Raw genomic sequence first — 57,671 nt, 5'->3', positions numbered from 1 at the left:
ACCATGTTCCCCAACACCATCAAAGAAAGATCTGTAGGAGTATGATGTTTTTCAAGAACGCTGACAAGTTCTGCAAGTAATTGCTCAACTTGTTCATCACTATAACGGGATTTTTGTGGCATAAAATCTGAATTCCTACTAAATGGATAAAACGCTATATGTTACCGCAAGGCGTGTTATTTTTCTGCTATTAAATTAATTATTTTGCGGTTATACCCCTTGATAGTAAAAGTAGGGGATGTTTGAATACGCGCACAAAAAGAATCGGGATAAAGGAGGGCGCCCATGAGTCTAGATATTAACCAGTTAGTCTTGCACCAACTTATTAAGCGTGATGAGCAGACATTAGAAGTGGTACTTCGTGATTCACTCTTAGACATTGAGCCGGTTGTTCAAGAGATGGTCGAAGAGTTACATCGTGTTTATAGTGCAAAAAGTAAAGCCTATGGTTTATTTAATGAAGAGAGCGAATTAGCTCAAGCATTACGTTTACAACGTCAAGGTGAAGAAGAATTTTTAGGTTTTTCTCGTGCAGCGACGGTTAGACTTAAAGATGAGTTAGCGAAATACCCTTTTGCTGAAGGGGGAACGGTTCTTTTTTGTCATTATCGTTATCTCGCGGTGGAATATTTATTAATCGCTGTATTGAATAGCTGTAATAGCATGTGGGTCAATGACAGTCTTGATGTATCTTCAACACGCTATTTAGATATTCCTCATGCAGATATTATCGCTCGTATTGATTTAACTGAATGGGAAACTTCACCCGATTCTTTACGTTATTTAACCTTCTTAAAAGGGCGTGTAGGACGTAAAGTTTCAGATTTCTTTATGGACTTTTTAGGGGCGCAAGAAGGTTTAAATACTAAAGTACAAAATAAAGGCTTATTACAAGCGGTTGATGACTTTTGTGAAGCATCAGACATGAATAAACAAGAGCGCCAAACTTGTCGTGAACAAGTCTACAGCTATTGTAATGAGCAATTGCAATCGGGTGAAGAGATTGCATTAACTGAACTTGCACAAGAGTTACCGCCATTAGGTGATCAAAACTTTGCACAGTTTACAGAAGAAAAAGGGTATGAATTAGCGGAAACTTTTCCCGCAGATCGCAGTACATTACGCCAATTAATGAAGTATTCAGGAAGTGGTGGGGGGTTAACGGTTAATTTTGATGCGAAACTGTTGGGAGAAAGAATTTTTTGGGATCCTGCTACCGATACACTGACGATAAAAGGAACTCCACCTAATTTACGCGACCAGTTACAGCGTAGAGTCTCAGAAAAATAGGCAATAGATAGAAACAAATAACGCCACATTAAGTGGCGTTACATGCTCGGCGTCCCGAAAAATAAAGCTCGAAGGTTGGCTTATTAAGCGCGCAGGAAGTCAATATGAGTAATTTTTGGCTTATACTCGTGACGTTGCACTGCTTTAACTTTAACTTTAGTTGCTTTACCATCGATAACGAGGTTAACGAAATCAGCGTAGAACTCAGATTTGTGTTCTTGGTTGATAACTTCGTTGTGATCTAAATCGATAGCGATTGGCTCTTCATTTCCGCCATAAACGATAGCTGGAAAACGGTTAGCCACACGCAGGCGGCGGCTCGCACCCTTACCCTGCTCTTTACGTACTGTTGCATTAATAGTTAACATCTTTTTTCTCTTATGAAAAAGAAAATACATACTTGTTACAGGCGACCCAGCAACAAGCTCGAGATTTGGTTTATCTAAAAACAGATAAAGCGGGGCGCATTTTAACGAAAAAGCACTCTAACAGCAAATATAAATCGACTTTAATATAAGGTATCTGCTTTACGAAAGCGTCCATGATAGTCAAATAACTTATTACGAATTTGCCAAAAGCCATCTTTTTTATTTTTTTGTGCCACAATAAAGTCAGGATAACGTAATAAATCAAACTGATTAATAATATCTTGAGCGTTATGCCATACAAAAGGAACGCCAGGGGCGCGCTGGTGTTCGCGTAAAAACTTGAGTTCAAATACTTTACGTTGGGCAGGCGTTTTTAAACGAAATCGTTCTGAAACAGAAGTACCTTCTTCATCATAATAGTTGATTTTAAGCCACTCACCTTTTTCATCTTGACCACTGAGTAATTGCATTCCTCCACAGCGAAGGATAAGGGCGCCTTTTAGCTTTAAAGCAGCTTTGAGCATATCATCAGGATCAACTAGGATTTCATTACAGTGCACACAACGCCGTGCGGCGATATCATTTTCTTCATTACAGTGTGGGCATAATTTAAAACGAAAGCGATAATCACACTGTTTTTTTTGTCCTTGCTCATCAAGCTCCCAACCTTGGCAACGTCGCCCATAGTGCTCAATAATATCGCCATCTGCATCAACTATGCCCCAGAAAGTGTTAGCGAATTGACAGAGAGGACAAAACACTTGTACCGGTTTGCTATTTGGATTGGGCTTTTTACTACCCACTTCAGGAAGATAAAGGTCGTGAGGGTTACCTGCATAATCTAAGATTAAACATTCTGTTTTTCCTGCAAATAACCTTAATCCTCGTCCTACTATCTGTTGATATAAACTGACGGACTCCGTTGGACGTAAAATAGCAATTAAATCAACATGGGGCGCATCAAAGCCTGTGGTTAATACAGCAACATTAACCATATAACGTAGCTGTTGCTGTTTAAACTGTGAAATTAATGCGTCACGCTCAGAAGAGGGGGTCTCAGCACTGACTAACGCGGCTTGTCCTTGGGGTAATAATGTGAAGATTTCTGTCGCATGTTCGACTGTTGCCGCAAATATCATCACACCACGGCGTTGTTCACCGTATTCAATTATCTGTGACACAATATGGGGTGTAATACGCTGTTGTTTTTTTACTTCGCGATTGAGATCTTCTTGATTAAAAATACCATTTTGGCTAGTTCTAACTTGGCTAAAGTCATATTGCAAAATAGGCATATCTAAACGTGTTGGTGGGACTAAGAAATGGTGACTTATCATGTAGCGTAAAGGCAATTCATAAATACAGTCACGAAAAAAACAATTGTCATCCCCTTTTACCATACCGTGATAGTGATATTGGTAAATCCAACCAGTCGGTAAACGATAAGGAGTAGCAGTTAATCCTAAGATGCGTAATTGGGGGTTAATGGTTTGAAGTTGTTTGATCACTTGTTGGTATTGGCTATCTTCAGACAGACTAATACGGTGACATTCATCAATAATTAATAGAGAAAAAGCATGCTCAAACTGCGATAAGTTACGTGCTACCGATTGCACACTGCCGAAAACAACTTTGCCTCGACTCTTTTTTTGCTGTAATCCGGCGGCATAAATATCCGCAGATAGACCATAGGCTTCATATTTGCTATGGTTCTGCTCTACTAATTCCTTTACATGTGCTAGAACTAATACCCGCCCACGTGCTCTTTTAGCAAGTTCGGCAATGACTAAGCTTTTTCCAGCACCGGTAGGTAATACAATAAGTGCTGGTGTTTTATGTTGGCGAAAATAAGTGATTGTCGCGTTAACCGCGTCAAGCTGATAAGGTCTGAGTGTAAAAGCCATAACCATACATCAAAAGCAAAAACAGAGCACCAGCGTAGCACTTTTTAGCGGTGAGTGCGAACAGAAAGACTGTAATTAAATACAGTGAAAGGCTAAATGATTTAAGGGTAAATTAATTAGTTGTTTTATTGTTAATATTCATTTTTAATAGATGCCTCATATCAGATGGTACTCTTCCATTTTTCAGAGAAATTCATGCGATTAGATAAATTTTTATCCCAGCAATTGGGGATTAGCCGTAATTTAGTAGCTCGTGAACTTAGAGCGGGGCTTGTGACTATAGATGGTGAAATGGTAAAAACAGGTGCGACTAAAATCACACCTGAACAAGAAGTTGCTTATGATGGCAATGTGTTGACACAAATTTTAGGCCCGCGTTATTTTATGTTGAACAAACCTATTGGTTATGTGTGTTCAACGGATGATCCTGTTAACCCCACCATTCTTTATTTTATTGATGAGCCACTAGCACATAAATTACATGCTGCGGGGCGTTTAGATATAGATACTACAGGGTTAGTGTTATTAACCGATAATGGTCAATGGTCTCATCGTATAACGGCACCTAAACATCACTGTGAAAAAACGTATGTCGTAACGTTGGAACAGCCTATTGCTATGGATGTCGCTGAGAAATTTAAAACAGGTGTCCAGTTAAATGGCGAAAAAGAATTGACTAAGCCTGCGACATTGGAAGTAATAACACCGACTGAGGTAAAACTGACCATCAGTGAAGGGAAGTACCATCAAGTTAAACGTATGTTTGCTGCGGTGGGTAATCATGTTGTCGCGTTACATCGAGAGCGTATCGGTGATATCACATTAGATGATGCTTTAGCGCCAGGAGAATACCGACCGCTAACAGAAGAAGAAATCAATAGCATTCATCTACCTAAATAATAATTATATTTTGTCGTTTTTTGGAGTTTAACTGCGTGCAAGAGCAACGTCCGTCGTACTTTAGCCTCATTTTAATATTGGGGCTTATTTCCATGCTTATGCCACTGGCTATCGATATGTATCTGCCAAGTTTACCTACTATAGCACGAGATTTTGGCGTGCCTGGTGGCCAAGTTCAGATGACATTAAGTAGCTATATCTTTGGTTTTGCTATTGGACAAATGGTCTATGGGCCGATGGCAGATAGTCTAGGGCGTAAACCGGTTATTCTAGGTGGTGTGATTGTTTTTGCATTAGCATCGAGCGCTTGTGCACTATCTGACTCGATCGATATGCTAATTGGTATGCGTTTTCTACATGGATTTGCTGCCGCCGCTGCAAGTGTTGTCATTAATGCTTTAATGCGGGATATGTTTTCAAGAGATGAGTTCTCAAGAAGCATGTCATTTGTTGCATTAGTCATGACGATTGCTCCATTATTAGCGCCATTATTTGGTGCTTGGGTGATGAACTGGTTCTCATGGCATGCTATTTTTTGGAGTATTGCTATTGCGGCGATCATTGCTGCTGCATTAATTGCGCTCTATATACCGGAAACTTTGCCCAAACAGCACCGCCAACGCTTTAGCCTACGAGTGACATTTAGTCAATTTATTAGCTTATTTAGAGCACGTCGAGTACTTTGCTATATTCTGGCATCGGGATTTTCTTTTGCAGGGATGTTTTCATTTTTAAGTGCAGGGCCTTTTGTTTATATCGAACTACATGGTATTCCATTCGACCAATTTGGCTTGTACTTTGGTTTTAATATTATTTTCTTGATTGTCATGACCAGTATCAATGGGCGCTATGTGCGCCGATTTGGTGCACTGAATATGTTACGTTTTGGGTTAACTGTGCAGTTTTTAATGGGCATATTCTTAATATTGGTGGTTGCCCTTAATTTACATTTTTACTTCCTTGTTGTGGGAGTGGCTATGTATGTTGGTGGGATAGCCATGATAACCTCAAATGCGATGGCCGTTATTCTTGAAGACTATCCACATATGGCGGGTACGGTATCTTCTTTAGCCGGTACTATCCGTTTTGGTGTGGGGGCTTTAGTTGGAACCGCTATTGCAATGTTACCCGCTAAAACTGAGTGGCCGATGGTGAGTTCGATGGCATTTTGTGTTATCTGTGCCATGAGTTTCTTGTTACTTGCTCGTCGTTATAAATAAGAATATCACGCTATAAATACACTATATTTATAGCGTTTTCCTTTCTATTTATCTTTAAAATGTCATTATCACCATGTTTTTCACTAAACATTTCTCTAAATTCTCTCCCTTCAATGTAACTTATTTGATTTGCATCAACACTTAATGTTGTGTTTTTGTTAAATTAACTAGGGTTTATTTTAATAATCATCTATTATTGTTTTAGTAATATGAAATATCATGATAAAAATTGATAGATTGTTTTACTTAAATGCGTAAAATTTTATGCAATTATTTTATATAGTTGATAAAATGTTAAATAAATGAAAGAATAATTGAAAAGGGTAATCAGGGCTGATAGGAAGGTTGATAAAGGTTAAGCGAAATAAACAGCTTAAAATACCTCTCTTTTTGTAAGATTATTGTAACGTTCATGCTTTATTTTTAACAATATTTTAATATGTGTGTGAGCAAGTCAGTTCAAACTCGTATTGATGATGTATTAAATTAACGTGTTGATGAAACAGGATTGATTTGTGGAAAATGTACAACTTTCGGTGGTTCATAAGCTGCCGCTGAGTTATCGGTGGCTAGCAGGCTTTACAGGAACAAGGGTAGAAATTCTACCTGAGAATGATGCTAGTAGACAAAATACCTTGATTGGCTTAAAACTGCTAAGTCATGATGGTATGACTTTAGATGAGGCAATACAGAACTTACAAAAGTATCTGAATAATCTCAATATTGAAAATGTGATTATTGAGTGGGATGGCGTACCTTGTTTATTTTTACATAGTGATGATGAGTGCGCAGCACTTTGTTGCTTAAAAAATGCTGGGGTTGCAATTGCTGAGCCATTTCCAACAGACTACTCTTATCTGTAGTTCTTTTTTGTTCTTAATGGGTATTTCTCTACGACATATGCACAATCTATTGCTATGTACTTAGATAAAAATACTCACTAACGATGGCTATATGGCTCTGTTATGCAAGAAAAAACAACATAAAAAAGCCCCATACTCAATAAGTATTGGGGCTTTTTTATTGCGATAAGATATAAGGGAAAATTTTATCTTAATGACGCTTGAGAATAGTTATCAGCAAGACTTGTTGTTGTATTATTATCAATGATCCGACGTGCTGTATAGAAACGGTTTTTCCAATAGACATTGGACATTTCAGAAACGATAACACCACTACTGGTTGACGCGTGAACAAACTTATCATTACCGATATAAATACCAATATGACGCATAGTGCGACCAGTCTTAAACAGTACTAAGTCACCCGCTTTTAAGGTTGAACGATTAACTTTGGTACCAGCAAATTGCTGATCGGAGGTTGAACGAGGTAATTCGACACCAAATTGATCACGAAAAGTTCTTTGGACAAAAGCGGAACAATCAATACCACTTTTTGTATTGCCACCTAAGCGGTATGCAACACCTTTCCAGTCTGCATATTGGTCAAGTATCTTAGATTTTATATCGAGATTCTTCACCAATGATTCAAATTCATCTTGAGATGCTTGGGAAATAGATGTGCTTGAAGATTTATTAAGTGGGGCAGTTGTTGAATTAGCTAAGCGTGAAGACGCGTTTTGTGAACTACAGGCTGATAACGTAGCTACGACAATAAACGCCGGTATGAGCTTAAGCATTCTCATAAACGGTTTATTTCTCATTGTGACAGATTTCCCTTACATCCTTATGTGCGAGATGAGCACATGAATATTCACCAAATAACCAGAGAATATAGTGTAATTTAACTCTGGCAACCCTATTTCGCGAAAAACGTGCTCTAAAGCACGTAAATATCCACATTAAACAATAAATAATGTGGAAACGGTAAAAAGTTTACATAAAGAAAAGTCAAATGGCGAGAGGAAAGAGGCTTAATTTACAAAACATTAGATAATAAAGAACACATACTAAAAATGATTATCTTTTTGTTATAAAACTATCCTTTTACAGATAAAAAATAAGCGCTCAGTAGGGCGCTTATTTTTACTTTTACTTATTTTTTATACTTAATTAGCTAAATACTTTTTTGCCTTTAAAAGGGAGATGCTCATCTAGCCAATGAATGATGATATCGGATGCAGGGGTTATTAATAACCAGCTTGTTGTGACTAAAGTGAGCGAGATAGAGCCAACTAAGATATCAGAAGCCCAATGTGCGCCAGCCATAACACGAGGTAATGAAAAAATTACCGTAATCAAAAGGGCACATAAAAAAGAGCGAAATGAAAGATAACGTAATATAAAGCTACAAAAGATCAGTAGCATCAAACCATGATCGCCAGGAAAGCTATCACCTGATGCATCTTTAGTCGGTATTCCTGTCACTACACCTACGCGGTGCACATCGTGAAAATGAAGTGTTGGGCTAGGTCTTTCGATAGGAATATTTTGTCCAATCTGATTAATTACGATTGCACTTAGCACCATAACTATTCCCACAATAATGAGATGGCGTTTGCCCTGATAATCTTTCTGACGAAAGGTATGGTAATACAACCCTCCCATCGCCAGCAGAATAATCACATCGAATGCTCGATTATTGACATAAGCCACAAACATAGCAAAAGAAGAGTCTGGCAATAGTTGCCGATTAAAAAAATAAAAGATATGTGTATCTATTGAAAGCCAAAAGCCATGTTGTGCGGGAAGATACCAAGATAAAAAAAGAGTCAATCCAACCAAATTTAACAGCAAGATAAGAGACAATTTTTGTTTAGCAGTAGAAAGTTTCATAAGGATAATTAAAAAATTCGTTGATTAATTGTGATCTAAATCACAAATACTCTAAGTTTATGGCAGGGACTATAGCCAAAATAAAAAAAAATATCTTTGCAATTAATTGCTAAGGTAAATGTTATCTTTTTGTTTCAGGCTTGTTAGCTTCTCTTATCTTGATATAAGTCAAATATAGAATATTTTTTATTGATAGTCTTAATTTGAGTATTTTATAATTTCTTTCTAAACTTTAATCAAAGATAAAAGTTAAATAAATAAAGTTACTAGCCGATATTAGTTATTAGTTTAATAGCATATTGGCTCGTGGACATTCTGTACTTAAATAAATGAGAGGAGGTTTATTTTGAAAAAGATACCGATAGTTTTAGCATGTCTAGGTCTATTATTAACGGCACCTAGTTTAGCACGTGAAAGTAAAGTGTTAGGCTCAACAACAATTACTTTTGTTGGTGCTATTGTCGAAGGCGGATGTTATGCATCATCAGAAGAAAATACTGTTAAAACAAGTTGTTGGAATGGTAAGGAGATGAAAGACTTCCAATATAAACTAGATGCTAATCAGCAATTTAACTCGCAATTAATTAATAATAAAGGTTTTATGGATATCGAATGGGTTAACGATCATCTAGCAGTAATGAATATTGTTTATAATTAGTTAATTAATACTAATAATAAAATAAATTGTGTTAATTAAATAGAAAGTTGATGTTTAAATAATTAGGTTATTAAAGTTATGAATATTTGACTTAAGCTTAAATCAACGTTGATTTTTTATTTATAAATAAAAACCACTCATATTTGATAGACATCAAACATTCTTATTGTGTCTATATGAATGTCATATTTTATTGCTATGATAAAAGTATGTCGAGTAGGCGTGATCCTCATACCTACTGCGCAAACAAGAAGTGAGGTCGTTATGAAAAAATATCTGACCATTTTATGCAGTCTTCTCGTTTCCAGTTCGATATCATTTGCTTGGGCGTCAACAGCACAGCAAACCACAGGACAGATTTATGTACGAGGAGCGATTGTTGATCCAGCTTGTGAAATTAATTTCACACTCGATCAAGCTGAGTACCAATGTTACAAAAATAACAAAGTCTTTACATCAACCCAGTCTATTTTCCCTACCTCTTTTGAACAATCATCATCAATTATACTGCCTCAAAATATGGGGAAAGCTGAAATCCGTTGGATGGATGGCGCTGAAAAAAATGGATTGATTAATGTGCAATATTTTTAATTGTGTATTGACAGGGAATGATTAGGTAAACAAGTCAAATAATCGTTGTCACAGTGGGTTTCTTACGATTATCTGACCTATTTAGCATCACATCAGTAAAATGTTACTTTGTGAGGGAGGTTTTTGGCGGTTAATTAATCAGCACGCCCCATATAGCGACGTTCAGCAATATGAATACGGATTTTATCCCCTGTAGAAAGATATTCAGGGACTTGAATGACTAATCCAGTAGGTAAAGTCGCAGGCTTAGTACGAGCACTCGCTGATGCGCCTTTAATGCCCGGTACTGTTTCGATAATTTCCATATCAACAGTTTGCGGTAACTCTAAAGCTAAAACTTGTCCATCCATAGTTAAGACCTGCATTCCAGCTAAGCCTTCTTCTGGAATAAACAGCAGCTCTTCTTCAATCTGATCTTTTTTGAAGGTGTAAGGTGTATAATCTTCATTGTCCATAAAGACATATTCATCACCATCGATATACGAGAAACTGACTGCACGGCGTGTTAAGTTGATAGTATCGAGGATATCATCCCCTTTAAAACGTTCTTCTACTTTTTGGCCTGTACGAATATCAGTAAAGCGCATTTTATACAAAGTACTTGCACCGCGAGCACTTGGCGCTTGGATGTCGATATCTTTTACCAATAATAATTTATTGTTATAACTGATAGCCATACCGCGCTTAATTTCATTAGCTTTTGCCATAGGTAACCTTCTATAAATAGCATTGACGATAATGGCGACAAAATTACTCGTAGTACTGAAACTTGGCAAGTATTTCGCAATATTTTTTTGGCAGAAGAAGGTTCAAGCCAGCATATTGCTGGCTTGACGGAAGATCAGCGGTAAATAGGTAGGAGATTAAAGTTTGCTAATATGTGTGCAATCGCATTAATTGCACCAAATAAGATCACAAAGATAATCATAAAGGTGCCACCAGGTGCTTTAAAGCTTTGTTGCTGATGACGTTGACGACTGGCTTTTGCCATTAATGCTGGAATTATCGCCGCCCAAATTGTGGCTGCAAGTCCTGCAAAGCCAATAGCATACAAGAAGCCATCAGGAAAAATAATCGCTAAAATAGTAGGTGGTACAAAAGTTACGATGGCCGATTTTAAACGTCCTGTCCCTGTATTTGAGAATTTAAAGAAATCAGCTAAATAATCAAATAACCCTAAAGACACGCCTAAAAATGAACTCGCTAATGCCATATATGAGAACAAGTCTAATAAGAATGAAACGGAAGTATTTGCTGTATTGATACGCATTTGTGCCAGTAAGTTACCAATATTTCCGCCTTCAGCAATGACTTGTTTAAAGCCTTCACGAGGAATATTACCTTGTACAACAAACTGCCATAAAATGTAGATAGCCAGCGAAATCAAGGTACCAATTAATAGACTTTTCATCACGGCTTTACCGTCTTTACGGTAGTAGGTGACTAATCCAGGAATATTGCCGTGATAACCAAAGGAGGTTAATAAATAAGGTAATGCGGCTAGTGCATAAGGTAAATAACTGGCATGGCTTTCTGTTGTATTAAATAATACTGGCATTTTCACTTCGGTAAATAATCCACCGATAGCAAATACAAAAGCCACAATCATACCGCCAATTAATATGGTACTTAAGCGATCAACGGCTCGGGTTGATAACCAAACGAAGAAAGCAACAACAAGGGCAAATACTAAGCCTGCAACGGCTTGTGGCAAGCTAACCACATTAGCAAAATTTTGCACAATGATGGAGCTACCTGCAGAAATATAGGCATAAGTTAAAATATAGAGAACAAAAGCAATAGAAAGACCATTAATGGTACTCCATCCCTTACCTAATAAATCTTTGGTAATAGTATGAAAGCTTGATCCTAGGGGGTAGTGAAGATTAACTTCTAAGATCATTAAGCCAGACATAAATAGGCAAAACCAAGTATAAATGAGTAAAAAGATAGAGCCGGTAAACCACACACCGGAAGTCACAATAGGGATGGAGAACATACCGGCGCCTACCGCCGTACCGGCAATAATCATCGCACCACCGAGTATAGATGGGCGTTTAGCAATGGATGTGACTTCTGGCATAACATGTCCTTATAAAAAATGACTCAATGTACTAGCTTGATAGTGTAGAGAATACACGCTTGATCTGAGGGTGTAAATAGAGCACTTCCTTGTTTATTAAATAAAAAAATGAATAAAAATAGTACAATAAGTTTTTATCTTTATATAAATCAATGGGTTAAATCATTTGTACTCAAAAATAAGCCAAATATAATAAAGGACATTAAACAGAAAAAAGATCACGTTGAATAATAACTAAGTAGGGGAAAAACATTATTCTGAATAAAGAATATTCAGAATAATGATGAAGAGTGTTAATTAAGGTTGATAGAAACGTTTACTTTTCCATAAAGCAATAGAATTACGGCTCGCTTCAAAATGGGGTTCAGGTAAATCATCAGGTGAGCACCAGCGTAGTTCAGAACATTTATCTGGCTCCATTAACTTAGGCTCGCCACCTTGATATTGCGCTAGCATACAGATAGATACGGTATGTTTACCTTCTAATTGATAAGTTTGTAGATTGTTGCTGATCCCAATCACTTCAGGAGTAGGGATGGTAATGCCAATCTCTTCTTCAATTTCACGAATAGCACATTGCTCAAAGGTTTCCCCCGGATCAACATGGCCACCAAAAATTGACCAATAAGGAGCGTGTTTACCACAGCGTTTACCTAATAATACTTCACCTTTTTCATTGACGATGATCACTCCAACACCAACGACTACAGACATGAGAGACTCCAAAATAGCATACGGATAAAAAAATAGAGGCTTGCGATTTTAGTACATCAAATCGCAAGTAAAAAAGAAATAAGGTTATTGAGTTTGTTGTGATTTTAACCAAGCTATTTCTTCTGGCCAAATATCAGGATTAATTGTTTCTAAGATAAGTGGGATCCCATCAAAACGGATATCTTGCATAATATAAGTAAAGGGTACTTTGCCAATATTGCCTTGCCCTAAACTATGATGGCGATCGACACGACTAGCCAATTCGCTTTTAGCATCATTTAAGTGCATGGCTTTTAAATATTGAAAGCCGACAATATTATCAAATTCAGCAAAGGTCTTTTCGCAGTCTTCAACGGTACGTAGATCATAACCTGCAGCAAAAGTGTGACAAGTATCAATACAAACGCCCACTCGAGATTTATCTTCTACACCATCGATAATAGCGGCGAGATGTTCAAAACGATAGCCTAAGTTAGTGCCTTGTCCAGCGGTATTTTCAATCACTGCGGTCACATTTTGAGTTTTATCTAAGGTGATATTAATTGATTCAGCGATGCGTTGCAGACATTTATCAACATCGATTTTTTTTAAATGGCTACCTGGGTGAAAATTAAGTAATTCAATGCCTAATTGCTCACAGCGTTGCATCTCATCGAGAAAAGCGGCTCTTGATTTTTCAAGGGCTTCCTCTTCTGGATGCCCTAAATTAATCAGATAGCTGTCGTGTGGTAAAATTTGTGCAGGACCATAGCCATAGATTTCACAATTTTTTTTAAATTTATCAATCGATTCAGTTGATAAAGGGGCTGCTTTCCATTGGCGCTGATTTTTAGTAAAAAGAGCAAATGCCGTTGCTTTGATCTCATGAGCTCGTAATACAGCCTGATCAACACCACCTGCAGCACTGACATGTGCGCCAACAAATTTCATCATAGTTCTCCTCTAATCACATTTCACACTACGATAACAAATCGTGGGCTTATTGACATCTGAATATGAGGAAAATAAAAAGGCGCAACTTAAACTAGAATAAGTTGCGCAATACGGAGGTACATACTCAAGGATAGATTAAACAATCACATCAACACAGATTGGATAAAAATATTAATAGCAGCACCACCTAACGTTAGCCAGAAAAAGAGAAATAAAGCTAGCAGTAGTGGTTTTACACCCGCTTGACGTATCGCACTAATATGCGTTGTTAAACCTAGTGCTACCATCGCCATTGCCAATAAAATAGTATCAATAGTAACGATATAGCTCACAATAGCGGCAGGAATTAAATTAAATGAATTAAAACCAGCCATTAAGATAAAGAACACAGCAAACCAAGGAATAGTTATCGGACTTTTTTCTGTTGTCGCACCTACTGTTTTACGGCCCTTTTTACTAATATAAGTAGAAAGGATAATTAAGAAAGGTGCCAGCATCATCACGCGGATCATTTTACTAATTACGGCTGCATTTTCTGCATCTGGACTAATTGAATGACCCACCGCAACAACTTGAGCGACTTCATGTATGGTTGAACCAGCGAAGATACCAAAAGTTTCTTCACTAAAAGGTAACCAACCCGCAAAAGCGTTAAGATGGAAAAACCATGGGTAGAGGAAAATACCGATAGTTCCAAAAATTACGACAGTGGATACAGCCACCGCAACTTGGCTCGCCTGAGCTTTGACAACAGGCTCTGTTGCCATGACCGCAGCCGCACCACAAATACTACTACCCGCACCAATTAACATGACGGTTTGATCATCAAGACCAAAATATTTTTTCCCCACCCACATTGCAATGAGAAACGTTGAGGTCAACATAATAGCGTCAATAATTAATCCTGTTGCACCTACATCTGCAATTTGCTGAAAAGTGAGTCTAAATCCGTATAGGATGATCCCCGCACGTAGTAAATAGTGTTTAGCAAACTTAACGCCTTCATCACTATAAGGTTTAGCGATGGGATAAACCGTATTACCCGCAATAATGCCAAATAAGATAGCCAGTGTAAGAGCACCTAACCCCATACTGGAAAACCATGGAATATCACCTACGTAAATAGCGAGGGCGGTTAATATACCTGTTAGCAGCAAGCCGGGGAGCCAGCGATAAACAGGAATAAAACATTTTTTAGCCAATGTGGTTGTTTGACTTTGCTCTGACATAGAAAAACCTTGCTTATGTAAATTTTGCATAAGCATATAACAGATACTATTATTTATTAAATTCATTATTTTTATAATAATAACCACTAAAACTAATATAGGTATATTTTCACAATTGTTCTTGGTATGTTATTGGTTTGTGGATAGTATGTTATTACTATGACAGCTAAAAGGTGGGATGGACATGCGTATTACATTGCGACAACTGGAAGTATTTACTGAAGTACTTAAAAGTGGTTCTACAACACAGGCTTCACAACAGTTGGCATTATCTCAATCCGCTGTGAGTGCTTCTTTAACTGATCTAGAAAATCAGTTAGGAGTACAACTTTTCGATAGAGTGGGGAAGCGCTTAGTGACTAATGAACACGGGCGATTATTATATCCAAGGGCACTCTCTTTACTTGAGCGTGCTACTGAAGTAGAGCAGTTATTTCAAGCCGGAAATGGTGCTTTACGTATTGCTGCAAGCACCACTATTGGTAATTATATTTTGCCACAAATGTTGGGTAATTTTCATCGTAACTACCCCGATATTCCACTTGAAATGAGTATTGGCAATACGGAAGAAGTCGTTAAATCAGTCAGTGAATTCCGTGTTGATTTAGGCCTTATTGAAGGGGCTTGCCAAAGCTCTGAATTGATCAGCCAAAAATGGCTACTGGATGAAATGGTCATATTTTGTTCCCCTGAACATCCTTTAGCTAAGGCGAAAACAGTGACATTAGCCGATCTTCAATCCGCGCCGTGGATCCTACGTGAAAACGGTTCTGGGACGCGAGATGTACTCAATCATCTGCTGTTTGCTTCATTACCCGGATATCGAATCGAAATGGAATTAGGTAATTCAGAAGCGATAAAACATGCTGTAATGTATGAAATGGGGATTAGTTGTTTATCTCGCCGAGTGATCCAAGATCAAATAGAGAGTGGCTCTTTAAAAGAGATAAAGGTCGAAGGTCTAAAATTACAACGTACTTTATATTTGGTCTATCATCGCCAAAAACATGTCTCTGATGCCCTCAAAAAATTACTTTCATATTGTAATGCTGAACATTTAATCGACAACGCTTGATAAGTTACTAATAATTGAAGCCCGATTATGAAGGTATCTTATAATCCTAGATCCTTGCTATTCACCACAGCCAGATTTGTTACAATTGATGCTAGGAATATGAATATAACCGTGGAATGATAATGTCAGAACAACAAACAGATACCGCAAAATCGGGTGCGGTACGCACTTTGCGTCGAGAATTAAAGGCGCGACATTTAGCGATGATCGCTATTGGTGGTTCAATTGGTACAGGGCTTTTTGTCGCATCAGGTGCAACTGTTGCTCAAGCAGGGCCAGGGGGCGCATTGCTCTCTTACGCATTAATAGGACTTATGGTCTATTTCCTTATGACCAGCCTTGGAGAGTTAGCGGCATTTATGCCTGTTTCCGGATCTTTTTCAACCTATGGCTCTAAATATGTTGATGAAGGATTTGGTTTCGCACTAGGCTGGAACTACTGGTACAACTGGGCTGTGACGATTGCAGTTGACTTAGTCGCCGCGCAGCTCGTGATGCTGTATTGGTTCCCTGATGTGGATGGTTGGATTTGGAGTGCGTTATTTTTAGCCGTTATTTTCTTGCTTAACTATATTTCTGTAAAGGGATTTGGTGAAGCTGAATATTGGTTTTCATTAATAAAAGTATCGACCGTGATTATTTTTATTGCGGTGGGTATTGCGATGATCACCGGTATTATGAAAGGCGCTGAAAATGCAGGTTGGCACAACTGGGAAATCGGCGATGCGCCTTTTGCTGGTGGTTTTGCCGCCATGATAGGGGTAGCGATGATTGTTGGGTTCTCTTTCCAAGGAACTGAACTTATCGGTATCGCAGCGGGGGAGTCGAAAGATCCTGCGAAAAATATTCCTAAAGCAGTACGTAAAGTTTTTTGGCGTATTTTACTGTTTTATATCCTAGCTATCTTAATTATCAGTTTAATCATTCCTTATACCGATCCTAACTTGCTACGTAATGATGTGGGTGACATCAGTGTGAGTCCGTTTACACTGGTATTTAAAAATGCAGGGTTACTTTCAGCTGCCGCTATCATGAACGCAGTTATTTTAACGGCGGTGCTTTCGGCAGGGAACTCCGGTATGTATGCATCTACGCGTATGTTATTTACCTTAGCAAGAGAAGGTAAAGCGCCGAAATTTTTTGGTAAATTATCCAAAAACGGTGTTCCACGTAATGCACTTTATGCAACAACAGTGGTTGCGGGTTTATGCTTTTTAAGCTCAATGTATGGTAACCAAACGGTTTATTTATGGTTATTAAATACATCAGGTATGACAGGATTTATTGCTTGGTTAGGTATTGCAATCAGTCATTACCGTTTTCGTCGGGGTTATGTAGCACAAGGTCGTGATCTGAATGAATTGCCATATCGTTCAGGCTTCTTCCCTGTAGGACCTATTTTTGCCTTTATTCTCTGTTTAATTATTACATTAGGTCAAAACTATCAGGCATTTTTAGAAGATACTATTGACTGGTATGGTGTTGTGGCAACCTATATTGGGATCCCATTATTCCTGCTGATTTGGTTTACCTATAAAATAGTGAAGAAAACACGTTTTATTCGCTACAGTGAAATGCAGTTTCCTGAGCATATTGAAAACAAAAAATAGTTAGTTTTATCACTAAATAGAGAGCCGGCTAATTTGTGAACTTTATCACAATTTAGCCGGCTCTTTTTCTATTCTATGACTAATAATTACACAAATAAGAGAAAATTCTAATTTATATTCGCAATCGCATTGATAAGTATTCTTATTTGCTTTATTGTTAGCAAACAATTTATTGCATAATAATGTGACGACAGTGTTATTGGTTATAGAAAATAGATCTGATGTATGTAAAGCGTCATCATCCACTCTCTAGAGCGATTTTTAGCTCATCTAATAACGCATCGTTGTATAAGAAGTCATATATTGAATATCGCGTATTATATCAATTAAGCGAATTTTCCTCTTATTTGTCACATTATTCTCAATTAATCAATTTTAATGCAAAAAAGTGATGAATAAATTATCAGGTTAAACTTTGGCATATTTATCTGTTAATGAAACAGCTGGATAGAAAATCAATAGCAATATGCAAATAGATGTAGGTATATATTTGTTTGATTAATCTACAGACAAGCCTGATAAATATATTGTCACTATTAATAGGATTTTATTAACACATTGTTTTAAAAGAAAATTTATATGTCAAATTACTTGAATGATAAAAATCTTATAGAAGCATAAAACAATAACTGCAGAAGTATAGGAATTTAGTCAATAGGGATATAAAAATAATATCAAAATAACTAAGGGTAATTAAATTAATTACCTTCATTGTTGAGCAACTGTCGATCTGTCCATCTATATAAAACTTAAAGAATATATATTCTTGGAGAATCGGGAATGGTAGTGTTAAAGAAAAATAAAATTGCGCTTGGCGTTGTTGCTGCTCTTGCATCAAGTTTTGTGATGACAGCTTCCGCAGAAGATCCTGAAAGGTTACTGGTGACAACCGCTTCGGGATTTAAACAGACTGTTGAAGATGCTCCAGCTTCTGTTTCAGTTGTAACTCGTGAACAATTAGAAACAAAATCATATCGTGATGTGACTGATGCGCTAAAAGATGTTCCGGGGGTGCTAGTGACAGGGGGCGGTAGTAGCTCTGATATTAGTATTCGTGGTATGGATCCTAAGTATACCATGATCTTAGTCGATGGTAAGCGTGTTGCATCTCGTGAAACGCGTCCTAATAGTGATAACTCAGGTATTGAACAAGGTTGGTTACCTCCTTTACCCGCGATTGAGCGTATTGAGGTAGTAAGAGGCCCAATGTCTTCTTTATATGGCTCTGATGCCATGGGAGGCGTTATCAATATTATTACGCGTAAAGCGCAAAAAGAATGGAACTTTAGTTTACGTGGTGACACAACGTTGACTGAGCGTAAAAATGAAGGAAATACAGGACAAGGTAGTTTCTATGCTGCAGGTCCATTGATTGATAATGTGTTAGGTCTAAAGCTGCAAGGGCAATATTCTCACCGTGGTGAAGATAGACGTGTTGATGGCTATAACCGTCAGATCACGGCAAGTGGTGGCGGTACATTAAGCTGGACACCAGATGAGAAAAATACCGTTGAATTTGAATTTAAAAAAGATAATCAACATCGTGATTCACGTGTTGGCTATTCAAAATCAGCTGAACTTGTTAAAGGGAAAAAACCACAAAGTAGCTTTACTGATTATGAGTTAACGCATTATGCCTTAACCCATGATGGTATTTATGATTTTGGTACTATGAATACCTATGTTCAGCGCGATGAAAGCCGCAATCCATCACGTAAAATGGATTATGATGATACAACTGTTCGTAACCAAACCGTCTTTATGTTTGGTGATCATATGTTAAGTGTCGGCGGTCAATATCGCTATGAAGAGCTGAAAGATGAAGGCAATAAGCTTAAAGGTAATAATAAGCTAGATCGCTATAGTTGGGCGCTGTTTGCTGAAGATGAGTGGACATTGACAAACGACTTCGCTTTAACCGCCGGTTTACGGATGGATAAAGATGAAAACTTTGGTACTCACTGGACACCGCGAGTTTATGGTGTTTGGCATTTAGCTGATGAATGGACATTAAAAGGTGGGGTATCTACTGGATATCGTTCACCGGATTTACGTCAAGCGACAGCTACTTGGGGACAAGGGACTGGCGGTGGTCGTTATGATGCAGTTATTTACGGTAATCCTGACTTAAAACCAGAAAAATCGGTGACAGAGGAAATTGGTATTATTTGGGATAATCGTGATAACTTAACGGCAAGTTTAACGATTTATAATACTGATTTTAAAGATAAAATAACAGAAGTTCGTCGTTGCGATAGTCGTTCAGACAAAGCACCGGGTATGCGCGATTGTACATTAGCTGATGGTGTTGGTAATAGTGGCGACCCTTATGATTTTGTAAGTGATAGAACTAATGTTGATAAAGCCAATATGCGCGGTGTTGAAGTTACTGCTAACTGGATTATTTCCCCAGAATGGAATTTAGCAGCAAACTACACGTTCACAGATACGGAACAAAAGAGTGGCGATTTCAAAGGTAAGCCTCTGAATAAGCAACCGCGCCATATGGCAAACGCGACCTTAAATTGGGAAACCACACCTGAAATGGAAACTTGGGCACGCATTAATTTCCGTGGTAAGACATCAGATTATTTATCACGTACTTCAATGGCTAAGAGCACACCTTCATACACCTTTGTTGATGTAGGTACTAGCTATAGTCTAACGAAGCAACTAAATCTGATCGGTGGCGTCTATAATGTTTTTGATCGTCGCATCGAAAGAGATAATTACGGTTCAACCTTAGAAGGCCGTCGTTATAACATCGGATTAAACTACAACTTCTAGTTTTATCCCTCAGTGTGTGTCAATCTAGCTCCACATTATGTGGAGCTTTTTTTGTTATTTAATTAAAGCCAATACTGGCAAAATGCATAATAGGCATTTATATTTAGTTTAATGAATCACCTAAAAATAAGGTTCATTTGTTTTAACCACTGACTATCTTTACTGAATACTTAATCTTTTTTTCTTATTACTGAAAATCGTTTTTGATTACTCTATATGGCTTGTTGAAAAATAATGGTATTTCAGTTGTCTGTATCTTTTTTAGTCTTTATAGCGTGAAAGAAGCAATTAATTTACATTAGATTTGTTTATGTATCATTGATGCTTTATTTGGGTTGGTATTGTTGTATATAACATGCAAAATTAATTAACTTTTTGATTGTTAATGTATTAATGATTTTTATTGTTTAATACCAAACGACAATAGGCTATATCTCAAAGTTAGGCTTTGTGATAAAAACGCAAATATTGTCAATGAAATGTGACAGTAAAGGCTAACTTAGTTTGCTATTTAAAAAGATCGTAAAAAAAGGTGGTTTTTTGATGAAAATCTATTGCTATTTAAGTCTGAGACGTGCAAAATGCGCCCACTAAAAATATGACTGATGCGTTTTAACTGCATCGGTTTTTTTTTGCTTTTTACTTATTACTACACCAAGAGGTCAGACTTATTTTAGTCTGAATAGATAACATAATTTGATTAGCAGCCAGCCCCTTAGAGAAAGGGTTGTCGTGATAGAGGAATGCTAATATGGTACAATTATTCTCTTTCGCAGTCGGGCCTAACGGCACCTGCGGTAATGATGACTACGGAGCACGGCGTCTCCTAAACTCACTCCTGTCCTCAAAAACTTCTTTCTATTCTGTTTATAGACAGATGCGAAGTCTTCCCAGTAACTGTCGGTTGAGTTTATCAAGTACTCAGTTCGAAGTTATGGGAGGGTTCGCTCATGTCAGATAATGTCATCTCCTCTATCGGCACCAATCAAACTGGTGTTAATAACCGTGTTCAATTACGCAAAACATTGACGCTAATGCAAGTCGTCATGATGGGGTTGGCATTTTTACAACCTATGACGATTTTTGATACTTTCGGTATTGTATCAGGCATAACCAATGGTCATGTGGCAACATCATATGCTATTGCGTTAACCGCTATTTTATTTACCGCAGTGAGCTACGGGAAATTAGTCAAGCGTTTCCCTTCAGCAGGCTCTGCTTATACTTATGCACAAAAATCCATGAGCCCACATGTTGGTTTTATGGTTGGGTGGTCTTCATTATTAGACTACTTATTTATGCCAATGATAAATATCTTATTGGCTAAAATTTATTTACAAGCCATATTCCCAGGCGTTGATCCGTGGATCTTTGTTGTTGCGTTAGTCGCGTTAATGACATTTTTTAATCTACGCGGAATTAACGTTGTGGCTAACTTAAATACCGTTATTGTTGTTATTCAAGTAGCTGTAATGGTGGTATTTGTTGGTTTATTAATTCATGGCGTATATAACGGCGAAGGTACAGGGGAGTTATGGACTTTCCGCCCATTTGCGTCAGTAGATGCCGAATTAATCCCAATGATAACCGGCGCGACAATTTTGTGCTTCTCGTTCTTAGGGTTTGATGGCATTAGTACCTTATCTGAAGAAACACCTAATGCCGGTAATGTGATACCAAAAGCGATTTTCTTAACTGCGTTAATCGGTGGTTTAATTTTTATCGCTGTTTCTTATTTTTTACAATTATATTTCCCAGATATTTCACGTTTTAAAAATCCAGAAGAGTCACAACCTGAGATTATGCTGTATGTAGCAGGAGCCTTGTTCCAGTCTATTATCTTAGTGTTTTCTTGTGTGACGGTATTAGCATCGGGTATGGCGGCTCACGCAGGTGTTGCGCGTCTGCTGTATGTGATGGGACGTGATGGTGTATTCCCTGAAAAAGCGTTTGGTTATGTTCATCCCAAATGGCGTACACCGGCATTTAACGTACTATTAGTTGGCTTTTTAGCGCTAGGGGCGATCTTTTTTGATTTAGTCACTGCTACAGCGTTAATTAACTTTGGTGCGTTAGTGGCATTTACCTTTGTCAATTTATCTGTTATTTCGCAGTTCTACATTCGTGAGCGTCGTAATAAAGGGTTAATGGATCATATTAACTATCTTATATTACCAATTATTGGTGCCGCGACAATGGGGGTACTGTGGGTAAACCTTGAACCAGGCTCTATGGAATTAGGACTGATTTGGGGGGCAATTGGTATACTTTATATGGTGTGGATCACTCGTCGATTCCGTCGACCTATGCCTCAAATGCCAGAGAAATAACATTGTATTTAGTGTGTTGATTGTTTAAAAATGGCCTCATCAGTGAGGCCATTTTTTGTTTATGTTAGAACGCGATAGAGAGTTTCATATCAATACCATTATCGTGCTGATTTCTTGCCACTAGTCCGCTGTATCCAATTGAGACTTTTGATGTCTCATTAATTTGGATAGTTGTTCCAGCTTTTACCACCAGTGCATCTCGAGCAGCATCAACACTATTTGCTATAAATGTAGGCTGGGTTTGTGTGAAACGTAAATGGATCCCTCGTTCTACATCGTTATATTGGTGTCGCCAGCCTAGCTCACCATAGAGAGAACCCGTTGATTTACTGTTAAATTTCCATTGGTTATTTAAACGTAGCCCTGTAGTAGAGGTGGTTGACTCTAGAGTTTGCGAATGGGCTTGTAAGGCTGCTCGTCCCCCTTGCTCGTTAATGGTAGCATTTTTCGTTTTGGCATATTCAAGATTAACAAAAGGCTCTAATTGTGTATCTGAGAGGGTGATGGGATAAGCTGCTTCAATAAAAATTTGGCTAGTGTTCCCATTGTAATTCGCCTTATTTTTATCTGACTGTACACCATAGTTGACCGATTTTGTTGTATGGATACGATGAAAGGTATTAGATGCACCAGCACGTAACGCGATTGTGTCAAAATCATAGCCACCATAGAGTGATAAGTGGTAATTTTCGCTATTTGCGTGACTGTTATCACCAGATAGTGAGGTTTTGGTGATCCCTGTTGCAATACCAAGCAGCATTTTATCGTGACTAACCCGCTGATCTGCACCTAATAGTACGCCATAGGTGGAAGCATCATAGCTATTTGCATTGCCATCATTGGAAGTCTTTTCCCAATTAGAGAGAATTTTAGCCCAAACATGACCTTTGTTACCTGCACTTTCTTTCTCTCTATTAATTATTTCTGCATTTTTAATCTGAGAGAGGAGTGTTTCTTTTATTTGCCGGCTATTGTTGAGTTGGTTAGATAAGATATCCGCATGAATTTGACCTGTTAATTGATTATAGGCAGAGCGGGCATCATTCCCTGTATCCATTCTTATAATGCTTTCATAAATAGGATGTCCCAAGGGTAATGCGTCTATCGCATTGGCGATTGATAGTTGGTTTTTTGTTTTAGCCACACTTGAAAAGGCGGTGTTATTTCTTCCGACATTTAGTATTACTGAATTTTTATCGTAGGACAGTGTGGTACCTAAAAAAAGATAGTTTGGATTTACATCAGTAAATTGACCATTAACACCGTGATCTGCCGTTAAAATGGTATATTTTGTGTTATATAAACTTTGAACATCATCTTTTGTTAGCAGATTTTGGCTATTTTCAAGCGATACATTAACCATTCCACCATTCAGTGTCGCGGTACCCAAACTGATTATTTTATCGCTATCACCTTGTGAATTTATTTCAACATGGTAGTTGCTACCAGAATTAAAAATAACAGTATCATCTATATTAATTGTACCTATTGAATGACCCGGTGATACGATGCCTCCTGAATAAACGGCCAGCTTATTAATTTTTCCTTTACCAGAAAGTATCCCTTTGTTATTGATATTGACTTGAGAATCAACGCTCCCACCATTTAATAGCAATGCTCCTTTGTTGACATCTAGTAAAGTGTTTAGTGTTCCTTCAAGAAGCAATGTACCACCATTAATGGAAGAATTTTTTGCATAGTGGTTTTCACCAGTGAGCAGTAAATGACCCTGATTAACTTCAATGCCAGCAAAATGGTTATTGCCTGATAAGATCAAGGTGCCATTACCTTGTTTGATTAATTTGCCAGGCCCACTAATATCATTTTTCCATTCATCAAGTTGACCAAATTCAGCAAAGTCAAATTCATTAGTTATTTGATTAACAATAAAATGATTGTAGAAATAACTAGGGCCATTATAGGCTTTCGGGAGATTAATTAATCCCCAATTGGCGTTTGGATCATCTTTGTTTGCAGCCCAGCCAGCCAATGAATTACTCGGGTAGGTGGTACTCGCTAAGATAGATTGTCGTTGCTCTCTGGTTAAATAGGCAAAGCGTAAACGCAGTAAAGCGTTGGCAGATGTTGGTATTTCATTAGGGGTAATGCGTGGTGCAGGCTCTGGATCTTTGGTTGCGTAATAACCTGTTTCATCGTTAGTGATTGTTGTCGAGGTCGTTAAGCAATGTGGATTTTTGCATTGGCTAGCAACATTTTGGCGGACTTCTTTGGCAAGTTCTACAAAAGTGCGGGTGGTGTCATCATCTGCAAGCATTTGTGACAGCAGGTAATAATTGCCTATTCTGGATGCAATGGTATCTGTTGCGAAGTGTGCCCCGACAATAACTCGACTTTCACCATATTCTATTGCTCTGGCAAACATTTCACTGCCCTTTTCAGGGAATAAGATGGATAACACTGCAGCTTGTTTGTATCCGTTCCACGTATGACCACTGGGATAAGATGAGCCTGTTATAGTGGTGTAGTTATCAAGATAATGACCTTCTTTATCAAATACTTGATAAGGTCGGCCACGTAAAAAAAGTTCTTTTAAGATAAAATCTATCGAGCGTACTCTTTTTTTATTTGTATCATAAGCATAGGTGCCTGTGCTATGTAATTTATTGAGATCTTGATAAGCTTGAATATCGCTAAAGTTGATCGATCTAGCCTTATCACCAAATAAAATATTAGCATAGGTATTAAACACATAAGTATGAGACTGTGATTTATCCGCTTCGGCAAGTTCTCTACGTTTGCCGGTAATGGCTTGATAATTATTACTGATTATTCTATCTAATTCGGCGGTTCTCGATCCTTTTTGAGGGCTAGTTGTGATAACACCATTTTTGATTTCATCTAACCAATAATTACGTTGGTCGATAATACGTTGCTTGGTTTGTGAAATATTGGTTTCAGACCATGTTGAATGGGAAAAAAGTAAAAAAAAGCAGCTTAACGAGGTAGGAATTACGATATTTTTCATAAAATAAGCCATAGTCTCTAAAAAATTGAGAGCTAATTTATATTAGCTATGTTTAGTTTTTATGACAGGCATTATTATATTAGAGATATTTTCTAAATTGTTTGGTAGTAATTTATTCAGAGTTTTTTTATTATTTTTACTAACATTATATGATAGTTTGAATATAGTGTGACCAATGTAGTAAAAAATATCGGCATATTCTCTATATTAAAAATAAAAATTAGAGTATGCCGATGATTTAAATTATACCTTATTTATTAAGCAAATTAGCTAAGCTTTATCTATTTTGTACTGTTAAATGCTTAATTAGTTATTCTACTTATTCATTTTAGAATGAATATAATGAACTTTTTGATTCTTTTAATTTTTGCGCTAATTCAGAGGCCTCATATCGCTCTGTGACCACCTCAATATAAGATGCGCTATTTGTTAGTGCGGCTTTATTTAACGCATTATCTAGTCCACTTGCTGTAGTTACTTTTTCACTATACCAATCTGTTGCACCAAAGGCTTGCGGTAACTGATGATAGTTCCACTGAGCTAAATCATTATAATAAGCTTCGGGGTAATCACATAATAATCTCTCTATTAAATAACCATCGTTATTTAATACTAGAATAATAGGTTTTAAACCGAAACGAACAAATTGACTAATTTCTTGTACTGTTAACTGATGAGAGCCTTCGCCGGTAATTAAAATAATACGTTTTTCTGGTGCCGCTAATGCAGCGCCTAATGCAGCCGGTGTTGCCCAACCAATAGAGCCCCATAGTGTTTGGTTATGAAATTGTGCACCTTCAGGTAATAAAGCGAAGCCTAATCCCATGGATGAGGTTCCTGTTTCTGCAATAATAATATCATTAGGCTTAAAGAATTTTTCTAAACGAGGATAGAGATATTGTGCTGTAATTTTATCATTATCAGATGCAACCGCTTCACCTAATCCTTTCGCTGTTATTTTATGATAAGTTTTATTTGGTAGTCGTTGGGTTAATTCAGAAAGAATATCTGTCATATAAACGCAGGAGTAGATCACAGAATCAATTTCAACATAGTCTGGCATGATACTGATAAATTGTTCTGATTTCATATTAGCAGTGAAACTGCCTGTATTAAAGTCAGTCAGTAATGTACCGATCCCTAATATATATTCACTACTTTCAACAAATTCTCTGACCTCTGGTGTCATTAATTGTCCGTCATACATACCAACATATTGAGCGTTAGATTCACTTAATATGCTTTTATCCATAAACATAGTGGCATAAGGTAAACCTGTTTTATCAATAAAATGCTGGATTTTATCTGTTAACCCTAAACGTGCAGATAAAAAGCCTGGTAATACACAGACATTATTGCTGTGGGTGAGTTTCTCAATGATTGCTGATACTGCTTTTTCTAATGTTGCTTTATCACTTGTTGGCTTTTGTGGTGCGGTAACAGATAACGGCGCTACTACTTGGCTATTAGCATAATCTGAAGGTATACCAATATAAACAGGACGACGCTCTTTTAATGCTGCTTCTATTACGCGCTCCATTTCTTCCACACAATTTTCGGGTGTTAAAATAGTATGAGCGCAAGCAAGGCGCTGAGCAATCTGATAAAAAACATCAAAATCACCATTACCTAAAGTATGATGCACAAGACGTTTACTTTTTTGTACGCCACTTGCTGGCATGCCAACTAAATGGAAAATCGGTAAATTTTCGGCATAGGCACCGGCAATAGCGTTAATCGCGCTTAATTCACCTACACCGAAGGTGGTGGATAATGCCGCCATTCCTTTAATTCGAGCATAGCCATCTGCAGCATATGCCGCATTTAATTCATTACAGTTACCAATCCAACGTTGTTGTTGGTTGTTGCAAACAGTGTCTTCAATAGGGAAGGCGTAATCACCAGCAACACCAAAAATATCTTTGATACCTAAATCATATAATCGGTCTAAAACGTACTTAATAACTGTGTTTGTCATATAATCTCCAGAAAATCTGAAATAATAATCTACTAAATGATAGTAAAGTTCCTACATTATGCTTAATGTTCTATCGCTAATTTTGTTTTTAAGGAAATGGTTTATTATTATTGGGGGTATAACCAAAAGTAATAAGGTAAAAATTATTTATGGATATTCGTGTTTTACGCTATTTTATTGAAGTTGTTCAATTAAATGGATTTAGCCGAGCCGCTGATGCTTTATTTATTACACAACCAGCCATTAGTCGTAGCATTAAAAAATTAGAGGATGAATTAGGCACTGTTTTATTAATAAGAGAAGTGGATGGGGTAAAATTAACTGATGACGGTGCTATTTTATATGAGCATGCAAAGCAGATCCTCGCTCAATTTAATAGTATGAATAAAGCATTAAATGATAAAGATGAACCTTTAACAGGCGCCTTAAATGTCGGATTACCTCCTGTTATAGCCTCAACCTATTTTGCTGATATTATCATGGCGTTTAGCTCTCGCCATCCCAATGTTGAACTTAAAATTTTTGAGCTGGGCACCAAACAGATGGAAGATGCGATGTTAGAAGGCACGGTAGAAACTGCTGCAGTGATGTTACCTTTTAATGATAAAGATTTTGAATTAACCATTTTTTCAGAAGATCACTTGATGTTATTAGTAGCACAATCCCATCCTTTGGCTAAAGATAAGAAGGTTAATTTTAAACAGCTTATTACAGAGCGGTTTATCTTTTTTTCAGAAGATTTTCGTATTAATGATTTGGTACGTAGTGCTTGTGGGATTTATAACACTGAACCACAAATTGTGGGGAGAAGTAATCATTTAGATTTAATTATTGCAATGGTTAAAGCCGGTGTCGGGATCACACTGTTACCTAATAGCATGTGTAATAAATATCCTATCGATGATTTAGTGGTTATTCCCATTACTTCCCCTAGGTTATCTTATCAATTAGCTTTAGCCACCAATCAAAATAGTTATCAAAGCCGTAGTTGCCAAGCATGGAATAAATTAGCAATAGAGAAATTAATGAAAGAGAATATTTAATCATGGAATGATAAATACGCTTTGTAAAAAGCGTATTATTAATGGTAGCTATAATTATTTTATCAAACTAGTGGCTAATTTATTGTGATTAACTTGCTCACAATGGTATAAAAGTGGTTATATTGATAATACATTTCTTTTTATCTCATTATTTTTAAATAAAAATTAAACTGTGATAAATAGAAAAATCAGACAAGACAGGAATAGGATAGGGACAATGAATGAGAGTAGCAGCTCCACAAACCAGCATTTTATTCGTAAGTTAGAAGGTATTGTCGGTAAAAAACATGTATTAACCCAAGAGCATAAAACAGAGCGATATCGTAAAGGGTTTCGTTCCGGACAGGGAAAAGCGCTGGCAGTGGTATTCCCCGGCTCTTTATTAGAACAGTGGCGTATTTTTAAAACCTGTGTTGAAGCCGATAAAATTATTATTATGCAAGCGGCAAATACTGGGTTAACAGAAGGTTCAACCCCCAGTGGTGATGACTATGATCGTGATATTGTTATCATCAGTACCTTGCGCCAAGATAAAATACAAGTTCTTTCTGAATATAACCAAGTTATTGCCTTTCCTGGCAGTACATTATGGCACTTAGAAAAAGTATTAAAGCCATTAGGAAGAGAGCCACATTCAGTGATAGGCTCTTCTTGTATTGGTGCTTCGGTAATTGGAGGCATTTGTAATAACTCAGGGGGTGCATTAGTGCGCCGCGGTCCTGCTTATACTGAGTTATCTCTTTACGCCCGTGTTAATGAACAAGGTGAAGCAGAGCTTATCAACCATTTGGGAATTGATTTAGGTGACACTCCGGAAGAGATATTAACCAATCTGGATAATCGACATTATCATGCGAAACAAATTCATGCGACGGATAAACTGGCATCTGATCATGAATATAGTGAGCGAGTACGTGATATTGATGCAGATACACCATCTCGATTTAATAATGACGAAAGACGTCTCTTTGAAGCGGCGGGAAGCGCCGGTAAGCTCTCTGTTTTTGCCGTGAGATTAGATACTTTCCCAGCAGATCATCGCACACAAGTTTTCTATATTGGGACCAATGATCCTGATGAGTTAGAAGATATCCGTCGCCATATTCTCAGTCAATTTAAGGTATTACCCGTTGCGGGTGAGTATATGCATCGAAGTTACTACAAGATGGCAGAAGTTTATGGCAAAGATACCTTTTTAATTATTGATAAGTTAGGTACAGATAAGATGCCAGCATTATTTGCTATTAAAGGGCGTGTTGATGCTGTTCTTAATAAAGTGCCATTTTTACCTAAGAATCTAACTGATAGAACAATGCAATTGATGAGTAAGTTATGGCCTGCTCATTTACCTGCTCGTATGACAGAATATCGCGATAAATATGAGCATCATTTAATGCTAAGAATGGCGGATAGTGGTATAGAAGAAGCCTCAACTTATTTAAAAGAATATTTTAAACATGCCACGGGGGATTATTTCGAATGTACAGAAGAAGAAGGTAATAAAGCCTTTTTACATCGTTTTGCCGCCGCGGGTGCTGCGGTGCGTTATCATGCCGTTCATATTAACGATGTGGAAGATGTGCTACCTTTGGATATTGCATTACGTCGTAATGATCGGGATTGGTTTGAAAAACTGCCTCCTGAAATAGAAAACCAATTGCTCTATAAATTGTACTGTGGTCACTTTATGTGTCACGTTATGCATCAAGATTATATTATTAAAAAAGGTGTTGACGCTAAGGCGCTTAAAGCTCAGATGTTAGCCTTACTAGACAAACGTGGTGCGGAATATCCAGCAGAGCATAATGTAGGACATCTCTATTATGCAAAACCGCAATTAAAAGCGTTTTATAAACATAACGATCCGACAAATAGCATGAACCCAGGCATTGGTAAAACCTCCAAATTAAAATATTGGGGAGAAGAGTGTGGTTGCGGGCATAATCATCATCAAGCTGAAGTTAATCATATAGAAAACAAAGAATAAGTTTTTTATTCTCTGACAGCTAAATATAATAAAGGCAGGGAAACCTGCCTTTTGCGTAATTTAATTGCTTATCTGATGTTATTAACTCGCAATTTCTTGAGCATATAAATATAGCTCTTGCAGTTGTTTTAGCTTTTCTTCGTTATCGCTATGTTCTTCTGCTAACAGCTGAATGGTATTGATATATTCAGTCAGCTTTTCTGGCGTTAATTGCTCTTTTCTATGCGCTAACCAACGTTGTTGTTCATCATAAGTTAATGTGGCTGGGAAGTTTCTCGCACGGTAACGGAAAAACAGCGGCTCCATACGTGGATCTTCAAAAGTTAAATTAAGTGCTGGTAAGTTTTGTGGCTGTGTTGAGCGAATAATTTCCATCGCGCTACGATCATTATCGCTAAAAAAGCCATTGTATAATTGAGCATCAACATCATCTGCAGGGGTAAATGGTGTTTGCTGAGCAAAAATCTCGACAACTTTATTGCGGATCTCAGGATTAGACAGCAATATTGCTTGGTTATTTAAACAATTATCAATATCTAATCCAATTCTATCGGCATCTTGAGATCTGAGGGTATTTTTAGGTGCAACGATAGGGCATTTATTAATATGCAGTAATTTTATCGGAACTGGTGGCTCATCGGCAGATAACTCACTGCGAGGAGTATATAAGCGCTCACGCAATTGCTCTGAAGTGAGGGTTAATAAAGGGGAAATATCCGCAGCTAAATCACAAACAATCACCGCATTACGATTATCTGGATGCCAAGCTAAAGGAGCTACAAGGCTTAAATTAGAACGCGCTGCACCAAACATACCAGAGACATGCACAAGCGGCGTCATGGTTGGGATATCTATCAGTGCTTGTACTTTACGTTTATCACGTAAATTAAAGAAATAATCAAACATACGAGGTTGCGCTTGTTTGAGTTTTTTTGCCATCGCAATAGTTGCATAAACGTCTGACATGGCATCATGCGCATTTTCGTGGGAGATCCCATTTGCTTTAGTTAATAGCTCAAGGCGAAAACTCGGAAAACCATCATCATTCTCAGGCCAATTAATTCCCTCAGGACGCAATGCATAACATGCACGTAAAACATCAAGTAAATCCCAACGTGAATTTCCTTTTTGCCAACTATAAGCATAGGGATCATAAAAATTACGATATAAGATATTTCTGGTGACTTCATCATCAAAGCGTAAATTGTTATAACCCATAATACAACTGTTAGGCTGGCTAAAGGCTTGATGAATTTGGCGAGTAAATTCAGCTTCTGATACACCATGCTTTAGTGCTATTTGTGGTGTGATCCCCGTTATCATGACGGCTTCTGGCTGAGGTAAGTAATCATCATTCGGTTTGCAATAAATGACCAGAGGATCTTCAATGATATTAAAATCCATATCTGTTCTGACACCGGCAAATTGCGCAGGGCGATCCATCGCAGGATGCGTACCAAAGGTCTCGTAGTCATGGATATAGAAAGTGGGGGTATTAGCTGAATTTGACAAGGTTCCCTACCGTAATTTATCTACTTTATGGATATACAGACATGGTAAACCATAATGTTGAAAACGTGAAATGTCAGATTAAAGCATGTTAATAATGTCTCTGAGATCGGGTATTGTAGTTAAGGGAAGTCAAAGAGTATCACCACTTACGTTAATCACTATTTCGTTGTTTTTTATGATGGTAATAAAGTGATAAGAAAGTCCTGTAATCCGTTGTGTTATATTCGTTTTATTGTAATATTTTTATTTATTATCAAAGAATTGCATACCTGAGTAAGGATATTGACGACAAGTTTTTAAACGACTCTCTAAATCGCCTACATGTATTTCTAATTTGTGGTTATCAGGATCGTAAAAATAAAAAGAGTCTCCTTCACTTTTATTTTCTTTCCACGATGTAATGCCGTGTGATAGAAGATGCTGTTTAAATGTTTCAAAATTATTTGCAGATAAACTAAATGCATAATGGGTGTAATCACTTATTTCAGTGATATTGCGGGTATCTTCGGATAAACATAACCACAAAGTATTTAACTGTAGATAAGCTCCGTGATCCCATATTGCCAGGGGTTTAAAACCAAGTACTTCAACATAAAAGTGAAAGCTTTTTTTGACGTCATTGACGGCAAGTGTTAGATGATTTAAATCAGTAAGCATAATCATTAGTCGATAAGATAAATAATCAGGTTATTGTAACAAATAGGTCGAACAGAAAAGAATAATAGGGTGTCTATTTGTGTGTTGCATTTAAAATAGTGGTAAGTACTACCAGCATAAAAATCGATCTTCTGCACATAATTTGAATGTTAACGTTAACTTTAGTGCGTTAAATCACATAATGGTAAATATTTTCTACGTTATAAATAGAGTTAACGTTAACATTCTGGTCGCAAAATGACTTTATAAGGCGCTTAACAATGAATAAAGATGCTAAAAAATACTATGTGATCTTAAGTGCGTTGCTATTTTTCTTCTTTTTTACATGGTCTTCATCGTTTTCATTAATCTCTATTTGGTTACATCAATATGTTGGACTTAAAGCAACAGATACTGGTTTGATATTCTCGGCTATATCATTGATTGCTTTATGTGCCCAGCCACTCTATGGCTTTATTCAAGATAAACTGGGTTTACGCAAAAATTTACTGCTGGTTATCGCGGTATTGCTTATTTTATCGGGGCCTTTTTTTCTTAGCTTTGCGGCAATATTGCGCTGGAATATTTTTATTGGCTCTATTCTCGGAGGGCTCTATGTAGGAATGACTTTTAATGCCGGGATCGGCGTTTTAGAATCTTATACTGAGCGTGTTAGCCGTATTCGTGGTTTTGAGTATGGCAGGGCGAGGATGTGGGGCTCTTTGGGATGGGCATCGGCAACCTTTATTGCTGGGCATAATATCAATATCGATCCTAACTATAACTTTTTTATGGCATCGATAGCGGGGGTGATCTTCTTAATTCTGTTGGCGTTACTAAAAACAGATAAACCAGATGCTTTTAATCAATTAGAGCATGGTAAACCTTCTGCACTCACCATCAATGATGCATTAAACTTACTGTCATTACCGCGCTTTTGGGCATTAATATTATTTGTGGTCGGAACCTGTATTTATAGCGTCTACGATCAACAGTTCCCGGTTTTCTTCTCTTCACAATTTGCATCATTACAGCAAGGTAATGAGATGTACGGGTATCTTAATTCCTTACAGGTTTTCTTAGAAGCGGGAGGAATGTTTGTTGCGCCTTTCTTAGTGAACAAAATAGGAGCGAAAAACGGTTTATTATTGGCGAGTAGTGTGATGGCTGCGCGTATTATTGGTTCTGGATTAGTTGAAGGGCCGATAATGATCTCTTGTATGAAGTTATTACATGCCGTTGAGCTTCCTATCCTGTTAATTTCTATTTTTAAATATAACAGCCAACATTTTGATAAGCGTTTATCTTCTACATTGTATTTAGTCGGTTTCCAATGTGTCAGTTCCATTGTGGCAACATTGTTATCCCCATTAGCGGGTTATGGCTATGATCATTACGGTTTTGCCCCTACGTATATGGTGATGGGATGTATGGTAGTCGGTACTACGTTACTTTCTGCTGTGTTGTTACGTGCTGACTCGAAAGCATTACCACAACATGATATGACTGATCTCGATAGTAACAATAAAGCTCAACCGATTTAAGCGGGTAGGCATTAGCTATTACAGCGCTGCTAGATAATTTTTATGGCTACCATTCGTGAGTGGTAGCTTTTTTTATCGATTTTATTTAGGTTTACGAATATCGGCTGATTGACTATATTGAATAGAGCGTATCATTCTAATCTACTGTTTATTAAGCCAAATCAATTAAATTTATAAACTTTACTTGTTTATTGACACGATTAAGCGATAATCTTAAACAGTACTATTTTTCTTAAATATCAATTGTAAAGGTGTAGGAAATGGATAACGCAAGCAAGCCGTCTTTCCAAAACGTACTGGAGTTTGTGCGTATGTATCGTCGTAAAAACAAAATCCGTCGTGAGATCACTGACAATGAGAAAAAGATCCGTGATAACCAAAAACGTGTTCTTTTATTAGACAACTTAAGTGAATACATTAAGCCTGGTATGTCAATTGAAGATGTACTCGGTATTATCGCTAATATGCGTAGTGACTATGAAGATCGTGTAGATGATTACATCATAAAAAATGCAGATCTCTCTAAAGAGCGTCGTGAATTGTCAAAACAATTAAAAGCGATGGGTGAAATTAAAAATATTCCTAATATTAAAAATTAATTATATTAGCTGGCAAATTCAAAGGCCTCTGAATGGTTGTTCAGAGGCCTTTTTTTTCGTTTTTTCATCATAGTTATGGTCACACAAGCCATAAAACAAAAGAGCCTGCTAATTAACAGGCTCTTGGATTAACAACGGATATTTTATCGCGTTATATTATTGCTTCTTTTCTCTTATGACTCACTATGCGTTGACGCTTTAGTCATTTCAGATGAAGCATGATTAGTTGAACAATGACCGCCCGCACCGCTACGGCCTTGCTTATCAAAGGCTGGACGTGCATCCCATGCTTTGATTTCAATTGCTACAGGTGCATCTGTAGATGCCGGAGCTTTCGTCATTGGCGAGCTAGCATGTAACTGGCGTACTGTTGGCTCTTGACGAATAACGGTCACTTTAGCTGGCTGCTTAACTTCAACTGATACGACTTCGGTTTCCGTTTTAGTTTCAGCAACAGGCTCGGTCACTTCAGGCTGTGTTTCTACAGGTGTAGATTGAGAAGCAGTTTGCTCTACATGTTGCTCAGCCGCACATTCAGTTGATGCTTGGGTTGTTGCTGGCATCTCAGGTACAGGCGCTTGCGTTGTCATGTCACTATGGGTGTCTTCACTAGCGGTTTCATGATCAGCATTAGCTATGACTTTATTATGAGCGGCTTCCGTTTTCTCTTCGGCAACATCTGCTTGCTCAGTCACTTCATGTAGATAAGCTTCCGTTGTATTTAATACCGCAGAGATATTCTCTTTACGAGTAACATGCTCTTGGGTATTAACGTCAGCAATAACGTTGTTAACAGTGTTTTCTTCTACATGATCTACAGTTGACTCATTAACATCAGAAGTCGTTTCTTGCGGTGCAATCGCGACAATTTCAGCTACAGCTTCAGTGGTTGATTCAGTACTAACTGTGACCGAATAAGTCGCTTCAGTTGCTTCAGTATTTGCTGTTTGAGCCTGAGCAACATCTGCAGCAATGGTTTCTGATACTTCTGGTGCAATAGCAACCATTTGTGGATCTTTATGAGTAATGAAGTTTTTAGCAACTGTATTGTCAGTGCTATTTTCAACATTATTGTCAACAAATGGTGCATCACTAATTGGTGTGACAGGGTAATGAATACATACTTTACCTGACGCAAGCTCTGGAGAAGCTACGGCCATCGTTAGCGGCATAGGGGAGACTAATGTACGTTCATCACGATAACGGCGACGACGTTGCCCACTAACACGTAAATGACGAGGTGAACGGCGAGAGCGACGTGGCATCACATTTTCTTGTTGGCCCGCATTCTCTTCTTTTTTCACTTCTTCTTGTGCTTTTACAGTATCAGTTAACGCATTAGCAGAAACTTGTTCTTGCTCATCTTTAATCGTCGCTACTGGTTTCGCAACTTGCTGTTTTTCTGATGATGGTAATTGACTAACCACTGTCGCTGGTGGCTCAGAAACCGGTGAGTCGCTCACAGCAACATCAATAGCGGGTGTTGCGACAGCATCAGTAACACGAACAGATTGCGTTAATTGACGGCGAGCACGACGAGGCATAACAGGGCGACGAGGTTCTTCTTTCTTCTCAGCCTGTTTTGCTGCATTGTCATTTTCCGCTGTATTTTGTGCGGCTTTCGCAGCTTCTTGTTGTTGCTGACGTTTTTCTTCCTGACGACGACGTTGTTCTGCACGTTGTTCACGGCGTTGTTGACGACGGGCTTCACGTTCAGCGATTTCTTGCTCATTACTGACTTCAGTATTGGCATTTTGCGCTTTCTGATTACGGTTCTTACGATTTTCTTCGCTCGTTACGTTATCGCGATTGCGCTCGTGGTCACGATTGCGATCATTATCGCGTTCACGGCGGTTATTATTGCGACGATTGTTATTATTTCGGCGCTCACGACGGTTTTCATTATTCTCTTTTTTGCTTTCTTGCGGTTTTTCTTCAATGACAGGCTCTGGCTGACTCGCAAATAAGTTAGAGAAGAATTTTGCAATAGCACTAAAGAATCCACCACTCTCTGTTGTTTCGCTTTTCTTCACCTGTTTAGCTGGAGTTGGTGCAGATTTTTTCTTATTGGTGGTGTCAGCGCTATTATCTTGTAATGCAAAAGCGGATATCGCCGGTTGCTCTGGCGCTTTACGCTCAGGTACGGCTTCATCTTCTGCTTCATTTAACTGAGTTTCGTGATATTGCGCCAAATTGTAGCTTAATGAAGAGATCTCTTCGCCCTTGCGCACACGAATAACTGAGAAATGCGGTGTTTGCATTTGATCATTAGGAACAATCACTACTTTGACATTGGCTTGGCGCAACTCAATATCGGTGACGGCCTTACGTTTTTCATTGAGCAAGTAAGAGGCAATTTGTACGGGCACAATAGCGTGTACTTCATGAGTATTTTCTTTTAATGCTTCTTCTTCGATAAGACGCAATACAGAAAGAGAAAGTGACTCATTATCACGGATAGTCCCTGTGCCTAAACAACGTGGACAAACATGATGGCTTGATTCACCTAATGAAGGACTTAAACGCTGACGTGACATCTCTAATAAGCCGAAACGCGAAATGCGACCTATTTGAATACGTGCGCGATCTTGGCGCACAGCCTCACGCATTCTATTTTCCACTTCACGCTGATGACGAACAGGGGTCATATCGATAAAGTCGATAACAATCAAACCACCAAGGTCACGTAGACGGAGTTGGCGCGCAATTTCATCAGCAGCTTCTAAGTTAGTGTTAAAGGCTGTCTCTTCAATATCGCCACCTCGTGTTGAACGAGATGAGTTAATATCGATAGCGGTTAATGCTTCTGTTGTATCAATAACCAGAGCGCCACCCGAAGGTAAACGGACTTCACGTTGGAAGGCTGATTCAATTTGAGATTCAATTTGGTAGTGACTAAATAGTGGTACAGCCCCTGTGTAGTGGCGAATTTTGCTAGCAAAGTCACCACGACCAATGGCTTCAATATGGCTACGAGCCATTTCAACTACTTTAGCGTTATCAATTAAGATCTCACCAATATCTGGTCGTAAATAATCACGGAAAGCACGTACAATCACGTTACTTTCTTGGTGGATCAGAAAAGGAGCAGGGCGGCTTTCCGCTGCTTTTTTGATAGCATCCCAATGTCTTAAACGGTAGCTTAAATCTTGTTGTAATGCTTCTGCGGATTTACCCACACCTGCAGTACGAACAATCAACCCCATTCCATCAGGAATATCAAGGCTAGATAATGCTTCCTTTAATTCAGTACGATCTTCCCCTTCAATACGACGAGAAATACCGCCAGCACGAGGGTTATTTGGCATTAATACCAAATAGCTACCTGCAAGGCTAATAAAGGTGGTTAAAGCAGCACCTTTATTTCCGCGCTCTTCTTTATCTACCTGTACAATTACCTCTTGACCTTCTTTTAAAACATCTTTGATGTTAGGACGACCATGTGAGTGATAATTACTAGGAAAATATTCGCGGGCAATTTCTTTGATAGGAAGGAAACCGTGGCGTTCCGCACCATAATCAACAAAAGCGGCTTCTAGACTGGGTTCAATTCGGGTGATTTTACCTTTATAGATATTGGCTTTTTTTTGCTCATGTCCGGGGCTTTCGATATCCAGATCATACAAACGTTGCCCATCAACAAGGGCAACACGCAACTCTTCCTGTTGAGTCGCGTTAATTAACATTCTTTTCATATTGTGACTTACTCGTTATTTTCACGTTTTATAATGTGCCACTGACATACGTAATTACACTATTGATAACCGATGACCTCGTGTCTTTTACAAAGGCGTCAACCTCACGGTTGTCGATTGTATAGAGGTGCAATTTGTCGGTGAGTCTGATTTTCAGTTCTAAAATTCAGCACTCTTTAATTGAGACGTAATGTGCCAACTCAATAAGTGATGTATTTATGGCATACTAAATTGTTTGATATTCGACTATGTCTTACGCCATTGCTGCATTTGAATATCAAACAAACAAAATTTCATAAATATACCTGATAAACTTAATCAGGAGAGTCTGCATTATTCCATTGGTGTTGGGGTTATAGCAAGATGACTTTTCCGCTTTGGTGACTTTTTCTGTATAAATATGAGAGATTAGTTAATGTTTCGTCTTTTTCCCATTAATCAGGTTAAAATAGGCACCTAATTTGATGTTATTTTGTGCACCAATAATTTGTTTGTCATTTTTTATTTTAAGAGAGCTAAAAAATCGCCACTATGAAATCATTTAATCAAGTTCAGTTCGTCACCATTGATGGCGATGAAGCAGGCCAGCGTATTGATAATTTTTTACTGGCACGCTTAAAAGGTGTACCGAAAAGTATGATTTACCGAATTATCCGCAAAGGTGAAGTTCGGGTTAATAAAGGGCGCATTAAGCCTGAATATAAATTAGCTGCAGGGGATAGCATTCGTATTCCTCCTGTCCGGGTAGCAGAAAAAGAAGAACATGCGGTATCGCCTAAGTTAGAAAAAGTATCAGCACTTGCTGAGTGTATTTTATATGAAGATGAACATGTGATGCTGATTAATAAGCCATCAGGGACGGCAGTACATGGTGGTAGCGGACTCAGTTTTGGTGTGATTGAAGGTTTAAGGGCATTGCGTCCAGAGGCGAGATTTCTAGAATTAGTGCATCGCCTTGATAGAGATACCTCAGGGGTATTATTGATTGCTAAAAAGCGCTCAGCCCTGCGTTCACTACACGAACAGCTAAGATTAAAACAGATGCAAAAAGATTATTTAGCCTTAGTACGTGGTCAATGGCAATCTCATACAAAAGTAGTACAAGCCCCTTTATTGAAAAATATCCTACAAAGTGGTGAGCGGGTGGTTAAAGTAAGTAGTGAAGGTAAACCATCAGAAACACGCTTTAAGGTAGAAGAGCGCTTTGAATTTGCGACCTTAGTTAAAGCAAGTCCTGTCACGGGACGAACTCATCAAATTCGTGTCCATACATTACATGCCGGCCATCCTATTGCTTTTGATGATCGCTATGGTGATCGTGATTTTGATACACAATTAGCTTCAACCAAGCTTAATCGTCTCTTTTTACATGCGAGTTCATTAACCTTTATTCATCCCTCAACAGGGGAAAAAATGCGTATTGAAGCGCCGATGGATAAAACGTTACGTTACTGTTTACAAGTATTACGCAATCAAAAATCTTAATACTACTGTTTTCAAACTAGCAAAGTGGGAGAAAATTTTTTCCCACTTTGTTTGCAAATGATTTACCGTTGTCGTCCTAGAAAATAGGATCAGTATCCAGCCAAGGTTATTTGGTGATGGTTGATATACATTGCTCAACAATTTTATCGATATTCCACTCTTTCGGTAGCGATTTAGAGCCGTCTTTTCTCATTTCCATATCAACACGAATAAATTCGGTCATACCATAATCTTTGATGATGTTGTCGTAAGTACAGCTACAAACTTCGGTAATTTGTGGTATTAGTGCATCATCAGTCACACCAGAACCGAGTATGCAACTACTAATAAAGTTCTTTTTAAATGAAGATGCACTTTCATCTTCTTTTTTGGGATCAGTATTTTGGGCAACATTACTACTGTTGTCTGCTTTTACGGCTGAATTGTCAGGTGCTTTCTCATCAGAGCAACCTACTACCGATGCCGTAAGGATTAAAGCTGCCAAAATTGATGCTAATTTATTCATAATACGCTTTATCGCTAAATAAGATTAAAATAAGACAATCACGACTATTCCTGATTATCTGTGGAAAGTAATGGGTTAATTCTTTGTGAGAGTAACATTTTATTCAATCGGATAAGTGGTAATCCGATTAAAGAATTTGGGTCATCACCGCTTAATTTATCGAACAGAGTAATTCCTAACCCCTCAGATTTGAAACTTCCTGCGCAATAAAACGGCGTTTCTTTATTTAAATAGCCGATAATTTCATCATCGGTTAAATGCCGAAAGTGAACTTGAAATAATTCACAATGACTTTCATAGGCTAATGTTGAGCTATTATATAAAGTTAATCCAGTATAAAATGATACACATTGACCAGATGCTTGTTTTAATTGTGCAAAAGCGTTTTCAAAATTAAGGGGCTTACCCGTAATTTTTTTATTGAGTACACAAACCTGATCTGAACCAATAATTAAGTGATTTGGGTATTGTACCTCTAAAGCTCGCGCTTTTTCATAGGATAAACGAGTGACTAACGCTTGTGCACACTCTGTGGGCAAAGGGGTTTCGTCAATGTTTGGGGAGGCCTGTATAAAGGGCATTCCAAGCTTTTTCAGAAGCTGAGCTCGGAAGGGTGAAGTCGACGCAAGAACCAGTGGCAACATATTTTTTATAAAATCCGTAGCAAAATGATGCCCGACATTCTAAACTATGCGCCGCTGATAAAGCGAATTTTGGTGGAAAGGTGTAGATAACCCGCCTTTTTCTTTGACTATATTCCATTACAAAGATAATATGCGCGCCTTATGCAAAAGGTAAAATTACCCCTGACCATTGATGCGCTGCGAGCAGCACAGAAGAATTTAGACTATGACGGTCAATATTCCTCTGAGCAAGTTAGCCGCTTAGCTGAATCGGTGGTCAGTGTGGACAGTAATATTGATGTGGCTTTATCATTTGATATTGACCATCAACGTTTGGCAGTCATCAAGGGGCATTCCGATGTGGATGTCACTTTAGAGTGTCAGCGTTGCGGGGGCCATTTTCCCTATCATGTTCACACAACATATTGTTTTAGCCCTGTTGTTAGTGATGAACGGGCTGAAGCATTACCGGAAGAATATGAGCCAATCGACGTAGACGATTTTGGTGAAATAGATTTGCTGGCGATGATTGAAGATGAAATAATCCTCAACTTGCCGGTGGTTCCGGTACATGATTTTGAACACTGTGAAGTGTCCGACGCGGAACAAGTGTTCGGTGAACTCCCTGAAGAATTATCAGAGAAGCCGAATCCATTTGCCGTATTAGCCAGTTTAAAGAAAAGTACTAAGGAGTAAGGTCAATGGCCGTACAACAAAACAAACCAACTCGTTCTAAACGTGGTATGCGTCGTTCTCATGACGCACTGACAGCAACTCATGTTTCTGTTGACAAAACTTCTGGTGAAACTCACCTGCGTCACCATGTAACTGCTGACGGTTACTACCGTGGCCGCAAGGTTATCAACAAGTAATTAGCTTTATAGCTCGTTGATACTTTGACAAATCTAACCATAGCGTTAGATGCGATGGGCGGGGACTTCGGTCCTCGTATCACAGTGCCTGCATGTTTGCGGGCGCTGGCATCTAATCCTCATTTAAAAATATTGCTGGTGGGTCAACCAGACTCTATCTCTCCTCTGCTTGCAAATCAAAATGCTGAGCTAATCTCCCGTTTACATGTTATACCGGCTGAACATATTGTCGCCAATGATGCCAAACCTTCACATGCTATTAGAGCAAGTAAAGGCACATCAATGCGCGTGGCACTCGATCTGGTGAAAACAGGGGAAGCACAGGCATGTGTAAGTGCAGGTAACACCGGTGTGTTGATGGGGTTAGCAAAACTTCGGCTAAAAGCGATTGATGGAATAGAACGTCCTGCATTGGTTTCTGTGTTACCTAATCAGAAAAAAAGCAAGACCGTCGTTCTTGATTTAGGCGCGAACGTTAACTGTGATAGCCAAATGTTAGTTCAATTTGCTGTTATGGGTGCCGTGATGGCAGAAGAAATTGCAGGTATACATTCACCTAAAGTGGCACTTTTAAATATTGGTGAAGAAGAGAGTAAGGGATTAGATAATATCCGCGAAGCCGCCACCGTTCTTAAGGCGACACCAAATATAAACTATATTGGTTATGTGGAAGGTAACGAGTTACTGACCGGCAAAACAGATGTGTTGGTGTGTGACGGCTTCGCAGGTAATGTTTCCCTTAAAACAATGGAAGGGGTGATTAGAGTCTTCCTTTCATTGATTAAATCTTCTACTGGTGACAATAAAAAAACGTCGTGGTGGATGAAATTATTGAAGAAATGGTTACAAAAACGCCTAAATAAGCGTTTTGGCCATATGAACCCCGACCAGTATAACGGTGCTTCTCTGTTAGGATTACGCGGTATCGTCATTAAAAGCCATGGTGGCGCAAATGAAAACGCGTTTACAGCAGCAATAGAACAGGCTGTTCAGGCCATTGAGCGACAAATTCCAGAACGAATTGCCTCACGTCTGAATACAGTATTACCCAAGAGTGATTGATAGTATGTATACAAAAATCTTAGGTACTGGTAGTTACTTGCCTGTACAAGTGCGAACTAATGCCGATTTAGAAAAAATGGTTGATACATCAGACGAGTGGATTGTCACCAGAACAGGTATTCATGAACGTCGTATCGCAACAGAAGAAGAAACTGTTGCCAAAATGGGTGCGAGTGCCGCTGAGAATGCATTAGAAATGGCTGATATTGATAGACAAGAAATTGGCTTAATTATCGTTGCCACAACATCAGGCTCTCATGCGTTTCCGAGTGCGGCATGTCAAATTCAACACGCCCTCGGTATTGCTGATTGTATCGCGTTTGATGTTGCAGCCGCGTGCTCAGGATTCGTTTACGCGTTAAGTATCGCTGATCAATTTATTAAGGCTGGCACGGTGAAACAAGCTTTAGTGATTGGTGCTGATCGCTTATCACATGCGTTAGATCCTAACGATCGCGGTACAATTATTCTTTTCGGTGATGCTGCTGGTGCCGTCGTTGTCGGTGCTTCTGAAGAGTCAGGTATTATTTCTACACATTTACATTCTGATGGGCGTTTTGGTGAGCTGTTAGCTCTGCCTTATCAGGATAGAGAAAATCAAGACTTACCTGCTTATGTCACCATGGCAGGGAATGAAGTCTTTAAAGTCGCAGTTCGTGAACTTGCCCACATTGTGGATGAAACATTAGAAGCGAATCATATTGATAAATCGGAACTCGACTGGCTTGTGCCTCATCAAGCAAATTTAAGAATTATTTCAGCAACAGCCAAAAAGCTGGATATGACAATGGATAAAGTCGTGGTGACATTAGATCGCCACGGTAATACGTCAGCAGCATCCGTTCCTACAGCATTAGATGAAGCTGTAAGAGACAATCGCATTCAACGTGGGCAGTTAATTCTGTTAGAAGCGTTTGGTGGCGGCTTTACTTGGGGCTCTGCACTTATCCGTTTTTAATATTATCAGGAAAATAAACATGACTGATTTTGCAATGGTTTTCCCTGGACAGGGATCACAAGCGATTGGAATGCTTGCAGAACTTGCCGAGCATTATCCAATAGTGACAGAAACATTTGCTCAAGCATCTGATGTATTGGGTTATTCTCTTTGGGATTTAGTGCAAAATGGTCCTGAAGAAGAGTTAAACAAAACATGGAAAACACAGCCGGCATTATTAGCAGCATCCGTTGCTATTTGGCGAGTATGGCAAGAAAAGCAAGGCAAAATGCCACAAATGATGGCAGGTCACAGTCTTGGTGAGTATTCTGCTTTAGTCTGTGCTGGCGTAATTGATTTTGCTGCGGCGATTAAACTAGTAGAATTGCGCGGTCAATTAATGCAAGAGGCTGTACCTGCAGGTACTGGCGCCATGTATGCAATTATCGGATTAGATAATGATGCTATTGCAAAAGCTTGTGAAGATGCGGCTCAAGGACAAGTTGTCTCACCGGTGAACTTTAACTCACCCGGTCAAGTGGTGATTGCGGGTAATAAAGAAGCCGTAGAGCGTGCAGGGGCATTATGTAAAGAAGCTGGAGCGAAACGTGCGTTACCTTTAGCGGTAAGTGTGCCTTCTCACTGTGCTTTAATGAAGCCTGCTGCAGATAAGTTAGCTGTTGCATTGCAAGAAATTGAATTTAAACAACCTGAAATTCAAGTTGTTAATAATGTTGATGTGAAAGCACAAACCGATGCTAATGCTATTCGAGATGCATTAGTTCGTCAGCTTTATAATCCAGTCCGCTGGACTGAAACGGTTGAATTTATTGCTGACAAGGGCATCACACAATTATTAGAAATAGGACCCGGTAAAGTATTAACTGGTTTAACGAAACGTATTTCTAAAGAGATGAACGCTGCGGCAGTTAATGATATTGCATCATTAGACGCTGCATTAGGAAATGACTGAGGGATCTCATGGGATTTGACGGAAAAATAGCGCTAGTTACTGGTGCAAGCCGTGGTATTGGCCGTGCGATTGCAGAAAAGCTAATAGCATGTGGTGCTACCGTAATTGGTACAGCAACGAGTGAAAACGGTGCTAAAGCGATCAGCGAATATTTAGGCAATAAAGGTAAAGGTTTTGTGTTAAACGTCACAGAAACTGACTCTATTGAAAAATTTTTAGCTGATGTGCGCGCGGAATTTGGCGAAATTGATATTTTGGTCAATAATGCAGGTATTACTCGTGATAACCTGTTGATGCGCATGAAAGATGATGAGTGGCAAGATATCATTGACACTAATCTTTCATCAGTCTTCCGTCTGTCTAAAGCAGTTATGCGTGCTATGATGAAAAAACGTTATGGTCGCATAATTACTATTGGTTCAGTAGTTGGAACCATGGGTAATGCTGGACAGGCAAACTACGCGGCAGCAAAAGCGGGTGTGATTGGTTTTAGTAAATCATTAGCACGCGAAGTTGCTTCCCGTGGCATTACGGTAAATGTTGTTGCTCCTGGCTTTATCGAAACTGATATGACCAGAGCGTTAACAGAAGACCAAAGAGCCGGTATTTTATCTCAAGTGCCAGCTAACCGTTTAGGTGATGCCAAAGAGATTGCCAGTGCTGTAGCTTTCTTAGCTTCTGATGAAGCAGGCTATATCACGGGTGAAACATTGCATGTCAATGGCGGCATGTACATGGTCTAATTACGGGGACGTCTTTATATTTGCTTTTTGCGTACAATATAATGCAAAATATAGCGAATAAAGTAGTCCACACAGTCGGGATTGGTTAGATCTTTTCCTGTATTTATAAACTAAGAAAATCATCGCGCAAGCGAGTTTTGATAGGAAATTTAATAGTATGAGCACTATCGACGAACGCGTTAAGAAAATCATTGTTGAACAACTGGGTGTTAAAGAGGAAGAAGTTGTGAATTCAGCTTCATTTGTTGATGACTTAGGCGCTGATTCTCTTGACACAGTTGAGCTGGTAATGGCTCTGGAAGAAGAATTCGATATCGAAATCCCAGACGAAGAAGCAGAAAAAATTACTACAGTTCAAGCTGCTATTGATTACGTTGAAAACGCAGGTAAATAAGCTTGCTAATCTAGGCGGTCACTCGACCGCCTATATTCTTAATCCTAAACTTTTTCCCTCCTTGGAGGATAAGCGTGTCTAAGCGTCGTGTAGTTGTGACCGGACTAGGCATGTTATCTCCTGTCGGTAATAACGCAGAAGCTTCTTGGAAAGCTGTGTGTGCCGGACAGAGTGGTATCGGCCTTATCGAAGAATTTGACACCAGTCATCATGCGACTAAATTCGCAGGATTGGTAAAAGATTTCAATCATGAAGATTACAATCTTTCGCGTAAAGATGCGCGCAAGATGGATCTCTTTATTCAATATGGTATTGCAGCAGGTGTTCAAGCCATTGCGGATTCAGGTCTTGAAGTAACAGAAGCCAATGCAAGTCGTATCGGAGCTGCTATTGGTTCTGGTATTGGTGGCTTAGGCCTTATCGAGGAAAATCATTCATCATTAATCAATGGTGGCCCTCGTAAAATTAGCCCATTCTTTGTTCCTTCAACCATCATTAATATGGTTGCTGGCCATTTAAGCATTATTTATGGCTTACGTGGACCGACCATTTCTATCGCAACTGCATGTACATCAGGTGTGCATAATATCGGGCATGCCGCTCGTATTATCGCTTATGGTGATGCTGATGTGATGTTAGCGGGCGGCGCTGAAAAAGCAACAACACCATTAGGTGTTGGTGGTTTTGGTGCAGTACGTGCATTATCAACACGTAATGATGATCCTCAAGCGGCAAGTCGCCCATGGGATAAAGATCGTGATGGTTTCGTGTTAGGTGATGGTGCAGGTGTGTTAGTCCTCGAAGAGTATGAACACGCTAAAGCACGTGGCGCTAAAATTTATGCAGAAGTTGTTGGTTTTGGTATGAGTAGTGATGCTTACCATATGACCTCTCCTGCAGAAAATGGCGCCGGTGGTGCACTTGCAATGGAAAACGCATTGAAAGATGCGGGTATTACCGCTGCTGATGTCGGTTATATCAATGCGCATGGTACTTCTACTAATGCGGGTGATATTGCAGAAGCGCAAGCTGTTGAAACGGTATTTGGCAAAGGGACGGATGTATTAGTTAGCTCAACAAAATCGATGACGGGTCACTTATTAGGTGCTGCCGGGGCGATTGAGTCTATCTTTACTATTTTGTCTTTACGTGACCAAATTGTACCGCCAACAATCAATCTTGATAATCAAGATGAACATTGTCACCTTGATTTCGTACCACATAAAGCGCGTAAAGTTGAGAACATGGATTATGCACTATGTAACTCATTTGGCTTTGGTGGTACCAACGGTTCGATTCTCTTTAAGCGTGTGTAAACCGCTTATTCGCGTATTGAATTAGTCTAAAGACCCAGACGTCATGCTGGGTCTTTTATTTTATCTATAGCTTTGTCCTTTTACATTAACTTGTTTATCATGTACAAAAAATATCAATAACATAGATTATAAATAAGGTGTTTGATGTATTGGGTAAATGGACAACAGCAACAAAGCATCAATGTGAGTGATCGCGCGGTACAATTTGGTGATGGCTGTTTTACAACACTTGCTGTTGAACAAGGTAAACCTATTCTATTATCTGCTCACCTTAAGCGTTTACAACGCGGTTGTGATGCACTGTTTTTGCCCTCACCAGACTGGCAATGGTTAGCCAGCCATCTTCTACAAATAGCGTCCACAATCACTGAAAAAAGTGTTATTAAGGTGATTATTAGCCGCGGAAGCGGTGGGCGAGGCTATTCATCGAAAGGCTTTGACACACCCACAGTGATCACATCCTGCTCAACTTACCCGTTTTATTATCATAACTTACAAAAGCAAGGGGTTTCTTTAGCTATTAGCCCAGTGAGATTGGGACAAAATAGTTTATTAGCCGGTATCAAGCATCTTAATCGCTTAGAGCAAGTGCTGATTAAACACCATTTAGAAACAACCCCATTTGATGACATGTTAGTGTGTGACAATGAAGGATATTTAGTTGAAGCGAATGCCGCAAATCTTTTCTGGCGTAAAGGAAATCAATTATTTACCCCGGATATTAGTCTTTCGGGTGTGAATGGGATCATGCGCCAGCAGGTATTAGATTTTGCGCAACAATTGGACTGGGATATTCACATTGTGCGAGAAAAACCGCAAACGCTCTATCAAGCAGATGAAATTTGGTTAACCAATGCACTGATGCCCATTATTCCCGTAAAACAGATCTATTTTTCAGATGATAAGCACTATCAATATCGCGATAGAGACGCTTACCATGTTGTTTTACAACACTGTTTGTCACTGACTTAACGTTTGATGAGTTATAAATGAAGATAAAAAAATTAGTTTGGATAGCCTTTTTTGCATTATTGATTAGCGCTGGCGCAGCCACATTATATATTATGCAAAGCCTTCGTGGGTTAGAGAACAATGTTGTGGTAAAGCAAGATGAAATGCTGCTTACTGTTCCGGCAGGAACAGGGCGTATTGCGATGGAACAATTGCTTATTAAGAATAATCTTCTTAAACAAGGAGATTATTTTCAAATTTTATTAAAAGTAAAACCAGAACTCAGTCAATTTAAAGCAGGGACTTATCGTTTAACAAAAGGTATGACACTGCGAGATGTTTTGCTGTTAATAAAAAGTGGCAAAGAGGCGCAGTTTACGATTCGATTTATCGAGGGTAGCCGTTTAAGTGATTGGCAAGCTATTTTTGATAAAGCTCCTGAGTTAAAGATTGTCGCAAATGGTATGGAAAGCGATAAGTTACGCCAAGAAATAGGAATGAAGCCTGAAATTACCCATCTTGAGGGTTGGTTTGCTCCTGATACTTACCATTACACCGCAGGCACGACGGATATCGCCATTTTAAAACGTGCTTATCAGCAAATGGAAAAAACATTAGAAGAAGAGTGGCTAAAACGCGATAGTGATTTACCCTATAAATCTGCCTATGAAATGTTGATTATGGCATCGATTATTGAAAAAGAGACTGGCATTGATGCAGAAAGAACCAAAGTGGCCTCGGTGTTTGTTAATCGTTTAAAACGTAATATGCGCTTACAAACTGATCCCACTGTGATTTATGGGTTAGGTGATAAATATCGCGGTACAATTTATCGCAGTGATCTTAATGGCTATACGCCTTACAATACCTACCAAATTGATGGGCTACCGCCAACACCGATTGCTATGCCAAGTGTTGCTTCCATTAAAGCCGCAGCACATCCTGCGGATACGCGTTATCTCTATTTTGTCGCAGATGGCACTGGGGGACATAAGTTTTCTACAACGTTGGCGGAGCATAATAAAGCCGTCGCACAATACCGACGCTTACAACAAAGATAATTATGAAAAACAGCAAATTTATTGTTATTGAAGGATTAGAAGGGGCTGGCAAAACCAGTGCTATTCAAACGGTTGTTGATACATTAAAACAACAAGGGATCACCGATTTGGCCTTTACGCGCGAGCCGGGGGGAACTCCGCTTGCAGAAAAATTACGGGAATTGATTAAACAAGGTATTGAAGGCGAAAAAGTTACCGATAAAGCTGAATTGCTAATGTTATATGCTGCACGAGTGCAACTGGTTGAAAATGTGATAAAACCAGCTTTAGCCCAAGGTAAGTGGGTGATAGGGGATAGACACGATCTCTCTTCACAAGCATATCAAGGTGGTGGTAGAGGAATAGACAAAGCCCTGATGAAGTCACTACGTGATACGGTATTAGCAGATTTTAAACCTGATCTTACCCTTTATCTTGATTTAGATCCGGCCGTTGGTCTAGCCAGAGCACGAGCAAGAGGTGAATTGGACAGAATAGAAAAAGAGTCTATGGACTTTTTTTACCGCACTCGCGAACGTTATCAAGCATTAGCAAAAGAAGACGCCTCGATTATTACCATTGATGCATCACAAGATATTGATAAAGTACAAGCGGATATTCGCGATGTACTCAATCAGTGGCTGACTCAGGAAAATAGCGCATTATGAATTGGTATCCTTGGTTAAATCAGGCATATCGACAACTGGTAAGTATGTACCAAGAAGGGCGTGGTCATCATGCGATTTTGTTGCATGCATCTCAAGGAATGGGGGCTGATGCACTTTCTTATGGATTAAGTCGTTGGTTAATGTGTCAGAATAAGCAGGGTTCAAAAAGCTGTAATGAGTGTCATAGTTGCCGTTTGATGTTGGCAGAAACACATCCAGATTGGCATATCTTGCAAAATGAAAAGGGAAAGTCATCAATAGGGATCGAAGCGGTTAGAAAAGTCACCGAAAAGCTTGAGCACCATGCACAACAAGGTGGCTCACGAGTGGTATGGATAAAAGAGGTTGAGGCATTAACAGAAGCGGCAGCCAATGCGTTATTAAAGACCTTAGAAGAGCCACCAGTTAATTGCTATTTTTTATTGAATTGTCAACAACCTGAAATATTGCTAGCAACACTACGTAGTCGCTGTTTCTATTACCATTTAGCACCGCCTGAGATGAATTATGCGATACATTGGCTACAACAACAGCTACCTAATATGGCTTATGCCGATGGTGTCACAGCATTAAACCTATCTCAAGGTGCGCCCGTTTTAGCGTTATCATTACTAAAACAAGAATGGCAAGAAAGGGAAGCCTTCTGCCAAGCGTTATATGTTAGCTTACAACAACGAAATTTATATGGGTTGTTAGCTCAGTTCAATCAAGATAATGCTGAACGTAAGATCTATTGGTTATTATCATTACTGTTGGATGCTTTAAAACGACAAACTCATGCTGAAGTGTATTGTGTCAACCAAGATAAGCAGCCATTAATTATGGCGTTATCACAGTTGCCTTCTGCAATGTTGCTAGCGGTGAGCGAAAGCTGGAAACAGTGTCGTCATCAATTAGTTACCATTCCAGCAATCAATAAAGAGCTATTGTTGGCAGAACAGTTACTTGATTGGGAAGCCCAGCTAGTTGCTCTAGGGAAATAATTTCCCTTTCCATTTAGCAGACAAGTAAAAGAAATAATATAAAGTTATATAACGATGAGAGTACATTATGTTTTTAGTTGATTCACACTGCCATCTTGACAGCTTAGATTATGAAAAACTGCACAAAAATATTGATGATGTTGTAGAAAAAGCACAACAGCGTGATGTCAAATATATGTTAGCTGTCGCAACAACATTACCTGGCTTTAAAAATATGCGCGAACTGATCGGCAAGCGTGATAATGTGGCTTTTTCTTGTGGGATTCACCCATTAAACCTTGATGAGGGACACGATGTCGCTGAGCTTGCGCGCCTTGCAGCTGAGGCCGATGTTGTTGCATTAGGCGAAACAGGTTTAGACTACTATTATCAACAAGAAAATGCGTCACTTCAGCGTGAAATTTTCCGTGAACATATTCGCATTGGGCGCCAAGTTAATAAACCTGTTATTGTACATACGCGTAGCGCTCGTGAAGATACGCTAACTATTTTAAAAGAAGAAAAGGTTCAAGACTGTGGCGGTGTATTGCACTGTTTTACGGAAGATAAAGAAACAGCAATGGCGCTACTTGATCTTGGTATGTACATCTCTTTTTCAGGCATTGTGACATTTAGAAATGCCGAGCAAATTAGAGAAGCTGCACGTATCGTACCACTTGATCGCATTCTGGTTGAAACGGACTCACCATATTTAGCGCCAGTGCCTCATCGTGGTAAAGAGAACCAACCCGCTTATGTACGTGATGTTGCTGAGTATATGGCCGTATTAAAAGGGGTGAGCATAGAAGAGCTTGCTCAGCAAACCACCCGTAATTTTGCAACACTTTTTCAAATACCAAACCTCGCAGACTAAGTTGTTCAATAGAAATATTGGCGAGTGATGGCTAGGAATTAAAATAAATAATAAGGTGATAAAAATGGCAGAAGAGACAATTTTTAGTAAAATTATTCGTGGTGAAATTCCTGCAGATATCGTTTTTCAAGATGATACTGTCACTGCATTTCGTGATATTTCACCCCAAGCGCCTACTCATATTTTAATTATCCCCAATAAACTTATTCCAACGGTAAACGATGTTACTGCACAAGATGAACAAGTTTTAGGTCATCTATTTGTTGTGGCAGCTAAAATTGCTCAGCAAGAAGGTATTGCAGAAGAGGGATATCGTTTAGTAATGAATTGCAATAAACATGGTGGGCAAGAAGTTTTCCATATTCATATGCATCTTTTAGGTGGAAAACCATTAGGGCCATTATTAAGCAAATAATCTAATGTGATAATAGATCATCATGGCAACAAGGTAGCAGCATGATAAAACAAGCTAAAAGGGTTTATTCATTACTTATAGTATTGTTGATGACAACGTTATTGGCTGGATGTTTTGCGTCTCATTCAGACAATAAACTCTATTTTAATCGTCAACAATCTATTGTGATGGAGCCGTCGGTTTTAGCTGTAGGTATTGTGGCAGGCAAACCATTATTGACGCGTTATGAACAGGGGAGTCGCGCCACGGTGACGTTATCGAATACGCGATCTTATCCTGTCTCTATTCGTTATCGTTTTTATTGGTATAACGAGCAAGGACTGGAAATTTCGCCGGCAGGCCGCGTAAATGATGTAATGATTTTGGGCGATGGTGATACTGAGATCAGTGCTGATATACCCAATAAAACAGTAAGTTATGTCAGAGTCTATCTCTTTACTTAGGATAAGGTAGTCATATGAAAAAAATGCTATTTGTGGTGGCAGCGGTATTTTTACTGGCAGGTTGTCCATCGATGTTACCACAACAACCCCCAGCACCTGTAGAGCCTGTTACTCCCACAGAGCCAACAGAGCCACCTAAACCTATCGAGCCACCCATAGAGGTTGTACCAACACCGCCAAAAATAACCAGTATTAATTGGAACGCGGCCATTCAGCCATTAATTAGAGAGATGTCTGTCACGGATGATTTAGCAACTGGCAAATTATTAGTGGTTGATAATGTAAAAAATAATTCGGGCGGAAACATCCAAGCTGTTAATGCTACTAACACAATTATCGACTCGGTAAATAGTATTAGTGCATTACAAACAGTTCCTTATGCACAAATGATGTCAGCAAGAAAAGCATTAGGACTATCCGGTGAAGATAGCTTAGGATTGCGCAGTGCGGCAATTGGTTTAGCGCGTTATTTGCAAGCAGACTATATTTTGTTTTCTACTGTCGATGGTAAGAAAGATAATCGTGTGATCAGCATGCAATTAATGTCGGTTGCGAGCGGAGAAATACTCTGGAGCGGGCGCCATAAGGTTGAGTAAATCTTATCAACAACAGTTATTGAGCCTATTGCGGGAATGGTTTCCCGCAATACCCTTATCACAGTGGCAAATAACCGCCTTAGCGGGATTAGGGGGCGGTACTTTTCGTTTGCAAAGTAATGGGATAGATTGGGTTGCTCGTTATTATGGCACTGAAAAAACGGCACTTTTTGTTAGGGCTAAAAAAGAGTCTTCGATTTTAAAACAGCTATTAAATACTCAGCTTGCACCAAATATTATTAAACGCCATGGTGCATGGTTTTTTTTCCAGTGGCTAGAGGGTGAGCATCTTACTCATCAGCAGTTATTTGGCTCCCATCTCAAATCATTAGCTCATCAAATTGCTAAGTTACATCAGCAAAAACCTTTTGGGTTTCCTCTTGATTTGTGGCATGAACTTTCAGTCTATTGGTATCATATTGACAGAAAACGATTATCACCAAAGTGGTTACGTTTACATCACGATTTTTTACGTCAACCTCGACGTATACTCATAAAATACGCGCCAGCTCACATGGATCTTCATCCTGAGAATATTCTTCTGAGCGATTCAGGTATAAAATTTATTGATTGGGAATATGCTGCTGATATTGATACGGCAGATTCATTAATGACATTTTTTGCCGCAAATCAGTTAAACAGCGCACAACAAACAGCATTTTTACATGAGTATTGTGCATATCATCACTATACTGAATTAAATAATGATCAGCAAAATAGGCAGCACCCACAACAGCAGTCGTTTTATTCGGTTAACGTATTAAAGCAGCGTATTTTATCAAGAGAACCCTTTATCTTGTATATGATGCTGATGTGGTATGAGGTTCGTTGGCAACAAACCAAAGATAACGCGTTTTTGGCTATGTCTGAACCTTTACGTTGCTATTTTAGTCTGATGAATTGAAAAGATTTTATTATTGCAATAACAAAGAGAGGAATGTTATGGGTCCTGTAATGCTTGATGTTGAAGGATATGAGCTCGATAACGAGGAGCGTGAAATTTTAAAGCATCCCCTTGTTGGTGGTTTGATCCTTTTTACCCGCAACTTCCACGACGCTGAGCAGTTAAATGAATTAGTGCGCCAAATCCGTGATGCTTCCCATGAGCGTTTAGTGATTGCCGTTGACCAAGAAGGAGGGCGAGTACAGCGCTTTCGTGATGGTTTTACTCGCTTACCTGCCGCGCAATCTTATGCTGCGCTTAATGAGCGCTATCAAGCTAGTCGCTTAGCACAAGAGGCCGGTTGGTTAATGGCATCAGAAATGATCGCAATGGATATTGATATTAGCTTTGCTCCAGTCCTAGATCTTGGTCATGACTGTATTGCTATCGGTGAGCGCTCTTTCCATGAGTGTCCAGAAATCGCTATGGATATGGCGGAAAGCTTTATTAAAGGAATGCGCTCTGCAGGTATGAAATCAACAGGTAAGCATTTTCCTGGTCATGGTGCCGTCAGAGCCGATTCCCATAAAGAAACGCCACGTGATGAGCGCTCTTTAAACGATATTCGTCAACGTGATATGGCTATCTTTAAAGATTTTATCCAACGTCAATTATTAGATGCCATTATGCCAGCTCATGTTATTTATTCTCAGATTGATGAGCGTCCAGCAAGTGGCTCTCCTTATTGGTTGAAATCAATTTTACGTGAACAACTCGGTTTCCAAGGCGTTATTTTCTCTGATGATTTATCTATGGAAGGTGCCGCTATTATGGGAAGTTATGCGCAGAGAGCGCAACGTTCATTAGATGCGGGTTGTGATATGCTTTTAGTGTGTAATAACCGTAAAGGGGCGGTAAGTGTGTTAGATAACCTGTCCTTTGTCAAAGCAGAACGCATTTCGGCGTTGTACCATCACCGAGGTCGTTACACATTAAGTGAACTGCAAGCATCTGATCGTTGGAAAAAAGCGAATCAAATGCTGACCCAATTACAGGAGCAATGGCAGGAGCGCGCATGATTATATATTTACATGGCTTTGATTCCACCAGTCCGGGAAATCATGAGAAGGTATTACAGCTACAGTTTATTGATCCTGATGTCCGTTTTCTCAGTTACAGTACGTTGCATCCACGTCACGATATGCAACATCTACTCAAAGAGACGGATAAACTGATTAAATCGACAAAACAGCCGGTGCTGATTTGTGGTGTAGGATTAGGTGGCTACTGGGCAGAGCGTATCGGTTTTTTATCTAATATTCGCCAAGTAATGATTAACCCCAATCTTTTTCCATATGAAAATATGACTGATAAGATTGATAGACCTGAAGAGTATTTAGATATTGCCACTAAGTGTATTCAAGATTTTCGCTCTAAAAATAGAGACAATGCATTAGTGATTTTATCCCGTCATGATGAGATTTTAGATAACCAGCGTTCTGCTGATGAGTTATCACCTTATTATTCGATTATTTGGGATGAAACGCAGACACATAAGTTCAAAAGCTTGTCAGAACATCTTTTTAAAATTAAAGCATTTAATAGCAAAATCCCCGCTTAAAATTGGCTTATGTAAGATGGACAGAGTGCATTTTGTCCATCTTTTTTTGATTTATATTTTTTCTTTTCTTTATTATTTTAAGCCCCTCTCATATTCCGACTGAATTATTCACTTATATCCTCTATCTAATTGATAGTTCTGGTAAAAAATAGCTATATGTCAATAAGATGTTCTATTGGCGAATGAAAAACAACCTAAATGACTCGATTCATCAAAAAACAGGTATGAAAATTCAAATTTTTTTGATATAAATCAACTTTGGTATGACCATATTGCCAATGAGCTTTGGCTATTATCAAAATCATTGACTGAAACGTTTTAACTGTCGTTATTTAAGTGGATTTAACCAAGATGACTTAAATAACAACAGTAAATATCTTTAGGAGTGACGTTATATGTCATTAACAAAAATTGTTATAGTCGGTGGTGGAGCTGGTGGATTAGAACTAGCGACTAAATTGGGTGATAAGTTAGGGCGCAAAAAAAAAGCAGAAATTACCCTTGTTGATAGAAATAATAGTCACTTATGGAAACCTCTGTTACATGAAGTTGCCACAGGCTCGTTAGATGATGGTGTTGATGCATTAAGTTATCTCGCTCATGGTTATAACCATCACTTTAATTTTCAATTAGGCACTTTAACAGGGCTTGATCGCCAACATAAAAATATCACTTTGGCTGCTATTTATGATGAAAATCAAGAGCTATTAGTTCCAGAGCGTCAACTCGATTATGATATTTTAGTCATGGCCTTAGGCAGTAAATCTAATGATTTTGGCACCCCAGGGATCAAAGAGCACTGCATCTTTTTAGATAGCCCACAGCAAGCACACCGTTTTCATAATGAAATGCTCAATTTATTTTTAAAATATTCAGCAGACTCCAACGCAGAAGCTGAAAATCGTAAAGTAAATATTGCGATTGTGGGTGGTGGTGCAACTGGAGTGGAATTATCTGCCGAATTACACAATGCTGTTCGCCAACTCAATAGTTATGGTTTAAAAAAATTAGCGCCATCAGCCCTTAATATCACGCTTGTTGAGGCGGGTGAGCGAATATTACCTGCATTACCCGTGCGTATTTCAAGTGCAGCACACCAAGAGCTGACTAAGTTGGGTGTGCGCGTGATGACGAAAACCATGGTAACAAGCGCCGATGAAAAAGGGTTAAATACCAAAGATGGCGAGCATATTGATGCTGATCTGATGGTTTGGGCTGCGGGGATCAAAGCCCCAGACTTTATGAAAGATATCGCTGGATTAGAAACCAATCGTATTAACCAATTAGTCGTTAAGCCGACATTACAAACAACATTAGATGATGCGATTTTTGCGATTGGTGATTGTGCATCCTGTCCGCGAAAAGAGGGAGGTTTTGTTCCGCCAAGGGCACAATCCGCTCATCAAATGGCAAGCCGTTGTTATAGCAATATTTTAGCCATGTTAAAGGGTAAAACGTTAAAAGAATATGTGTTTAAAGATCATGGCTCGTTAGTTTCGCTCTCTAAATTTAGTACGGTAGGGAGTTTGATGGGCAACTTAATGAAAGGCGATATGATGATAGAAGGGCGTATTGCACGTATCGTTTATATTTCTTTATACCGTATGCATCAAATCGCGTTACATGGTTATCTTAAAACGGGTTTGATGATGTTAGTTGGATCAATCAATCGTGTGATTAGACCAAAACTAAAACTTCATTAGTGAATAATGGTTTATTTTTCTAACTTTTGTTTCTTTTAGCAAACAAAAGTTTATTTTAACCCCCCGCAGTATTTATATTGTCGGGGGTTTTATCTATCTAAAGAGTAGTAATAATTGTGAACAGTCAAAATAAGAATCTCTGAATTAGATGATTAATTCAGTAGAAAATATTTATGTGGATATCGAATTAATTTTTTA

General features: G+C 38.7%; 53 protein-coding genes (1 of these 53 running past the window's edge). 36 read left to right on the top strand and 17 right to left on the bottom strand.

The window, feature by feature from the left end:
* Positions 1-122: the 5' portion of a YejL family protein gene (locus AACU95_RS01015; protein WP_004247042.1), read on the bottom strand. The gene continues 106 nt to the left of window position 1, outside the view; the window shows 122 of its 228 coding nt (coding positions 1-122); its start codon is at positions 120-122; the stop codon falls past the left edge of the window.
* 163 nt (positions 123-285) lie between these two features.
* On the opposite strand from AACU95_RS01015, the gene yejK reads away from it, so the two are divergent.
* Entirely contained in the window at positions 286-1,290 is a 1,005-nt protein-coding gene (gene yejK, locus AACU95_RS01010) for a nucleoid-associated protein YejK (protein ID WP_004247043.1), read from the top strand.
* A gap of 83 nt (positions 1,291-1,373) precedes the next feature.
* Here the strand turns inward: yejK and rplY are convergent, their stop codons facing one another.
* Positions 1,374-1,658 carry a 50S ribosomal protein L25 gene (gene rplY, locus AACU95_RS01005; protein WP_004247799.1) on the bottom strand — a complete coding sequence of 95 codons (285 nt, stop codon included), beginning with the start codon at positions 1,656-1,658 and terminating at the stop codon, positions 1,374-1,376.
* A gap of 140 nt (positions 1,659-1,798) precedes the next feature.
* On the bottom strand, positions 1,799-3,562 hold the full coding sequence (locus tag AACU95_RS01000; protein WP_087741161.1) for a DEAD/DEAH box helicase: 1,764 nt from the start codon (positions 3,560-3,562) through the stop codon (positions 1,799-1,801).
* 195 nt (positions 3,563-3,757) lie between these two features.
* On the opposite strand from AACU95_RS01000, the gene rsuA reads away from it, so the two are divergent.
* From rsuA to AACU95_RS00985, 3 genes are all read left to right on the top strand, one after another.
* Positions 3,758-4,462, top strand: a complete 705-nt coding sequence (gene rsuA / locus AACU95_RS00995; RefSeq protein WP_087740811.1) for a 16S rRNA pseudouridine(516) synthase RsuA — start codon at positions 3,758-3,760, stop codon at positions 4,460-4,462.
* 35 nt (positions 4,463-4,497) lie between these two features.
* Positions 4,498-5,682: a Bcr/CflA family multidrug efflux MFS transporter gene (locus AACU95_RS00990; protein ID WP_087740810.1), complete on the top strand. Its 1,185-nt coding sequence runs from the start codon at positions 4,498-4,500 to the stop codon at positions 5,680-5,682.
* Between the two features lie 515 nt (positions 5,683-6,197).
* Positions 6,198-6,545 carry a YejG family protein gene (locus AACU95_RS00985; protein ID WP_004247049.1) on the top strand — a complete coding sequence of 116 codons (348 nt, stop codon included), beginning with the start codon at positions 6,198-6,200 and terminating at the stop codon, positions 6,543-6,545.
* Between the two features lie 185 nt (positions 6,546-6,730).
* Here AACU95_RS00985 and mepS read toward each other — a convergent pair whose 3' ends face one another.
* Both mepS and AACU95_RS00975 read right to left on the bottom strand, forming a co-directional pair.
* Positions 6,731-7,345: a bifunctional murein DD-endopeptidase/murein LD-carboxypeptidase gene (gene mepS, locus AACU95_RS00980; RefSeq protein ID WP_004247050.1), complete on the bottom strand. Its 615-nt coding sequence runs from the start codon at positions 7,343-7,345 to the stop codon at positions 6,731-6,733.
* A 349-nt stretch (positions 7,346-7,694) separates the two neighbouring features.
* The gene (locus AACU95_RS00975) at positions 7,695-8,417 is read right to left on the bottom strand and encodes a phosphatase PAP2 family protein (protein WP_017827322.1); all 723 of its coding nucleotides are present in this window, start codon (positions 8,415-8,417) and stop codon (positions 7,695-7,697) included.
* A 346-nt stretch (positions 8,418-8,763) separates the two neighbouring features.
* On the opposite strand from AACU95_RS00975, the gene AACU95_RS00970 reads away from it, so the two are divergent.
* A complete protein-coding gene (locus AACU95_RS00970) occupies positions 8,764-9,075 on the top strand; it encodes a hypothetical protein (RefSeq protein ID WP_087740809.1) in 312 nt (103 codons plus the stop codon).
* Between the two features lie 264 nt (positions 9,076-9,339).
* Positions 9,340-9,666, top strand: a complete 327-nt coding sequence (locus AACU95_RS00965; protein ID WP_004247806.1) for a hypothetical protein — start codon at positions 9,340-9,342, stop codon at positions 9,664-9,666.
* A gap of 134 nt (positions 9,667-9,800) precedes the next feature.
* On the opposite strand, the gene yeiP is transcribed toward AACU95_RS00965, so the two are convergent.
* The 5 genes from yeiP to AACU95_RS00940 all read right to left on the bottom strand — a co-directional run bounded on the left by yeiP (position 9,801) and on the right by AACU95_RS00940 (position 14,625).
* Positions 9,801-10,373, bottom strand: a complete 573-nt coding sequence (yeiP, locus tag AACU95_RS00960; RefSeq protein WP_004247807.1) for an elongation factor P-like protein YeiP — start codon at positions 10,371-10,373, stop codon at positions 9,801-9,803.
* Between the two features lie 134 nt (positions 10,374-10,507).
* Entirely contained in the window at positions 10,508-11,749 is a 1,242-nt protein-coding gene (gene mtr, locus AACU95_RS00955; protein ID WP_036971495.1) for a tryptophan permease, read from the bottom strand.
* 297 nt (positions 11,750-12,046) lie between these two features.
* Complete coding sequence (locus AACU95_RS00950; RefSeq protein WP_012367754.1) at positions 12,047-12,463, bottom strand: nucleotide triphosphate diphosphatase NUDT15; 417 nt, start codon at positions 12,461-12,463, stop codon at positions 12,047-12,049.
* A gap of 84 nt (positions 12,464-12,547) precedes the next feature.
* Positions 12,548-13,393, bottom strand: coding sequence for a deoxyribonuclease IV (nfo, locus tag AACU95_RS00945; RefSeq protein ID WP_012367755.1), 846 nt, complete (start codon positions 13,391-13,393; stop codon positions 12,548-12,550).
* 146 nt (positions 13,394-13,539) lie between these two features.
* Positions 13,540-14,625, bottom strand: a complete 1,086-nt coding sequence (locus AACU95_RS00940) for a YeiH family protein (RefSeq protein ID WP_004247810.1) — start codon at positions 14,623-14,625, stop codon at positions 13,540-13,542.
* A gap of 184 nt (positions 14,626-14,809) precedes the next feature.
* Between AACU95_RS00940 and yieE the strand changes: the two genes are divergently transcribed.
* The 5 genes from yieE to AACU95_RS00915 all read left to right on the top strand — a co-directional run bounded on the left by yieE (position 14,810) and on the right by AACU95_RS00915 (position 22,427).
* On the top strand, positions 14,810-15,700 hold the full coding sequence (gene yieE, locus AACU95_RS00935) for a DNA-binding transcriptional regulator YeiE (protein WP_004247811.1): 891 nt from the start codon (positions 14,810-14,812) through the stop codon (positions 15,698-15,700).
* Positions 15,701-15,822: 122 nt separating this feature from the next.
* Positions 15,823-17,310, top strand: coding sequence for an amino acid permease (locus AACU95_RS00930; protein WP_004247812.1), 1,488 nt, complete (start codon positions 15,823-15,825; stop codon positions 17,308-17,310).
* A 780-nt stretch (positions 17,311-18,090) separates the two neighbouring features.
* Positions 18,091-20,097 carry a ligand-gated channel protein gene (locus AACU95_RS00925; RefSeq protein WP_049201997.1) on the top strand — a complete coding sequence of 669 codons (2,007 nt, stop codon included), beginning with the start codon at positions 18,091-18,093 and terminating at the stop codon, positions 20,095-20,097.
* Positions 20,098-20,848: 751 nt separating this feature from the next.
* Positions 20,849-21,058 carry a hypothetical protein gene (locus tag AACU95_RS00920; RefSeq protein WP_017628390.1) on the top strand — a complete coding sequence of 70 codons (210 nt, stop codon included), beginning with the start codon at positions 20,849-20,851 and terminating at the stop codon, positions 21,056-21,058.
* Positions 21,048-22,427: an APC family permease gene (locus AACU95_RS00915; protein WP_004247065.1), complete on the top strand. Its 1,380-nt coding sequence runs from the start codon at positions 21,048-21,050 to the stop codon at positions 22,425-22,427. The genes AACU95_RS00920 and AACU95_RS00915 overlap by 11 nt, the downstream gene beginning before the upstream one ends.
* 64 nt (positions 22,428-22,491) lie before the next feature.
* On the opposite strand, the gene AACU95_RS00910 is transcribed toward AACU95_RS00915, so the two are convergent.
* Positions 22,492-25,425, bottom strand: coding sequence for an autotransporter domain-containing protein (locus tag AACU95_RS00910; protein ID WP_161737147.1), 2,934 nt, complete (start codon positions 25,423-25,425; stop codon positions 22,492-22,494).
* Positions 25,426-25,741: 316 nt separating this feature from the next.
* Positions 25,742-27,391 (bottom strand): alpha-keto acid decarboxylase family protein, encoded by a 1,650-nt coding sequence (locus AACU95_RS00905; protein WP_161737146.1) that lies wholly within the window; start codon positions 27,389-27,391, stop codon positions 25,742-25,744.
* Positions 27,392-27,540: 149 nt separating this feature from the next.
* On the opposite strand from AACU95_RS00905, the gene AACU95_RS00900 reads away from it, so the two are divergent.
* Together AACU95_RS00900 and dld are read left to right on the top strand one after the other, a co-directional pair.
* Positions 27,541-28,434, top strand: coding sequence for a LysR family transcriptional regulator (locus AACU95_RS00900; protein WP_004247816.1), 894 nt, complete (start codon positions 27,541-27,543; stop codon positions 28,432-28,434).
* 217 nt (positions 28,435-28,651) lie between these two features.
* Positions 28,652-30,421 carry a D-lactate dehydrogenase gene (gene dld / locus AACU95_RS00895; protein ID WP_036905800.1) on the top strand — a complete coding sequence of 590 codons (1,770 nt, stop codon included), beginning with the start codon at positions 28,652-28,654 and terminating at the stop codon, positions 30,419-30,421.
* A gap of 81 nt (positions 30,422-30,502) precedes the next feature.
* Here the strand turns inward: dld and sbcB are convergent, their stop codons facing one another.
* Both sbcB and AACU95_RS00885 read right to left on the bottom strand, forming a co-directional pair.
* A complete protein-coding gene (sbcB, locus tag AACU95_RS00890) occupies positions 30,503-31,933 on the bottom strand; it encodes an exodeoxyribonuclease I (RefSeq protein ID WP_004247817.1) in 1,431 nt (476 codons plus the stop codon).
* Positions 31,934-32,176: 243 nt separating this feature from the next.
* Complete coding sequence (locus AACU95_RS00885; protein ID WP_161737145.1) at positions 32,177-32,590, bottom strand: VOC family protein; 414 nt, start codon at positions 32,588-32,590, stop codon at positions 32,177-32,179.
* 260 nt (positions 32,591-32,850) lie between these two features.
* Here AACU95_RS00885 and AACU95_RS00880 point away from each other — a divergent pair, with 260 nt between their 5' ends.
* Positions 32,851-34,113, top strand: coding sequence for an MFS transporter (locus tag AACU95_RS00880; protein WP_004251857.1), 1,263 nt, complete (start codon positions 32,851-32,853; stop codon positions 34,111-34,113).
* A gap of 260 nt (positions 34,114-34,373) precedes the next feature.
* Positions 34,374-34,712, top strand: a complete 339-nt coding sequence (tmaR, locus tag AACU95_RS00875) for a PTS system regulator TmaR (protein ID WP_004247073.1) — start codon at positions 34,374-34,376, stop codon at positions 34,710-34,712.
* A 173-nt stretch (positions 34,713-34,885) separates the two neighbouring features.
* Here tmaR and rne read toward each other — a convergent pair whose 3' ends face one another.
* Complete coding sequence (rne, locus tag AACU95_RS00870) at positions 34,886-38,407, bottom strand: ribonuclease E (RefSeq protein ID WP_161737144.1); 3,522 nt, start codon at positions 38,405-38,407, stop codon at positions 34,886-34,888.
* Between the two features lie 531 nt (positions 38,408-38,938).
* On the opposite strand from rne, the gene rluC reads away from it, so the two are divergent.
* Positions 38,939-39,892: a 23S rRNA pseudouridine(955/2504/2580) synthase RluC gene (gene rluC, locus AACU95_RS00865; RefSeq protein ID WP_004247076.1), complete on the top strand. Its 954-nt coding sequence runs from the start codon at positions 38,939-38,941 to the stop codon at positions 39,890-39,892.
* Positions 39,893-39,998: 106 nt separating this feature from the next.
* Here rluC and AACU95_RS00860 read toward each other — a convergent pair whose 3' ends face one another.
* Complete coding sequence (locus AACU95_RS00860; protein ID WP_004247077.1) at positions 39,999-40,397, bottom strand: hypothetical protein; 399 nt, start codon at positions 40,395-40,397, stop codon at positions 39,999-40,001.
* A 44-nt stretch (positions 40,398-40,441) separates the two neighbouring features.
* Positions 40,442-41,041 carry a Maf family protein gene (locus tag AACU95_RS00855; RefSeq protein ID WP_004247078.1) on the bottom strand — a complete coding sequence of 200 codons (600 nt, stop codon included), beginning with the start codon at positions 41,039-41,041 and terminating at the stop codon, positions 40,442-40,444.
* Between the two features lie 141 nt (positions 41,042-41,182).
* On the opposite strand from AACU95_RS00855, the gene yceD reads away from it, so the two are divergent.
* The 20 genes from yceD (at position 41,183) to AACU95_RS00755 (ending at position 57,473) form a co-directional block, all read left to right on the top strand.
* Positions 41,183-41,716 (top strand): 23S rRNA accumulation protein YceD, encoded by a 534-nt coding sequence (gene yceD, locus AACU95_RS00850; protein ID WP_004247079.1) that lies wholly within the window; start codon positions 41,183-41,185, stop codon positions 41,714-41,716.
* Positions 41,717-41,721: 5 nt separating this feature from the next.
* Positions 41,722-41,892, top strand: coding sequence for a 50S ribosomal protein L32 (gene rpmF, locus AACU95_RS00845; protein ID WP_004247080.1), 171 nt, complete (start codon positions 41,722-41,724; stop codon positions 41,890-41,892).
* A gap of 24 nt (positions 41,893-41,916) precedes the next feature.
* Positions 41,917-42,954 (top strand): phosphate acyltransferase PlsX, encoded by a 1,038-nt coding sequence (gene plsX / locus AACU95_RS00840; RefSeq protein ID WP_012367762.1) that lies wholly within the window; start codon positions 41,917-41,919, stop codon positions 42,952-42,954.
* Positions 42,955-42,958: 4 nt separating this feature from the next.
* Entirely contained in the window at positions 42,959-43,912 is a 954-nt protein-coding gene (locus AACU95_RS00835; RefSeq protein ID WP_004247821.1) for a beta-ketoacyl-ACP synthase III, read from the top strand.
* Positions 43,913-43,931: 19 nt separating this feature from the next.
* The gene (fabD, locus tag AACU95_RS00830; RefSeq protein ID WP_036894677.1) at positions 43,932-44,864 is read left to right on the top strand and encodes an ACP S-malonyltransferase; all 933 of its coding nucleotides are present in this window, start codon (positions 43,932-43,934) and stop codon (positions 44,862-44,864) included.
* Positions 44,865-44,872: 8 nt separating this feature from the next.
* Positions 44,873-45,607, top strand: a complete 735-nt coding sequence (gene fabG / locus AACU95_RS00825; RefSeq protein WP_004247085.1) for a 3-oxoacyl-ACP reductase FabG — start codon at positions 44,873-44,875, stop codon at positions 45,605-45,607.
* Positions 45,608-45,764: 157 nt separating this feature from the next.
* Complete coding sequence (gene acpP, locus AACU95_RS00820) at positions 45,765-46,001, top strand: acyl carrier protein (RefSeq protein ID WP_004247087.1); 237 nt, start codon at positions 45,765-45,767, stop codon at positions 45,999-46,001.
* A gap of 74 nt (positions 46,002-46,075) precedes the next feature.
* Positions 46,076-47,317: a beta-ketoacyl-ACP synthase II gene (gene fabF / locus AACU95_RS00815; protein ID WP_004247823.1), complete on the top strand. Its 1,242-nt coding sequence runs from the start codon at positions 46,076-46,078 to the stop codon at positions 47,315-47,317.
* Positions 47,318-47,461: 144 nt separating this feature from the next.
* Positions 47,462-48,289, top strand: a complete 828-nt coding sequence (pabC, locus tag AACU95_RS00810; protein WP_004247089.1) for an aminodeoxychorismate lyase — start codon at positions 47,462-47,464, stop codon at positions 48,287-48,289.
* A 17-nt stretch (positions 48,290-48,306) separates the two neighbouring features.
* Positions 48,307-49,329 (top strand): endolytic transglycosylase MltG, encoded by a 1,023-nt coding sequence (gene mltG, locus AACU95_RS00805; protein WP_004247090.1) that lies wholly within the window; start codon positions 48,307-48,309, stop codon positions 49,327-49,329.
* A 2-nt stretch (positions 49,330-49,331) separates the two neighbouring features.
* Positions 49,332-49,976 carry a dTMP kinase gene (tmk, locus tag AACU95_RS00800; protein WP_004247091.1) on the top strand — a complete coding sequence of 215 codons (645 nt, stop codon included), beginning with the start codon at positions 49,332-49,334 and terminating at the stop codon, positions 49,974-49,976.
* Positions 49,973-50,959, top strand: coding sequence for a DNA polymerase III subunit delta' (gene holB / locus AACU95_RS00795; protein WP_004247825.1), 987 nt, complete (start codon positions 49,973-49,975; stop codon positions 50,957-50,959). The genes tmk and holB overlap by 4 nt, the downstream gene beginning before the upstream one ends.
* Positions 50,960-51,026: 67 nt before the next feature.
* Entirely contained in the window at positions 51,027-51,812 is a 786-nt protein-coding gene (locus AACU95_RS00790) for a metal-dependent hydrolase (protein WP_004247093.1), read from the top strand.
* Between the two features lie 64 nt (positions 51,813-51,876).
* Positions 51,877-52,227 carry a purine nucleoside phosphoramidase gene (gene hinT / locus AACU95_RS00785; protein ID WP_004247827.1) on the top strand — a complete coding sequence of 117 codons (351 nt, stop codon included), beginning with the start codon at positions 51,877-51,879 and terminating at the stop codon, positions 52,225-52,227.
* Positions 52,228-52,268: 41 nt separating this feature from the next.
* Positions 52,269-52,670 (top strand): YcfL family protein, encoded by a 402-nt coding sequence (locus AACU95_RS00780; protein WP_004247095.1) that lies wholly within the window; start codon positions 52,269-52,271, stop codon positions 52,668-52,670.
* A 14-nt stretch (positions 52,671-52,684) separates the two neighbouring features.
* On the top strand, positions 52,685-53,266 hold the full coding sequence (locus AACU95_RS00775) for a penicillin-binding protein activator LpoB (protein ID WP_004247096.1): 582 nt from the start codon (positions 52,685-52,687) through the stop codon (positions 53,264-53,266).
* Entirely contained in the window at positions 53,259-54,170 is a 912-nt protein-coding gene (locus AACU95_RS00770; RefSeq protein ID WP_161737143.1) for a phosphotransferase, read from the top strand. Before AACU95_RS00775 ends, AACU95_RS00770 begins: the two co-directional genes overlap by 8 nt.
* Before the next feature lie 38 nt (positions 54,171-54,208).
* The gene (gene nagZ, locus AACU95_RS00765) at positions 54,209-55,228 is read left to right on the top strand and encodes a beta-N-acetylhexosaminidase (RefSeq protein ID WP_004247099.1); all 1,020 of its coding nucleotides are present in this window, start codon (positions 54,209-54,211) and stop codon (positions 55,226-55,228) included.
* On the top strand, positions 55,225-55,770 hold the full coding sequence (gene ycfP, locus AACU95_RS00760; RefSeq protein ID WP_004247100.1) for an alpha/beta hydrolase YcfP: 546 nt from the start codon (positions 55,225-55,227) through the stop codon (positions 55,768-55,770). Before nagZ ends, ycfP begins: the two co-directional genes overlap by 4 nt.
* A gap of 395 nt (positions 55,771-56,165) precedes the next feature.
* Positions 56,166-57,473: an NAD(P)/FAD-dependent oxidoreductase gene (locus AACU95_RS00755; RefSeq protein WP_004247101.1), complete on the top strand. Its 1,308-nt coding sequence runs from the start codon at positions 56,166-56,168 to the stop codon at positions 57,471-57,473.
* Positions 57,474-57,671: the final 198 nt, after the last annotated feature.

It is taken from the genome of Proteus sp. G4415, from assembly GCF_963896075.1.
In the GTDB taxonomy this organism is placed as follows: domain Bacteria; phylum Pseudomonadota; class Gammaproteobacteria; order Enterobacterales; family Enterobacteriaceae; genus Proteus; species Proteus mirabilis.
Note: the sequence above shows the minus strand (reverse complement) of the source record. Positions and strands in the feature narration are given on the sequence as shown.

Coding starts and splice junctions, on each gene's coding strand:
- ycfP (WP_004247100.1), top strand. CDS start 55,225: ATGATTATATATTTACATGGCTTTGATTCCACCAGTCCGGGAAATCAT.
- yceD (WP_004247079.1), top strand. CDS start 41,183: ATGCAAAAGGTAAAATTACCCCTGACCATTGATGCGCTGCGAGCAGCA.
- AACU95_RS00910 (WP_161737147.1), bottom strand. CDS start 25,425: ATGGCTTATTTTATGAAAAATATCGTAATTCCTACCTCGTTAAGCTGC.
- AACU95_RS00855 (WP_004247078.1), bottom strand. CDS start 41,041: ATGTTGCCACTGGTTCTTGCGTCGACTTCACCCTTCCGAGCTCAGCTT.
- tmaR (WP_004247073.1), top strand. CDS start 34,374: ATGGATAACGCAAGCAAGCCGTCTTTCCAAAACGTACTGGAGTTTGTG.
- rpmF (WP_004247080.1), top strand. CDS start 41,722: ATGGCCGTACAACAAAACAAACCAACTCGTTCTAAACGTGGTATGCGT.
- AACU95_RS00975 (WP_017827322.1), bottom strand. CDS start 8,417: ATGAAACTTTCTACTGCTAAACAAAAATTGTCTCTTATCTTGCTGTTA.
- AACU95_RS00780 (WP_004247095.1), top strand. CDS start 52,269: ATGATAAAACAAGCTAAAAGGGTTTATTCATTACTTATAGTATTGTTG.
- AACU95_RS00915 (WP_004247065.1), top strand. CDS start 21,048: ATGTCAGATAATGTCATCTCCTCTATCGGCACCAATCAAACTGGTGTT.
- acpP (WP_004247087.1), top strand. CDS start 45,765: ATGAGCACTATCGACGAACGCGTTAAGAAAATCATTGTTGAACAACTG.
- AACU95_RS00790 (WP_004247093.1), top strand. CDS start 51,027: ATGTTTTTAGTTGATTCACACTGCCATCTTGACAGCTTAGATTATGAA.
- mltG (WP_004247090.1), top strand. CDS start 48,307: ATGAAGATAAAAAAATTAGTTTGGATAGCCTTTTTTGCATTATTGATT.
- AACU95_RS00930 (WP_004247812.1), top strand. CDS start 15,823: ATGTCAGAACAACAAACAGATACCGCAAAATCGGGTGCGGTACGCACT.
- holB (WP_004247825.1), top strand. CDS start 49,973: ATGAATTGGTATCCTTGGTTAAATCAGGCATATCGACAACTGGTAAGT.
- rplY (WP_004247799.1), bottom strand. CDS start 1,658: ATGTTAACTATTAATGCAACAGTACGTAAAGAGCAGGGTAAGGGTGCG.
- AACU95_RS00835 (WP_004247821.1), top strand. CDS start 42,959: ATGTATACAAAAATCTTAGGTACTGGTAGTTACTTGCCTGTACAAGTG.
- hinT (WP_004247827.1), top strand. CDS start 51,877: ATGGCAGAAGAGACAATTTTTAGTAAAATTATTCGTGGTGAAATTCCT.
- AACU95_RS00860 (WP_004247077.1), bottom strand. CDS start 40,397: ATGAATAAATTAGCATCAATTTTGGCAGCTTTAATCCTTACGGCATCG.
- AACU95_RS00905 (WP_161737146.1), bottom strand. CDS start 27,391: ATGACAAACACAGTTATTAAGTACGTTTTAGACCGATTATATGATTTA.
- fabG (WP_004247085.1), top strand. CDS start 44,873: ATGGGATTTGACGGAAAAATAGCGCTAGTTACTGGTGCAAGCCGTGGT.
- AACU95_RS01000 (WP_087741161.1), bottom strand. CDS start 3,562: ATGGCTTTTACACTCAGACCTTATCAGCTTGACGCGGTTAACGCGACA.
- rne (WP_161737144.1), bottom strand. CDS start 38,407: ATGAAAAGAATGTTAATTAACGCGACTCAACAGGAAGAGTTGCGTGTT.
- AACU95_RS00950 (WP_012367754.1), bottom strand. CDS start 12,463: ATGTCTGTAGTCGTTGGTGTTGGAGTGATCATCGTCAATGAAAAAGGT.
- AACU95_RS00925 (WP_049201997.1), top strand. CDS start 18,091: ATGGTAGTGTTAAAGAAAAATAAAATTGCGCTTGGCGTTGTTGCTGCT.
- dld (WP_036905800.1), top strand. CDS start 28,652: ATGAATGAGAGTAGCAGCTCCACAAACCAGCATTTTATTCGTAAGTTA.
- mepS (WP_004247050.1), bottom strand. CDS start 7,345: ATGAGAAATAAACCGTTTATGAGAATGCTTAAGCTCATACCGGCGTTT.
- AACU95_RS00775 (WP_004247096.1), top strand. CDS start 52,685: ATGAAAAAAATGCTATTTGTGGTGGCAGCGGTATTTTTACTGGCAGGT.
- AACU95_RS00965 (WP_004247806.1), top strand. CDS start 9,340: ATGAAAAAATATCTGACCATTTTATGCAGTCTTCTCGTTTCCAGTTCG.
- AACU95_RS00885 (WP_161737145.1), bottom strand. CDS start 32,590: ATGCTTACTGATTTAAATCATCTAACACTTGCCGTCAATGACGTCAAA.
- fabD (WP_036894677.1), top strand. CDS start 43,932: ATGACTGATTTTGCAATGGTTTTCCCTGGACAGGGATCACAAGCGATT.
- yeiP (WP_004247807.1), bottom strand. CDS start 10,373: ATGGCAAAAGCTAATGAAATTAAGCGCGGTATGGCTATCAGTTATAAC.
- AACU95_RS00940 (WP_004247810.1), bottom strand. CDS start 14,625: ATGTCAGAGCAAAGTCAAACAACCACATTGGCTAAAAAATGTTTTATT.
- mtr (WP_036971495.1), bottom strand. CDS start 11,749: ATGCCAGAAGTCACATCCATTGCTAAACGCCCATCTATACTCGGTGGT.
- AACU95_RS00755 (WP_004247101.1), top strand. CDS start 56,166: ATGTCATTAACAAAAATTGTTATAGTCGGTGGTGGAGCTGGTGGATTA.
- tmk (WP_004247091.1), top strand. CDS start 49,332: ATGAAAAACAGCAAATTTATTGTTATTGAAGGATTAGAAGGGGCTGGC.
- yieE (WP_004247811.1), top strand. CDS start 14,810: ATGCGTATTACATTGCGACAACTGGAAGTATTTACTGAAGTACTTAAA.
- AACU95_RS00900 (WP_004247816.1), top strand. CDS start 27,541: ATGGATATTCGTGTTTTACGCTATTTTATTGAAGTTGTTCAATTAAAT.
- rsuA (WP_087740811.1), top strand. CDS start 3,758: ATGCGATTAGATAAATTTTTATCCCAGCAATTGGGGATTAGCCGTAAT.
- rluC (WP_004247076.1), top strand. CDS start 38,939: ATGAAATCATTTAATCAAGTTCAGTTCGTCACCATTGATGGCGATGAA.
- yejK (WP_004247043.1), top strand. CDS start 286: ATGAGTCTAGATATTAACCAGTTAGTCTTGCACCAACTTATTAAGCGT.
- nagZ (WP_004247099.1), top strand. CDS start 54,209: ATGGGTCCTGTAATGCTTGATGTTGAAGGATATGAGCTCGATAACGAG.
- nfo (WP_012367755.1), bottom strand. CDS start 13,393: ATGAAATTTGTTGGCGCACATGTCAGTGCTGCAGGTGGTGTTGATCAG.
- AACU95_RS00880 (WP_004251857.1), top strand. CDS start 32,851: ATGAATAAAGATGCTAAAAAATACTATGTGATCTTAAGTGCGTTGCTA.
- pabC (WP_004247089.1), top strand. CDS start 47,462: ATGTATTGGGTAAATGGACAACAGCAACAAAGCATCAATGTGAGTGAT.
- AACU95_RS00920 (WP_017628390.1), top strand. CDS start 20,849: ATGGTACAATTATTCTCTTTCGCAGTCGGGCCTAACGGCACCTGCGGT.